Consider the following 45,885-nt stretch of genomic DNA (forward strand, 5'->3'; position numbering starts at 1 on the left):
GACCTGACGCTTTCAAGTTTCAAACAAAAGAGCCCGGTTTTCACCGGGCTCTTTTGTGTCGTTTGCTGACAGAAAAAGGTTATAAATATAACATTGGGTTACATTTAATTAAAACAAAATGCACAAAAAAACAAATAATATTATTAAAATTTGCACAAAATTCGTTGTACTCAATTTCAAAAATAGGATAGATGTAAGAACATGAAAAAATTATATTAACAAGACATAAAGAATATGATAAAATGCCTTTCAATGGGGTAAAACCTCAAATAAAAAAAGGAGATTTTCGCATGAAGAAAAAGGCCATTGTCGTCCTTCTTGCGCTCGTCATGGTAATCACCATGTTCGCAGCATGCAGCGGCACGACATCCACAACTTCGACGCCGGAATCTACCGCACCGTCGGTAGAATCCACAACTTCGTCGGTTGAGTCCACCGTTCCGTCGTCGGTTGAGACCTCGGTTGCTCCGTCTTCGGAAGAAGTTTCCGTTGCTCCGTCTTCGGAAGAGACCTCTGTTATTCTGTCGTCGGAAGAGACTTCCGTTGCTCCGTCTTCGGAAGAGACCTCTGTTGCTTCCTCGACCACCACGACTCCTGCCATCTCCCAGATCGGTTCCAACCCGGATTATCCGAACCTCCCCGAATCGCTCACAATCGTTCAGGAGATGCATTTCGGCGATTCCTCTGAGAATTTGGAGCAAAAAGCATTGTGGGACGATACACTCAGTGCGCGCTACGGCGTTAAGATTCACGAAGATTGTATCACCAAAACCGAAATTCACTCTGTTTATTCAGCTCGTTTGGCCTCGGGTCAGCTGATCGGCATGGTCTATAACTACGGTTGGTCCTATATGTTCGACTGGTACAACGAAGGCGCTTGCTATCCGCTGGATGAATACCTCAAGAACAACGCGACCTGGAACATGCTGCCGAAAGAAGCCCGTGAGAATTTTAAAATCGGCAATCAGATCTGGGCAGTTCCGAACGGTTGGAACGCAGGTTTGAGCGGCACACAAATGGGCATGTGGACACAGGGTATCCGCAACGACTGGCTGCATACACTGGGCTTTGAAGATGTCGGTTACACACTCGACGTCAGCACATTCAAAGATATTATCACCGCGTTCGGTAACAGAAGCGACGAATTAGGTGTTGAAGGTATTATTCCGATCCTTTTCGGCGGAGACCTTTATTCCACCTACAATATTTTTGCGGCGTTTGACACCTGGGTTTTCGACCCGAACTCTTCCTATGGTTATACTTATAACCCCGATACCAACTGCTTCGAAGACGCTCTTCTGAGAGACGGCGCCAGACAGGCAATCGAATTTATCCGTTACTTCTATGCCAATGGTTATACACCCAAATCTACGTTTGACAGCGGTTTCTCGGATATGCGCAACCAGTTGGCAACTGCCAGAGTCGGTTCCTTCTGCTTGTATCAGGCGAGATTCAGAGACCAGGGAATGTATACCGTCAACACATTGTTGATGGCGCAATACGGAACAAGCAGAGCAGATGACATCGGCGACGGTTACACCGAGTGGATTAAAATGAATGAAAACACTTGGGTTGACACCCAGCTGGTCGGTCTGAAAGACAAAGCGCTGTGGGCAAATACGGCCAGATCAAGCGCAGGCGGCGGCGGTTTCTGCCTGATGGTGGGTACACCGCAGCCGGCAGAGACAGTCAACTTCTTCGTCGACCTGATGTTCTCTTCCGAGGACTGCTGGATTGAGTGCTACTGGAATCTGCTCGATATCGCAATCGTCAAAGAATCCGACGGTACTTTTACCCGCAAGTACTTCGACGAAGCCAATAAAGTTTACTATCTCAACGCCAACCTCGCTTCAGTCGTTGAGACCGATCTTTATCCCGCGAAGGATTATATCATCTTCAGCGAAGGTTCCAATAAAACCGCCGCTCTGGAGAGACAAAAGGCCACAATCGCTTACAACTCCGCAATGACGCAGGCGGCAATCGCTGCAGGCCGTGTCATAGTATTGCCCGAGGCTTACAAAGCGGTGCAGAATTATTCCTCCACCTATGTGAAGCACTCCGGCGAGATACTTTCCTACCAGATGTCCTTTATCTATGACGGATTTATCAAGACCAACATCTCCGTCGATAAACTCTTTGCAACCTACAAGAAGAGCATGTCTGCCGTTGGCGGTGACAAGATTCTTCAGGAAGCCAACGAGCAATGGGGTTGGGTTAACGACTATCAGTCCTACACCTGATCGTTTTAATTGATCTCTGATGCGTTGCGTTTGTTTGCATCAGATCTGACGCTTTAAAGTTTCGAACAAAAGAGCCCGGTTTTCACCGGGCTCTTTCGTCTTTGTTTGACAAGTTTAGATTTGTCTCCGAATAAAACGACATGAAAACATCATACAAGCTTAGTATAATATATTATATAATGATGCGGAAACGCGGATAATTTGAAACAGCTATTATGAATACCAAGATGTGCATTTGCATTCATCATTGAAATATTGTATAATTGAACACAGTATTTTCAGCGATATTTTTGCCCGGACAGCGAAAACAGCCGAAAGACAGTTATAACAGGGAGAGATCGCATGTATTTGCTCGGAATTGACATCGGAACATCGGCTACAAAAACCGTGTTGTTTGATCACAGTGGCAAACCTGTGTCAAGCGCAAGTGCCGAATATCCGCTCTATCAGCCGAAAAACGGCTGGGCTGAACAAGAGCCTGCAGACTGGTGGGATGCTGTCTGCGAGACCGCCAAAAAGGTCGTTTCGGGTATTGATCCGAAGGAAATCGACGGCATCGGACTCTCGGGACAGATGCACGGGCTGGTGTTGTTGGATCAAGAAGATCGAGTTTTGCGCCGCAGCATTATCTGGTGTGACCAAAGAACCGGTGCACAGGCGGAAAAATTGAACGAGCTGATCGGTGAAAAAGGACTGATCGAGATTACCGCGAATCCGGCTTTGACCGGTTTTACGGCGGCAAAAATTTTATGGGTGAAAGAAAATGAACCGCAGGTCTGGGCGAAAACCGCCAAGATCATGCTGCCAAAGGATTATATCCGATATATGCTGACCGGCGAATTCGCCACCGAGGTCAGCGACGCCGGCGGAATGCAGCTGCTCGACGTGCCAAAACGCAGATGGAGCGAGAAGATGCTCAAGGCGTTGGAAATCGATGAAAAGAAGCTGCCAAAGGTCTTCGAATCTATTGAAATCAGCGGAAAAGTGTGCAAAAAAGCGGCTGAACGGACCGGGCTTGCCGCCGGGACACCGGTGGCGGGCGGCAGCGGAGACCAAGCTGCCGGGGCCATCGGAAGCGGCATCGTAAAGAGCGGGGCAGCGAGCTGCGCGCTCGGGTCTTCGGGCGTGGTATTCGCGGTTGCGGACAAGCCCCTGATTGATCCGAAAGGGCGGATTCACACACTCTGCCATGCGATTCCCGACACCTGGCACGTCATGGGCGTGGCACAGGCCTCCGGGCTTTCGTTGAAATGGCTGCGTGACAATTTCTTCGAAGATGTCAGCGCAACAGCGGGGTTGATGAAAGTTGACCCGTATTACTTGATGGACAAGATGGCGGAAAAAGTGCCTGTGGGTGCAGACGGTTTGATTTATTTGCCCTATCTGATGGGCGAGCGGACACCGCACCGCGATCCCGACTGCCGGGGCGTGTTTTTCGGGCTTTCGGCGGCGCACGGGCGGACCGAGATGATTCGTGCGGTATTGGAGGGGGTGGCGTTTTCACTGTGTGATTCGCTGTCGATTATCCGCGAACTCGGCGTGAGAGTCGACTTTGTCCGGGTGGCAGGCGGCGGCGCCAAGTCCGCACTGTGGAAACAGATTATCGCAGACTGCTTTGACTGCGAACTGCGTACTTTGGCTACCGACGAGGGACCCGCGTTGGGCGTGGCTCTGCTTGCGGGCGTCGGAAGCGGCGTATATAATTCGGTTCCGGAGGCTTGTGAGGCGGCGGTGCACGACTGCGCTTCAATTTTGCCCAATCCGGAAAACACATCGAAATACCGCTCATTTTATGAGCTGTATCAACGGCTTTACCGGTCGCTTGAGAGAGATTATAAAGCGTTGGCTGAGCTCCGAGGCCGTTCATAAAGATAGAATTGGTTTTGTAGACGGGAAAGGGAAAAAGAGCAGAGTTTGGAGAAATCCAAACAGGGTGTTGCGCGCTTTTCAGGGAACGAATCGCACGGAACAAGGATACGGATGCGGCAGTTTGGTGCAGGAATTGACGGATTCAATGCTGTATCTGTATAAAAAGAGGAAGGGATGAAAACAACATGAAAAAGACATTGATTTTGGCCATGGTGCTTGTTCTGACATTGGCCGTCGCCGCAGGTTGCTCCTGCCAAACGGTGGAGAGCACGCCGTCCGAATTGTCGGTTCCGGTATCTTCGGTGCCGTCGATTACGACACCGTCTCAAACCACTTCCGAAATCGGGGACGATTTTGTGGCCAGAACTTTCGAATTGAACGCCAAATCGACGACTGACTGGGTAAAATATAAGTCGTTGAGCGATCCGATCGCCGTCCGGTTTTCGCTGTGGATGCCGCCCGAATGGACCGCTGCGGAAGATACAACCACCTTTACCGATACCGCAGGCCGGGTCGTCTGCGAAGTGCTTGCACCGGTAATGTTGTCGGATACGCAGGAATTGCCCGATGTTCCGGGTGAAAACGACACCGAAAACGGGACGATCTCCTCAACTGCCGACGTGGGTCTTTCCAATATGCGCGGGAAATGCATCGTGCGCGAAATCACTGAGAACAGCGCGACGGTTTATCTGTATCAATACTTCATGCTGGACGACGATATCGTCTATCGTGTGACTTTCCGATCCTATACCGGCAGTGAGAGTGACAAGAATCTCTTCAATGCGGTGATGGACAGACTTGTGAACGGTAAATAAAAAACATGAAAAAATTCATCTCCCTTCTGTTGACCGGTTTGCTCTTGTGTACGGGCTTTGTGCTCTCCGGCTGTGCCGTGAAAGGTCCCGAGCTTGAGCAATTGCAAAAAGACTTAAAAGCCGCCGGATATTATGACAACATGATGCCCGAATCGATCAGAGCCATTGAGAAAGATATGTATGCTCAGGCACTGGAACTGACTGCTGTCAAAACCGACAAATCTGAAAAAGATGATCAGAACAACACGGTTTATACCTGTGAACTGACGTTTGAAAGCGAAATCCTCTATATTGAAGCGGGTTATAAGATTACCTATACCGACGGTGAGATCACTTCGGTCAACCGCATCAACACCGACCGGTTTGTACGGCTGACCGTGCCTGACTATGTATCTGAAGTGGAGAGCTTCACCTATCAGAATAACACCGATATCAATGAACTCGTGGTTGCGGATGGCGTGACAGGTCTCGGTGCGAGCTCTTTTGCCGGCTGTACCGCACTCAAAAAGGTAACCATCGGCGGCGATGTGGTGATGCTGGCAACGGCTACGTTCCAGGGCTGCACGGCGCTTGAGAGCGTAACGCTGACAGGCGGTTATCCTCTGGCGGTTTTAAAAGACTGTTTTAACGGCTGTACGGCGTTGAAAGAAATCACCTTTTCCTCGGAATTGGAGTTCATCGGTTCTTATGCCTTCGCCGGCTGTGCGTTCACATCGCTGGAGTTTCCCGATAACGTCTATCAGTTCAGCGCAAGTTGTTTTTCGGGTTGTAAAAACCTGAAGAGCGTCAATATCACACCGAGTATGAAGACGATTGATCCGACCGCGTTTGAGGGATGTGAGAATCTTTCGAAAATTACCGTCAGTCCCGATAACGAAAACTTTAAAATGGACGGAAAGAACCTCGTTGAAAACGCAGGCGGAACGGTGATTTTTACGCTGGGATAAGCGATCTCCGTTTTAACGCATAATCGGATGTACAACATTTCATAAACCTCCCGTGTTTCGGAAATACTACCGAAAACACAGGAGGTTTGTTTTATGAAAGCGGTTATCATGGCGGGCGGCGAAGGCAGACGACTCAGACCGTTGACGGCGGATATGCCCAAGCCGATGCTCAAACTCTGCGGAAAACCGGTGCTGGAATACATCCTCAAACTGCTCGAAAAACACGGGGTGAACGAGGCCTGGCTGACGCTCGGGTACAAGTCCGAAAAGATCATCGAACACTTTAAAAACGGAACCTTTGCGGGAATTAAACTCAATTTTATCGTTGAAAAGACACCCCTCGGCACCGCCGGAGGGGTGAAAAGCGCGGTCGGCGATATCGATGAAGATTTTATCGTGATCAGCGGCGACGCGCTGTGTGACATCAATCTGACCGCGGCGCTCGCTTATCACCGGGAAAAAGGCGCCGATGCCACGATTATCACGCGGCGGGTCAACGATCCGCGTGAATACGGCCTTGCCGATATCGGCGCCGACGGACAGGTGCGCGGATTTTTGGAAAAACCGGGGTGGAGCGAGGCATTTACCGACATGGCCAACACCGGTATTTATATTTTATCCGGATTATGCTGCAAAAACATCAAGGAGGGCGTACCTTCGGATTTTGCCCGCGACGTATTTCCGCCGCTGGTGACAAGCAATTCGCTGTACGCCTACCGAAGCGACGGGTATTGGCGCGACATCGGAGATATTACGGCCTTTATCGGGGCGCAGCGCGATCTGATCAGTGGGAAGGTCTCCTGTGAAATCGAGGGCGAACGCATCGGCGGGTGTGTGTATGCCGACGGCAAACCCAAAGGGAATTTTTCAATCGATGCGCCGTGTTATATCGGGAAAGGGGTTCGGATCGGCGACGGCGCGGTGATCGGTGAGAATTCGATTATCGGTGACGGGGTGATCATCGGAACCCATGCGCGAACCTCCGGCTGCGTATTGATGGACGGGGCCGTGATCGGCGAGAATTCGTTGTCGCGCGGCTGTGTGGTCTGCGACGGCGGCGGCATCGGCAGAGGAGCGACGGCGGCCGGCGGCTCGGTGATCGGGCCGCGTTCGCTTCTCGGCGACGATGCGGTATTGGGCGAGGGCGTGGTTTTACAGGAGTTTGAGGTTGTGCCGGATGAGGCGATTATGGTTGAAGCGCCCGAAAAAATCGCCCCGCAGCTGCCGAGAGTGGGCGATAATGTGATCACCGGACGGCTGGGAACCGTGATTACGCCTCAATTTTGCCTGCGGCTCGGCCAGTCATTGGCGGTAACCTGCGGCGATCGTCCGATCTGCGTGGCCGACGATGGGCTGAACGCCTCTTATATTCACAAACAGGCGCTGACAGCCGGTATTTTGGCCGAGGGCGGGCAGGTCTATGACACGGGGGTAATGTTTACCGGGCAGCTTTCTTTTGCCGTTGCCGAGAGCGGCGCGGCGATGGGGGTTTTGATCGGCGGTTACGGGCAGGGCATCCGGTTCATCGGCGCATCGATTCCGAACGCCTTGCAAAAACAAATCGAAGCGTTGATTACGCGCAATGCGGCCCCGACCAAAGGCGGAATCGTGCGGCTGCCGGAGATTTTATCAGGCGTTTCGGCACTGTGGGAGAACCGGCTGATTTCTTCCCTGCCCCGTCAGAGCATTGATTTTGCTGGCAGCTTTTTTTGTAAGAACTCGGTCGTCGCCGAGGCCGCCGCCAAGATTTTTATGCAATTGGGCGGCAAGAGCGGCAGTGAATCATCGTTTAATTTCACGGTGGACGGCTCCGAAACCAACATCAGCCGCGGCGGGGAGATTATCTTGAAAAACGAACAGGTGATCGCCGTCTGTGCGGCCTATGATTTTCAAAAGGGCGCGGACGTCGTGGTGACACACGGTGCGCCGCGTGTGCTTGAAAAAATCGGAGAGCGTTTCGGCAAGCGGGTTTATCGGCAGACTGCCTGCCGAGAGACTTGTGTGTGGTCATGCGACGGCGTGAGCGCGCTGCTCTATGCGCTCTCCTGCACCGGCAACGACAAAACATTAATGCAGATCGCCGAGTCGCTGCCCGAGGTTGCCGTTTATTCCGAAGAAGCCCCCATTGATGGCAGCAGCGCGCAAATTTTAGGCAAGCTGCTGGCCCGGGACGGCGGGGTTCGCACCGAGCGCGGGGTGGCGATGCCGACCAGCGCCGGTTGGATTACCGTGCGTCCCTCCGCAGACGGGAAAACCATTAAAATCATAACGGAAGCAGTGAACACCGAAATTGCCCGTGAATTGTGCGGGGATTTTCAAAAATGGCTGGATATTTGACCTTTGACGGAGGGCGCGAACTGCGCACCATTGCGCATAACGTCAGACACACAAAAGATATAATTTCCAAAACAGAGAAAAAAGAAGATAAAGTCAGGAATGGCAGCGCGATCCTACGCGGATACGAACCAACGTGTTCGCGCAGGATTAATTGACCTTTTCTGACCTTGAAAAACAAAGGTCAAAGAAGGTATAATATCAACAAAGGTCAAGGTAAGTCAAAGACAAACCTGACCAGGGAAAGGATGACTAAAAATGACTCTGTCCGACAGGATCGCAAAACAGATTTTCGATCTGCTGGAGAAATCCGACGGTGAGACCGAAATTCAGCGCAATAATTTAGCCGCGCTCATCGGCTGCGTTCCGAGTCAGATCAACTACGTCATCGCCTCCCGCTTTACGCCCGAAAACGGATATATGGTTTTGAGCAGGCGGGGCGGTGGCGGTTATATTCGCATCACGCGGGTCAATTCGGAAAAAAACCTGATGTTGATGCATATTGTGAATTCGCTGGCCGACGCGGTGGATATGCAGAGTTTATGCGCGATTTTGCAGTCGCTGGGATTTAACGGTGTGATCACACGGCAGGAAGCCGAACTGATTCTGGCGGCCTGCAGCGACAACGCCCTCAAACCCGCAGACCCCCAGCAGCGCGATGCTTTGCGCGCGTCGATTGCCAAACAGTTATTTATCAAGATAGGCAACAAGGAGTGAGTTTTATGCTTTGCGAGAATTGCAAAAACAACGAGGCCAATACGACCATCACCAAAAATATCAACGGTCATGTGACGGTGCAGCACCTGTGTGCCGAATGCGCGACCAAAAAGGGCATCGGCGCGGTGGGCAGCGTCTTCGGCAGCATGCTCGGCGGCATCTTTTCGGATTTTGTCGGCAGCGGAACGACCGCCAAATGCTCGGTCTGCGGCAGTACATTCGCCGACTTCACCCGCACCGGAAAAGCAGGATGTCCCAGTTGCTATGCGGAATTTTACCCGCAGCTGCTGCCGACGCTTCAGAAAATCCACGGCAAGACCGGGCATGTCGGAAAAGTCGGAACTGTGAAAGAACCCGCGACTGAAAAAACAGAGCAGGGGTCACCCGAACCGGCACCCGCGCCCGAACAGGCTCCGATACCGGAGCCCACAAAAGAAGAGAAAATTACCGAATTGAAAGCACAGCTTTCAAAAGCGGTCGAGGTTCAGGAATACGAGCGGGCCGCGGCCTTGCGCGACGAGATCAAAGCGCTGGAACAGGGATAATTTTATAACTATTTATAAAAGCCCATATATCTATGCGTGGCGGGCGAACAAAGTTCGCCCCTACCGGGATGAACCATAAAAAGCGGGCGAACAAAGTTCGCCCCTACAGTGAATCACCAAGGTCGGAAGCGCGCGCTATGAAGCAAACGCAACGCAGATTCTTCGACGCGTTTGTCAACGGCGACTCGCCGGCCGGCGAAAGGAATGATTAGATATGAAAGAGAAATGGTATAACGAGGCGGGTGCAAATGAGCCCGTTGCGATTTCAACCCGCATCCGGCTGGCACGGAATTTGTGCGACACGCCGTTTCCGCGGCTGCTGGACGTCAAACAGAAAACAGAGATCGCCGAAAAAGTAATTACGGGGTTCAAGGCGGCGTTCGGTGAGCGGGCCGATGAATTTGATGTGGTCGATATGGGAAAACTCAACGAGGAGGCCGCGTATTCGCTGGCCGAACGGCGGCTGGTCAGCCCCGAATTTGCGGCAGCGGGCGCGGGCGGATTCCTGATTTTGTCCAAAGACCACTCGGTTGCGATTATGGTCAACGAGGAGGACCACGTCCGGATTCAGGTACTGGCCTCCGGTTTACAGCTTGAAAACGCTTACAAGATGGCCAACGAGATCGACGATCTGCTCGATAAACAGCTCGGATTCGCCTATGACAAGCGGCTCGGTTATCTGACCGAATGTCCGACCAATCTCGGCACCGGCCTGCGGGCCTCGGTCATGCTCCATCTGCCGGCAATGCTGGCGTTCGGTTCAATCGGACGGCTGGCGGAGACGGTTTCGCGCCTCGGGTTTACGGTGCGCGGGGCCTACGGTGAGGGTTCGGAGATCAAGGGCGGATTCTTTCAGATCTCCAACCAGATCACGCTGGGCATCTCCGAAAAGAATGCGATCGACAACCTTTCGACCGTGGTCAAACAGATCATCTCGACCGAAGAGGAAGAGCGGAAGCGTCTGATTGCGCAGCCAGAAGTGCAGGATAAAATCTGGCGATCGCTGGGCGTTTTGCGTACAGCGCGTCTGCTCTCGGGCGACGAGACCATCGATCTGGCCTCGAATCTGCGGCTCGGTGTGGCCTGCGGCGTGTTCAAAGGTGAGAAAATCGACCCCGGCACACCCGGCAAGCTGATCGCGTTGACCGGTCCGGCAACCCTGATGGCACAGAGCGGAAAAAAGCTCTCGCCGGGCGAGCGGGACGCACTGCGTGCAGAGACGGTACGGAACATAATGAACGATAAATAAATTGGGCAAGGTGAATTTTGAATGTACGTCTTCGGCGGATTTAACAATAAAGCGAATGAGGTCATGAGCGCGGCCATTGATCTGGCCATGCAGATGGGGCATACCTATGTGGGCAGCGAACATCTGCTGGCGGCATTGGCCAACCCCGAGAGCGGTTATGCCGGACAATTGCTCGGTGAAAACGGCGTCACGGCTGAAAACGTCGGCGAGATCATCGGATCTGCAGTTGGCCGTGGCATGCCCACCAACCTCAGTCCCGCCGATTTGACTCCGCGCAGTAAATTTATCGTCGAGACGGCTATGACCATCGCCCGCAATTCCGGAAGTAACTATGTGGTGCCCGAATATCTGCTGCTGGCGATGTGCGCGGAACGCGATAATATGGCGATCTCGATTTTGAAAAAACTCAATATTGATCCGCAATCCATTGTGAATGCGCTGGCGCAAAGCGGCAATACACCCGTGCAGGAGCAGTATTCCATTGGGGAGGAAGCACCCGCTTCCGGAGAACAACCCGCAAACAAACCGACCGGAAAGACCCCGATGCTGGCACAGTTCGGACGCGATCTGACGGCGGCGGCCAAAGAGGGAAAACTCGACCCCGTGATCGGGCGCGAACAGGAAGTACAGCGGATTATTCAAATTCTGTCCCGCCGTACCAAGAACAACCCCTGTCTGGTGGGTGAACCGGGCGTCGGCAAAACCGCCGTGGTAGAGGGGCTGGCTCAGAAGATCATCGAGGGCGTGCTGCCGGATCAACTGAAAAATAAACGGATCTTTTCGCTGGATATGGGCGCGATGGTCGCCGGGACGCGGTATCGCGGTGATTTTGAAGAGCGGCTGAAAAAGGCCATGGAGGAGATCAAAAAAGAGGGCAATGTCATCCTCTTTATCGACGAACTGCACACGATTATCGGCGCGGGCGCGGCCGAAGGGTCGGTCGACGCGGCCAACATCCTCAAACCGGCGCTGTCAAGAGGCGAGTTACAGGTCATCGGTGCGACAACGCTGGCGGAATACCGCAAGCACATCGAAAAGGACGCGGCGCTTGAACGTCGCTTTCAGCCCGTAACAGTCGGCGAACCCTCGGTTAAAGACGCGATTGAAATTTTAAAAGGGCTGCGTAACCGTTATGAGGCGCACCACAAGGTTAAAATCACCGACGGGGCACTCGATTCCGCCGTCAAACTCTCGGCGCGTTATGTGGCCGACCGGTTTCTGCCCGATAAGGCCATCGATCTGATCGACGAGGCCGCCTCCAAAGTGCGGCTGGCGGGTTTAAAAGAACCACCCGAGCTCAAAGAGATTCAAAAACAACTTGAAATGCTCGATGAGGACAAGAAAAACGCCGTCAAACAGCAGGATTTTGAAAATGCCGCCAAATTGCGCGACGATGAGAAAAAACTGCAGGCCGAGCTCGATCAAAAACGCGGCGACTGGGAACGCGAACGGGCCGAAACCCGCCTCTCGGTCGACCGGGAAGACATTGCAGGCATCGTGTCCAGCTGGACCGGTGTTCCGGTGTCCGAACTGACCAAAGAGGAGGGGCAGCGGCTGATCAATCTGGAGAGCCGTTTGCATGAGAGGATTGTCGGGCAGGAGGCCGCGGTGACCGCCGTGGCAAAAGCAGTCCGCAGAGGACGGAGCGGATTAAAAGACCCCAACCGTCCGATCGGCTCATTCATCTTCTTAGGCCCGACCGGCGTGGGCAAGACGGAACTGTGCAAGGCGTTGGCCCAATCGCTGTTCGGCGATGAGCGTGCGATGATTCGGCTGGATATGTCGGAATATATGGAGAAGCACACGGTCTCGAAGATGATCGGTTCTCCGCCCGGCTACGTCGGGTTTGAGGAAGGCGGACAGCTGACCGAGAAGATCCGGCGCAAACCTTACAGCGTGGTGCTGTTCGACGAGATCGAAAAGGCCCACCCGGATGTGTTTAATATCCTGCTCCAGGTGCTTGAGGACGGCTTTCTGACCGATTCGCAGGGGCGCAAGGTCGATTTTCGCAATACCGTTATCATCATGACCTCCAACGTCGGCGCATCCCGGCTGGTCGAGAAGCAGCGTTCGCTCGGGTTTACCCAGAGCGACGAGCGGGTTGACCTTAAACAGGCGGTTATGGAGGAGTTGAAACGGGCGTTCCGTCCCGAATTTTTAAACCGCGTTGACGACATTATTGTCTTTGATCGGCTGACCGAACCGCAGATCTGCGACATCGCCCGGCTGATGCTGAAAAACCTGTGCCAACGCACCGAACAAAACGGCATCAAACTCGAATTTTCCGACGGGGCGATCGAGTATATCGCAAACGCGGGATTCGACCCGATCTATGGCGCGCGTCCCATCCGGCGTGTGATTCAAAGCGAAGTGGAGGATCGGGTGGCAGAGGGGATTCTGTCAGGGGAATTCAAACCCGGCGACACCGTAAAGTGTGGATGTGAGGAGGGGAAGTTGGTGTTTAAAGCATGAGAAGCGTCTCGCCGGTAAACGGCGGGAGGAAAGTTTCTTATGAACTACACTCCCCTTGACAACCAAACGGTGCGGTGGTAAATTATATGAGGTTTAGCACTCGTGAGAAATAAGTGCTAACGAAAGGAGCGGAAGACGAATGGACAGAAAACTCTCGATTCTGATGGCGATTGTCGATGAATATATCAATACCGGCGAGCCGGTCGGCTCCAAGGCGATTGCCGAGATTTTCGGCAACACCGTCTCTTCCGCTACGATTCGAAATGATATGGCGGCGCTCACCGAGATGGGATTTCTCGAACAACCGCATACTTCTGCGGGCAGGGTTCCGACCGTGAAGGCCTACCGCATCTACGTCGACGGCATCACGGCGAGGCGTTCGGTTCCGGCGCGTAAAAAGCGCATCGATGAGGCCGTCAAAGAACTCGCCGCCGACAGCAATCCGGCAAAAAACGCCGGAAAGGCGTTGTCTGAACTGGTTGGGCTTCCGACACTTTCCGCCAGAGAACGGGCCGCAGACAAGATCGCCTGTGTGCGCGTGATTCCGATTTCCGATCAGATTTTTACGGTGATCACAGTCACCGAAAACGGCAGGGCTGCCAACTGCCCGGTACGGTGCAGAAAGCGTCCGTCCGAAGCGGCGGTCGAGCGGTTTGTACAGGCCGCGTCCGTGACCTTTGCGGGCATGGCCGTGGGAGACCTGAACGCTGCGGCGATTCAGACGCTGGGGATGCGTGAGGGTGAATACCTGTTTGAACTGACCGGTTTTACCGACGCGCTGGCTGAGACAATCGAGACACTCGGCGCGCCCGAAATCAACCTGGCGGGCGAACAAAACCTCTTTGCACTGTCCGACTATGACACGGGACAACTGCGCGGTCTGCTGCACATGCTGGCCAACCATCGGATTTTGGAACAGCTGCTCCGGAACAAAAGCCCCGGCATCGGGGTTGCAATCGGTTCCGAAATTCCCCTGCCGCAGCTGTTCGGCTCGGCGTTACTTACTTCCCAATACGGCGATCCCGAATCGCCCGCAAAACTCGGTATCATCGCTCCGATAAGGATCGATTACAAAAATATGATTGCGGAGCTGGAATATTTCACGCACAGCGTCGAAAAGCTCCTGCGAGACCAAGAGAACGGAGGAGACACAACCGATGGATGAAGAGAAGGTCACACCCGAGGAAAACGTCGAGGAGGAAACCCCGAAACATTTTAAAAAATCCTCGAAGCAGGCCGAGATTGACAAACTAAACGCCGAGTTGGCAGAGGCCAAGAATCAGCTGTTGAGAACAGCGGCGGAATTCGACAACTACAAAAAGCGGACGGCACGTGAAAAAGACGCGATTTTTGCCGAGGTGACCGCACTGACGATCGGTAAGATGATTCCGGTGTTAGACAACCTCGAACGGGCCGTTGAGGCCGGCGGAGACGCCGAACAGATTCAAAAAGGCGTCGAGATGACGCTGAAACAGTTCTCCGACGCGCTTTCCACGCTCGGCGTCGGCGAGATCGAGACCAATGTCGGCGATCCGCTGGACCCCAATCTCCATAATGCCGTGATGCAGACGCAGAATCCCGAACTGCCCGAGGGCTGTGTGGGCTGCGTGCTGGCAAAGGGCTATAAAATCGGCGACCGTGTGATTCGTCACACGCAGGTCGCAGTCACCAATCAATAAAAACTTTTATTTCACTTACATGGGAGGAAACAATTATGTCAAAAGTTATCGGCATTGACCTTGGTACCACCAATTCCTGCGTGGCGGTTATGGAGGGCGGAGAATCCGTCGTCATCGCCAACGCCGAAGGCGCACGCACGACCCCGTCGGTCGTCGCCTTCTCCAAGACCGGCGAACGTATGGTCGGTCAGGTCGCCAAACGGCAGGCCATTTCGAATCCGGACCGCACCATCAGCTCAATTAAACGCCAGATGGGCAGCGATTTTACCGTAAACATCGACGGCAAAAAATATACCCCGCAGGAGATCTCCGCGATGATCCTGACCAAACTCAAGACCGATGCGGAAGCTTACTTGGGCGGCAAGGTAACCGAAGCGGTCATCACCGTTCCGGCCTACTTCACCGACGCACAGCGTCAGGCCACCAAGGATGCAGGCAGAATTGCCGGTCTTGAGGTCAAACGCATTATCAACGAGCCGACGGCGGCGGCGCTGGCCTACGGTATTGACAAGGAAAACGACCAGAAGATCATGGTTTATGACCTTGGCGGCGGCACCTTCGACGTCTCGATCATCGAAATGGGCGACGGCGTTCAGGAAGTTCTGGCCACGGCGGGCAACAACCGTCTGGGTGGCGACGACTTCGACGAGCGCGTGATGAACTGGATGGTCGCCGAATTCAAACGCGACAGCGGCATCGACCTGTCCGGCGACAAGATGGCTATGCAGCGGCTCAAGGAAGCTGCCGAAAAGGCCAAGATCGAGCTCTCCGGCCTGACTACCTCCAACATCAATCTGCCGTTTATTACGGCGGATGCGACCGGTCCGAAACACCTCGATCTGACGCTCACCAGAGCGAAATTCAACGAACTGACCGGAGACCTCGTCGACAAGACGATGGGCCCGATGAAACAAGCGCTCACCGACGCGGGTCTGAAGCCCTCCGATATCCATAAGGTGCTTTTGGTCGGCGGCTCCACCCGTATTCCGGCGGTCATCGATCTGGTTAAATCCTACATGGGCACCGACCCGTTTAAGGGAATCAATCCCGACGAGTGCGTGGCGGTCGGCGCAGCGATTCAAGCCGGTGTTATGACCGGAGACGTTAAGGGCATGGTGCTGCTCGACGTAACCCCGCTGACGTTGGGCATCGAGACCATGGGCGGCGTCTGCACGCCGTTGATTGAGCGCAACACGACCATTCCGGTCAAGCGCAGCCAGATCTTCTCGACAGCAGCCGACGGTCAGACCTCGGTTGAAGTCAACGTTTTACAGGGCGAACGTCCGATGGCGGCCGACAACAAGAGCATGGGTCGTTTCCATCTCGACGGCATCGCACCGGCTCCGAGAGGCGTACCGCAGATTGAAGTCACCTTCGACATCGACGCCAACGGCATTGTCAACGTCTCGGCAAAAGACCTCGGCACCGGAAAACAGCAGCAAGTGACCATCACGTCTTCGACCAACATGTCCAAGGACGACATCGACAAGGCCGTCAAGGATGCCGAGATGTTCGCGGAAGAGGACAAAAAGCGCCGTGAGGCCATCGACATCAAGAATGCCGGTGAGCAGGCGGTCTATCAGACCGAGAACACCATTAAGGAACTCGGCGACAAGCTGACCGAAGATGAAAAGAAGGCGCTGGAAGAGAAACTCGAAGCGCTGAAAGAAACCCTCAAAGGCACCGACAACGATAAGATCAAGGCGGACACCGAAGAGCTTCAGAAGAAGTTCTACGAGGTCTCGACCCGCATCTATCAGGAGGCAGCAAAGGCCCAGCAGGAGCAGCAAGGCGCTGCACCCGATCAGGGCCCGCAGGGCGGCGGAACGGTCGACGACGCCAATTATAAAGACGTCACAGACGAGGACAAAAAGTAGAGAAAATTCATAAAATAGAGCGCCGCAGACCGTAAGGTCTGCGGCGTATCATGAGCAACGGAGCGTAACATGGCTGACAAACGGGATTTTTACGAGGTTCTCGGCGTGCAGAAGGGCGCGTCCGATGAGGACATAAAAAAGGCCTACCGACAGGCCGCTAAAAAATATCACCCCGACCTGAACCCCGGCGACAAGACCGCAGAGTCGAAGTTTAAGGAGATCAACGAGGCCTACGAGGTGCTGTCCGACAAGGATAAACGCGCGCGCTATGACCAATACGGGCATGCGGGCGTCGATCCCAATTACGGCGCGGGACAGGGCGGGTATAATCCGTTTACCGGTGGTGCGGGCGGATTTAACGGTGACCTCGGCGATATCTTCGAGAGCTTTTTCGGCGGATTCGGCGGATTCAGCGGCGGTGGAAGCCGTAGGACACAGAACGGTCCGATGCGCGGAAGCGATATCGAGGCTCATGTGATGCTGTCATTTGAGGAATCTGCAACCGGTTGTAAGAAAACCGTCGATTTTTCCCGTGTAGAGGACTGCGACCAATGCGGCGGCACGGGTGCGGCACCGGGCACAACGCCCAAAACCTGCGACCAATGCGGCGGCAGAGGTCAGGTGCGTGTCACCCAACAGACCCCGTTCGGCGTTGTTCAAACCGCTAAGGTCTGCCCGTCGTGCAACGGAACCGGGAAAACTATCGAAAAACCCTGTACCAAGTGTAACGGTCAGGGCAGGGTGCGGCGCTCGCACAAAATCTCGGTGGATATTCCTGCCGGTGTTGACAACGGCTCGGTGGTCACGGTGCGCGGACAGGGCAATTCGGGTGCAAACGGCGGTCCGGCGGGTGATCTGTTGATCGTGGTTTCGGTGCGTCCGCATCCGATTTTCGAGCGCGACGGCAACGACCTCTGGGAGGAACTGACCATCACATTCGCACAGGCGGCACTCGGCGCGGAAATTATGGTACCGACACTTGACGGGAAAATCGCATTAAAGGTTCCGTCGGGCACCCAATTCGGGCACACATTCCGGGTCAAGGATAAGGGAATTCCAGATGTGCACGGACGCGGCAAGGGTTCGCTGTACATCAAGGTCAAAATTGAGGTGCCGACCAAGCTGACTTCGCAGCAGCAGGAACTGCTGCGTCAGTTTGACACCGGTGCTGCAGCCACCGAAAAGAAGAAAAAGTGGAGATAAGTGTCATCCTGAGCGGAGCGCCGTTTACGGCGCGCAGCCGAAGGATCTCGTTATCCGAAGGCTATAATCTGTTCGAGATTCTTCCTGCTCACCAACGGTAAACGTCAGTTTGTTTCGCTCAGAATGACAGAACTTCTTTAGAAGGGCAGAACTTCTACAGTCCAAGATTCTTCGTCTTCGTAAACCGTCGCAAAAACGTCGGTTTACTTGCCTCAGAATGACAGCCTTTATATGAAAGGATTATGAAAATGCAGCTTTCAGAGATCACCGTGACCGTGGAACAAAAAGACCTTGAGACCGCGCAGGATATCGCCGTCGCAGTGGCCGACAGCGGGATCTATGTCGAGGATTATTCCGATCTTGAACAAGGGTGCTTTCAAATCACCGGTATGAAATTGATCGACGAGGAATTGCTGAAAAAAGACCGCGAGCACGCGGTGATCCATATTTATTTCAATGCCGATGTGGACGTTGAGGAGAAAAAGGAGCGCTTGAAAACGCTCCTTTCCGATGTGGGCGTCGGCTTTGATTTTGGCGAGCGCGAAATCGTCGAGGACGACTGGAGCGAGGCCTGGAAAAAGTATTACCACGCGGTTACGGCGGGAAAGTTCAAAGTCGTCCCGTGTTGGGAGGAATACGAACCAAAAGACGGCGAGATTGTGCTGACCCTCGACCCGGGAATGGCCTTTGGAACCGGCACGCACGAGAGCACACGGCTGTGTCTCGAGATGGTCGGCGAGAGCGTCAAAGGCGGCGAGCGGTTTCTCGACATCGGCACCGGCAGCGGGATTTTGTCCATCGGCGCGCTGCTGGCGGGTGCAAAAGAAGCCCGTGCGTTCGATATTGATCCCGTGGCGGTGAAAATGAGCCGTTCTAATATTGAACTGAACGGATTGGGCGACCGGTTCGAGGTCAAGCAGGGTGGTGCGGATGATTCGTTTGGAAATGGGTTTGACATCATTACCGCCAATATCGTGGCCGACGTGATTATCGCGATTCTGCCGACTGTGAAAAAACTGATCAAAAGGGGCGGTATTTTTATCACCAGCGGCATTATTGACCGATATGCCGACGATGTCGTCAAAGCCGCAGAAGCACACGGATTTGTCATCGAGACCCGGCGGTCGGATAACGGCTGGACGGGGATTAGGATGATCGCGGGGTAATCGGACGCTTCGTTTCTGAATTGCTTTCGTCACGCGCGGTTTTCGCCCCGCGCTTTTCCTCGCAAAGACGGGCGGTTTTGCCGCCCGTTTTCCTTACAGAATATAATCGGTGATGCAGTCGTACCAGTGGACGAAGGTTCGGCCGTTGATGGTAAGGCGTTCGTTTTCCGGAAATCTTTCCGTCCAGCGCTGCTTGTAGCGTTCAAGCGCCCAGTCGTCGCGGTTGAAACGGCGCCACAGGATGGTGCGCCCGTTTGGGTCGAGGAACTGTTCGGTGGCAACGCCATCATCGAGAAACATGACGCAGATGGTGTCATAAACTTTTTCAGCGAGGGTCAGCGTATAGCGCCCGACGACATCAAGGGCTTCATTCGGGTGTTCACAGGTGACGGTGTTACCGTCTCTTTGAATTAGACCTTTGGGCGCGATATTGATTTCTTTTCCGCAATTGTCCTTGCCCATGCCCCATTCGTCGAGAAATTCGTCGCCATCGAGGAAGGTGAGGTAATGGCGAACGCCGTTTTTGAGATAGCGCTCTGCCAGATAGCTGATGTGGGTATCGGTCATTTGAATGACGTAGGAGTGCTCGGTGCGGTCGGAATTTTTTGCGTTCGGGTCGTGCCAGACCGAGGTGATTTCGACCCCCTCTACGCCATGGACGACGGCTTTTGAGACCGCTTCAACTTCGTCGAGACCGGTCAGGTTACGGGCGGGGAAGTCGTACATCGCCCAGTTGATTTTTTCGCCGACGCGCGGGACGATGAACATACCCAGGTTTTCCTCCCAGCGGACGGAGAAGGGTGTTTTATTTGATTTCGCAATTTTATATTCGGGTAAAATATCGGGGAAATTTAACATAGCTTTTGCTCCTTTGGCTTCTTTCGGAGGAAACGGATAATGCTCTTTGAAATTTGCCCTTGCAGTATGCAAACGGCTTTTAACCGTGCCGACGGGAACGCCGAGGCGCTTTGCAATATCAGCCTGCGGCAGTTCGCGGAAATAATACAGATATAAAATCTGCTTATCCTTGTCGCCGAGTGCGTCAAGGGTCTCGCGCACCGCAGAGATTTCCCGCAATCCGCTGCGGCTTTGTGCCAAGACGGATTCGGATACGCTTTCAAGCGGAATTTCGAGCTGCTTTGCTTTTTGGCGGAAATAATCGCTGCAGGCGTTGCGGGCGATGCCCAAAATCCACGCTTTGAAAACGGATTTGTCGCGCAGCGTATCGAATTTTTGATAGGCACGCAGACAGATTTCCTGTATCACATCGTCCGCGTCGGCTTTCACGGGCAGTTTGTAATACACGAAGCGTTGCAAGGCGCTTTTGCACCCGGTGAGCAGGTCTTCGAAGCCCATATCCCTCCTCCTTTCGTGAATCATCGGAATCGATTCCGTAAATAAAGACGGAAAAAGAGGGCGAAAGGTTCAGCTTTTTAATTTAGCTTCTGACGGTATTACACAATCTCTCGTCGGTCACATCGTAAAGAGACAGATGATTTTCTTTGATATATTGTTTCTGCCACATCCAAAACAGATCACGCAGGCGATAGAGTTTTGTGTTGTTTGGGTCACCGTAGAGCTTCGAGAGCTGATTGATCGGCGGAATCGCCCCGTAATACGCGTCGTCGAGATCTTCTATATATTTGATGATTTCACCGCAGGACATCTGTTCGAACTGTTCAATATTATCTTTGCGCAGGGTGATGACGAGGGCTCGTTTGGTATATTCGGGAAGTATGTCCATGGAAAGCCACTCGCTTTCTGTTTTATATCGGCTGATATTGATTTTATTTTTTATTTTGTCGGATAACTTTTCATAGCTTTTTATGGTCAGTCGGGTGTCCTCCATCAAATATCCACGTCCCCGATAATCCGGCAGGAAGGCATGGATATTGCGCATATCGGTGATTTGTGCCAATGTGCTGATGAGGCCGTCCAGCATCGGGATGTTTTCTTCGGTGACGACGACCGAAGGGGAACAGGTGATCCCCTGCCGTTCCGCGCTTTTCGCGAGCCGCAGCATGAATTCATAATCACCCGTGCGGGCGGCGAATCGGTCGTGATATCCCTCATTACCGAAAAAAGTGGTATCAATCGTAGTGATTCCGGCGGCTTTCAACTTACCGATGAATTCGTCGGTCTCGGTTTCATTTCGGATTCGGATTCCGTTGCACTGCAAAAAACTTGCCCCGATAAATCCGACGGAACGATTGAATGCGATGTTGTCAAACAGCTCCGGATATTCGGCGCAGTAGCCGATGAAATAATACGGCAGGTCGGGAAGACCTTTTTCTTTTCCCCAACAGACGAAGCGTTCTGCAAATTTTTTGCCTCTATTATAATCAATGCCGTTATCGGCTTTTTTACACGATTGCAACAAGCAGTATTTGCATGCGCAATGACAAGGAGCAAGCAGGTTTTGAATTCCGATTGAAATCGTCTCCATGATGTTCTGCCTCCTGTTTTTCAGTTTTAAGGATGATTTGGAATGGAAAGATCAAAATCGCCAATAATGAATCATGGTTTTTTATTTTTAACATATCACACAGAAAAAATAAATCATAAATCATAAAAGTATTATAACACAAAACAGCACGCTTCGCTTGAGAAGAGAGAAAATTCGGACGCCGCAAATCAGACGGCGTCCGGGTTTTGTGTGATTGAAAATAAAATTAACGGTAATCCGATTCGCCGCGCAGGTTGGCGATCACGGCGTCATTTAGGATTTCTTCCTGCCCCTTGTCGCTGCCGAGCAGTTCGGCAAGCGCTTTGGCTTCGGCATTGCTTGAATCGTAAATCGCATAGTAGGTAAGGGAGTAAGCGTAGGTCCCGTCGAGGATATTATCAATATCGGGGGTGATTCCGTCAATCGAAGCAATTACGCCGTTTAGGCCTATCCCCCCTCTGGTCCCGACAATGTAATAAACCGGCCAGATCAAGACGACGTTTTCGTCTCCTACATCGACGGTAGCGGGATTGTCAAATTCATTGATGACTGTGTCGGGGAAGACCTCGTAATCGCTGTCGATCAATTCCGGGATTTCGGTCTGATAGTAACCTCCGATTGGCACAAGCCACCTTTCGACGCCGCCGTCGCTAACATAGACCGTTTTACCCTCGAAAAAAACTGCGTGAATCTGTTCGCTCGTCAGGTTGAACTGCGGCTGCTCCTTCTCCTCTTTGGTCTTTGTTACAAAAATCACCGCGTCTTTGGCGACGGGAACTTTGCCGAAGGTAAATTCGCCGGTCTCGTAGGATTTTGCGAGTTCGTCCGACCAGGGTACGAACGCCAGATCGTAGAAGGATGAATACCGCTTTTGACGCGATGAATCGTATTTATACTCAATAGCGCCGGCAGCGATGGCGGCATAGCATGCATTAATGCTCTGGAAATTGGTCATATAATCGTCGGGCGGTTTGCCTTCGGAGCGGTAATAGTAATATAGGCTGATCGGAATTGAATGCGAATTGAAACCTGTTACCGCGAACTTAAGCAACAACTCCGAAGGGAGGGGTTCCGAAATGGCGGAAGGTATAGACGAGGATTTTCCCCACGAGACGGGCGGAAACGAGAAAGAATGAGAGGTTGTGAAAATCGGTGAGGAAGTTTGGTTAATCCGGGAAGAATTGCTTTCCGGCGGGCCGGAACAGCCAAAGAGAAGGCAAAAAGCCAATCCGGAAATCAAGATGCAAAGGGACAGAATTGCCTTTTTACTCATAATACCCCTACTTTCGGCACTACTTGTTTTCTTTCAAGTGATGATAAGTATGTTCTAAACCTTCGGAAAAGGTGATTTGGGGCTGCCAGCCGAGGATTTGTTTTGCCTTGCGGCAATCCAGTGCGCTTTTGCGGACGTCTCCGAGGCGGGGGTTTTTGGTGATCAATTGATTGGTTGAGCCGACGACGGTCTTGATTTGTTCGAAAATTTGCCGCATGGAGAGCGAAACGCCGGTGCCGATATTAAAAATATCGCAGTCCCCGCGGTCAATACATTTTAAAACTGCCGCGCAGACGTCGCCGACATAAACATAGTCCCGATAGGTGCCGTCGGGCATGTCGGGGTAGGTCAGCAGGGCGGCATCTTCGTTTTTCATGCATTTTTCAAAGAAAATCGGAACTACACCGCACTCGCCTTTGGGCATTTGGCGGGGACCGTAGACATTGGCGAGGCGCAATACCGTATAGTTGAGCGAGTACAGCTTGTGAAACACGGCGAGGTAATTTTCGGAGGTCTTTTTCGTGAGCGCATAAGGTGAGACGGCGTCGGGCAGATAGGTCTCGGAGGTGGGAACTTGGTCGGCATCGCCGTAAATCGCTCCGCCGGTGGAGATGAAGATGAATTTTTTCACGCCGGTTGCGACGCTGGACAGAATCAGATTGATAATGCCTTTCAGGTTGATGTCCTCGTCCAGCATCGGGTCTTTGACCGAGTCGATAACCGAGGCCTGTGCGGCGAAGTGGACGACGATTTCGGGGCGTTCGATCTCAAACAACTTTTTGATCTCTGGGTTGCGGATATCCTGAAGATAGAATTTTGTAGACGGGAGATTCGTTTTGAGGTTTTTGATATTGCCCGTCGAGAGATTATCGATGATGACCACGTCGTGGCCTTGCTGCTCCAGAACATTGACCATGTTTGAGCCGATAAAACCGGCTCCGCCGGTGACAAGAATTTTCATGCTGTGCCTCCTGAATGAAAGAATTGATTTCGACCAATAATCAAACTACAATATTTACCATTCTAACATAAACCTCATGAAAGGTAAATGAAAAAACATTAAAAATCTTTAAAATATTTCTTGACACGGGTTGCAAAAGATAGTATAATACTCTAACGCTTATCATGGGACGGTATGCCGCTAAGCGCGAATGCGGTCTCTCGGGGCGGGTGGGACAAGTGTCGGAAAACGGCGTGTTTATACACGATCTTAAAATGTATTTTCCGATTTCCACACCATTATGACATCTCGGACTGCCGGATTGGATGGCGGTCGATTTTATAAAAACGGAGTGATACATCAGTGGTCAACGTGAAACCTGTGATGCTCGGAAAAACCGAGCGCAAGAGTTTCTCACGCATCAACGAGGTTGCCGAAATGCCCAACCTCATCGAAGTTCAGCGCGACTCCTATGAGTGGTTTATGCGCGAAGGTCTCAAAGAAGTCCTGCGCGATGCCTCTCAGATCTCGGATTATAACAACAATCTGACGCTGGACTACATTGACTTCCGCACCGACAAGGAACCCAAATATTCTGTCGCCGAGTGCAAGGAACGCGACGTCAGCTACACCACCCGTTTGTTTGTCAAGACCCGTCTGCACAACAAGACCACGGGTGAGATCAACGAGCACGACATCTTTATTTGCGACCTTCCGCTGATGACCGAAAGCGGCACGTTTATCATCAACGGCGCCGAACGCGTGATCATCTCGCAGCTCGTCCGTTCGCCGGGCGTGTATTTCGATATGTCCTACGACAAGAGCGGCAAACCGCTGTATTCGGCGACCATCATCCCGAACCGCGGCGCGTGGATTGAGTATGAAACCGACACTTCGGACACATTCTATGTCCGTATCGACAAGAACCGCAAGCTGCCGATGACCTGTCTGGTGCGCGCACTCGGTATCCCCGAGACCGACGCCATCCGCGGGATGTTCGGTGAGAATGATGACCGCATCGAGGCCACTTTGCTGAAAGACGGTACCCGCAATACCGAAGAGGCGCTGCTGGAAGTCTACCGCAAGCTGCGTCCGGGTGAACCGCCTACGGTCGATTCGGCCTATTCGCTGGTCAACGGTCAGTTCTTTGATCCCCGCAAATACGACACCGCCCGTTTCGGACGGTTCAAGTACAACAAAAAGCTCGGACTGGCAGACCGCATCACCGGCAAGACCCTTGCCGCACCGGTTGCCGACCCGCTGACCGGCGAAATCATCGCCGATGCCGAAGAGACCATGACCCGCGAACGCGCCCGATTCCTTGAGAACCACGGCGTCGACCGCGTCCTGCTCTCGGTTGAGGATAAAGACGTTGTTGTCTTTACCAATAAGATGGTCGACATTCGCGGTTTTGTCGATCTGACTGAGGAAGAACTTGAAGAGATCGGCGTCTATGAAAAAGTCTATTTCCCGCTGCTGCGCGAAATTCTGGACATGGAACTCGACCGCGACGCGCTGAAAGAAGAGCTTTATAACCGGATTAACGATTTGATCCCCAGACATATGATGTTTGAGGACATTTTGGCGTCCATCAACTATTTGAACGGCCTTGCAAGCGGCGTCGGCACGGTCGACGACATCGATCATTTGGGCAACCGCCGTATCCGTTCGGTCGGCGAATTGCTGCAAAACCAGTTCCGCATCGGCTTTGCCCGCATGGAGCGCATCATCAAAGAGCGCATGACCCTACAGCTGGCCGACAGCGAGACCGTGACCCCGCAGAGCCTGCTCTCGATCCGGCCCGTCTCGGCTGCGATCAAAGAGTTCTTCGGTTCGTCACCGTTGTCCCAATTCATGGATCAAGCCAACCCACTGGCAGAGTTAAAACACAAGCGCCGTTTATCGGCACTCGGTCCGGGTGGTCTTTCGCGTGACCGCGCCTCGTTCGAGGTTCGTGACGTGCATTATTCGCACTACGGCAGAATGTGCCCGATTGAGACCCCGGAAGGCAGCAACATCGGTCTGATCTCCTATCTGGCCACGTTTGCCAAAATCAACGAATACGGCTTTATCGAAGCGCCTTATCTGAAGGTCGACAAGGAGACCGGCAAGGTCACCGAGATCGTAGAATACATGTCCGCCGACAACGAGAACGATTACATCGTCGCACAGGCCAACGAGCCGCTGGATGAGGAACGGCGTTTTGTCAATCCCCGCGTCAACGCCCGTTACCGCGACCAGATTCTCGAAATCGAGCGTGAAAAAATCGACTATATGGACGTCTCGCCGAAGATGGTCGTCTCGGTCGCGACCGCGATGATCCCCCTCCTTGAAAACGACGACGCCAACCGCGCCCTGATGGGCTCGAACATGCAGGGTCAAGCCGTTCCGCTGCTCGTTTCCGAACAGCCGATCGTCGCGACCGGCATCGAATACAAGGCCGCCTATGACTCGGGCGTTGTGCTCAAGTCTAAAAATGCCGGCATCTGCACTTCTGTTACCGCCGACAAGATCATCATCAAATCCGATGATGGAACGGAAAGGGAATACCACCTGATCAAATTTATGCGTTCCAACCAGGGTACCTGTATCAACCAGCGTCCGATCGTCGAAGTCGGCGAGCGGGTCGAAGCGGAACAGGTGATTGCCGACGGTCCGGCGACCAGCCAGGGCGAAATCTCCCTCGGCAAGAACGTCTTGATCGGTTTTATGACCTGGGAGGGCTACAACTACGAGGACGCGGTTCTCATCAATGAAAAAATCGTGCGCGACGACGTGTTCACCTCCATTCATATCGAAGAACACGAACTCGAATGCCGCGATACCAAGCTGGGACCCGAAGAGGTCACCCGCGATATCCCGAACGTCGGCGAAGAGGCCCTGAAAGACCTCGATGAACAGGGCATCATCCGCGTCGGCGCCGAAGTGCGTGCCGGTGATATCCTCGTCGGCAAAGTCACTCCGAAAGGCGAGACTGAACTGACGGCGGAAGAACGCCTGCTGCGCGCCATTTTCGGCGACAAGGCCCGCGAAGTCCGCGACACCTCGCTGCGTGTTCCGCACGGCGAATACGGCATCGTGGTTGACCGCAAGATCTTTACCGCAGACAACTGCGACGAGATGGCGCCGGGCAACAACATGGTCGTCCGCGTCTACATCGCGCAGAAGCGCAAGATCTCGGTCGGCGACAAGATGGCCGGCCGCCACGGCAACAAGGGCGTCGTGTCCCGCATCCTTCCGCAGGAGGATATGCCTTTCCTGCCCGACGGCACCCCGCTCGACATCGTGCTCAATCCGCTGGGCGTTCCGTCCCGTATGAACATCGGACAGGTTCTGGAAGTCCATCTCGGCTACGCCGCAAAGGCGCTCGGATGGAAGGTCATGACCCCGGTCTTCGACGGTGCGAACGAAGAGGACATCCGTCAGTGTTTGGCGCAGGCGGGATTGTCCGAAGACGGCAAGTCGGTGCTCTATGACGGGCGCACGGGCGAACCGTTCGACAACCGCATCACGGTTGGGTATATGTACTTCTTAAAACTCCACCATCTGGTTGACGATAAGATTCACGCCCGTTCGACAGGTCCGTACTCGCTCGTTACGCAGCAGCCGCTGGGCGGTAAAGCCCAGTTCGGCGGCCAGCGTTTCGGTGAGATGGAGGTCTGGGCCCTCGAGGCCTACGGCGCCGCATATACCCTGCAGGAGATCCTGACCGTCAAGTCGGACGACTGCAACGGACGCGTCAAGACCTACGAGGCCATCGTCAAAGGCCAAAGCATCCCGACGCCGGGTATCCCCGAATCGTTTAAGGTGCTGATTAAAGAGCTCCAGTCGCTGGCGCTCGACGTCAAGGTGCTCGACGAAAACGGCGATGTGATTTCATTGAAACAAAACTTCGATGACGATGATATTCTGACGCCGAATCAGGAACCCGAAGAACCCGTCTTTGAAGCCGAATATGTCGACGATTCCAATTTGCCCGGTGGCGATGAGGAAGGCGAAAACGAGGATTCCGATGCTTCGGGGGAAAATGAAATTTTCGAGGACGATACCGTCGCAGACGGCGATGACGAATAAAGAGGGGGCAGACAGGTATGGAATTTAACGTTTTTGACAGCATAAGAATCGGTCTTGCCTCACCTGACGAGATCCGGTCCTGGTCTTACGGCGAAGTGAAAAAGCCGGAGACCATTAACTACAGAACTTTAAAACCTGAGCGCGACGGACTTTTCTGCGAGCGTATTTTCGGACCGACCAAGGACTGGGAATGCCACTGCGGAAAATACAAGCGCATTCGCTACAAGGGTAAGGTCTGCGACAAGTGCGGCGTTTTGGTTACCCGCAGCAAAGTGCGCCGCGAGCGTATGGGCCACATTGAACTGGCCGCACCGGTATCGCACATCTGGTATTTCCGCGGGATTCCGTCCCGCATGGCGCTGATTATGGATATTCCCGCGAAGAGCATCGAAAAGGTGCTGTATTTCGCGGCCTATATCGTCACCGATCAGGGCGATACGCCGCTCGAAGTCGGCACGCTGCTGTCCGAAAAGGACTACAAGGACATGCGCGAAAAGTATGAGGATGAATTCGAGGCCGGCATCGGCGCGGAAGCTATCCGCAAACTGCTGGAGCGCATCGACTTAGATGAGATGTCCGAACAGCTGCATTCCGAGTTGGAGCATGCCTCCGGACAGAAAAAACTCCGTATTTTGAAGCGGCTTGAGGTCTGTGAGGCCTTCCGTGCCTCCGGCAACCGCCCCGAATGGATGATTCTGACGGTCGTCCCGGTCATTCCGCCGGACATCCGCCCGATGGTTCAGCTCGACGGCGGACGTTTTGCCGCCAGCGACCTCAACGATTTATACCGCCGCGTCATCAACCGTAACAACCGCCTGCGCAAGCTGATGGATCTTTCCGCGCCGGATATCATCATCCGCAACGAGAAACGCATGCTGCAGGAAGCGGTTGACGCACTGATCGACAACGGCCGCCGCGGCAGAACCGTGACAGGTCCGTCCAGCCGCCCGCTGAAGTCACTTTCCGACATGCTGCGCGGCAAACAAGGACGTTTCCGTCAGAACTTGCTGGGCAAACGTGTCGACTACTCCGGCCGTTCGGTTATCGTCGTCGGCCCGGAACTGAAAATGCACCAATGCGGCCTCCCGAAAGAGATGGCGCTCGAACTGTTCAAACCGTTCGTGATGAAACGTCTCGTCGAGACCGGCGCCGCAAACAATATCAAATCGGCCCGCAAGATGGTCGACCGCGCGGGCGCTCCGGTTTGGGACGCGCTTGAGCTGATTATTCAGGATCATCCGGTGCTTTTAAACCGCGCACCGACGCTGCACCGCTTGGGCATTCAGGCCTTTGAGCCGGTGCTGGTCGAGGGCCGCGCTTTGAAACTCCATCCGCTCGTCTGTTCGGCTTTCAACGCCGACTTCGATGGCGACCAGATGGCCGTGCATGTACCGCTGTCCGCAGAGGCGCAGGCTGAGGCGCGTTTCCTGATGCTGGCCTCCAACAACCTGCTGAAACTCTCCGACGGTATGCCGATTACGGTTCCGACGCAGGACATGGTGTTGGGTTCTTATTATCTGACGCTGCAAAAAGAGGGCGAACCCGGTGAGGGTAAGGCCTTCCGCGATCAGAATGAGGCCGTCATGGCCTATAACAACGGCGACATCACGCTGCATTCACGTATTAAAGTTCGCGTTTCGCGGATGATAAACGGTGAAAAGAAGAGCCGTGTGATTGAAACCACCATCGGTACACTGATTTTCAACGAGCCGATTCCGCAGGATTTGGGATTCGTCGACCGCAGCGTCGAGGAGAATCTGTTTTTGCCCGAAGTTTCGTTCCTCGTGACGAAAAAGGCTTTGGGTAATATTATCGGCAAATGCATCGCCACACACGGCAGCGCCGTCACCGCGGAGATGCTTGACAAGATCAAAGCGCAGGGCTTTAAATACTCCACCAAAAGCGGCTTGACCATCTCGGTCTCCGACGTTAAAATCCCGCCGCAGAAAAAGGAAATCCTTGCAGCGGCCGATCAGAAGATTCTTGAGATCAACAAGCGCTACGAGCGCGGTTTCCTGTCCAAGGCCGACCGCTCTTCGGCGATTCTGAAGACCTGGAACGACACCACCAACGAGGTCACAAAAGCGCTGAACGATTATCTTGACAGATACAATCCGATCAACATGATGGCCGACTCCGGCGCGCGCGGTTCCAAAGATCAGATCCGCCAGCTGGCCGGTATGCGCGGACTGATTGCCAACACCAGCCGCCAGACCATCGAAATTCCGATTAAATCCAACTACCGCGAAGGTTTGAATATCTTGGAGTACTTCATCTCCTCCCGCGGCGCGCGTAAAGGCCTTGCCGATACCGCGCTCCGTACCGCCGACTCGGGTTATCTGACCCGCCGTCTGGTCGACGTCTCGCAGGACGTTATCATCCGCGAAAACGACTGCGGCACCACTGAGGGCCTGTTTGTCCACGAGCTCAGCGACGGGGAAGAGAAGATTGAGAGCCTGCACGAGCGTCTGATCGGCCGTTATTCCGTCAATCCCATCACGGACCCCAAGACCGGAGAAGTCATCGTCGACACCGATAAGATGATCGACGCTGAAGACGCCGATGCCATCATCGACGCCGGCATCACCGAGGTTTTACTGCGTTCGACACTGGGCTGCAAGTCCAAACACGGCGTCTGCGCCAAGTGCTACGGCGCGAACCTGGCCAACGGCAAACCTGTTCAGATCGGTGAGGCGGTCGGCATCATCGCCGCCCAGTCCATCGGCGAACCGGGCACACAGCTGACGATGCGTACTTTCCACACCGGCGGCGTCGTCTCGGCTGAGGATATCACACAAGGGTTGCCGCGCGTCGAGGAACTCTTCGAGGCCCGTAAGCCCAAGAATAACGCCATCGTCACCGAAATCAGCGGCGTGGTCGAGATTCAGGATGTCGTGCGCAACCGCCACATCGTTGTCACCAACGATCTGACCGGCGATTCCAAGTCCTATCTGATCCCGTACGACGCACGCATTCACGTTCACAACGGCGATTATGTCAATGTCGGCGACTCGCTGACCGAAGGCGCGCTCAATCCCGGAGACGTTTTGGCGACCAAGGGCGCTGAAGCTGTTCAGGATTATCTGATCACCGAGGTGCAGCGCACTTATCGTCAACAGGGCGTTGAGATCAACGATAAACACATTGAAGTCATCATCCGCCAGATGATGCGCAAGGTCAAGGTCGATAATCCCGGCACCAGCGAAATGCTGCCCGGTTCGACCGTCGACAAGATCGCCTTCGAAACCGAGAACGAGAAGATTCAGGCGCATATTGACGCGGGCGAAAACGGATTTGCACCGGCAACCTGCCACCCCGTCATTATGGGTATCACCAAGTCCTCGCTGGCCACCGAGTCGTTCCTGTCGGCTGCCTCCTTCCAGGAGACCACCCGCGTACTGACCGACGCCGCCATCAAGGGCAAGAGCGATCCGCTGCTCGGACTCAAGGAAAATGTCATCATCGGCAAACTGATTCCCGCCGGTACGGGTATGGAATGTTACAGCGATATTGAACTTGTCGAAAGCGAAAGATCTTGACAAAACAGCATCGTTGTGATATAATAATAAGGTTGCCATTTAAACGGCAACCTTATGCCCCTACAAAAGGGTAGCACATTTTATAAACAGGAGGTGAAACAATGCCAACCTTTAACCAACTGGTACGCAAGGGCAGAGAGACATCGGTCAAAAAGGCCAAAGCCCCGGCTTTGCTGCGCGGTTTGAACACCAAGAAGCAGATCCCGATCGATCAGAACAGTCCGCAAAAACGCGGCGTCTGTGTGGCCGTTAAGACCATGACCCCGAAAAAACCGAACTCCGCTATCCGTAAGATCGCAAGAACACGTCTGACAAACGGAATGGAAGTGACTTCGTATATCCCCGGGATCGGTCACAATCTGCAGGAGCACAGTGTGGTGCTGATCCGCGGCGGCCGTGTCAAAGACCTGCCCGGTGTCCGTTACCACATCATCCGCGGCACGTTGGATACGCAGGGCGTCGCGAACCGCAATCAAGCGCGTTCCAAGTACGGCGCGAAACGGCCCAAAGCCGCGAAGAAGAAGGCATAACAAATGATCCTTCAATGTCAATGACGAGAAATATATAATTTTTGATTATAGTTTATATATCGCCTCGGCATTGGCCCACGGAGTAGTTTGATTTTTTTGGCTTTGCCAAAAAACCCAAACATCCCTTGATGGGAAAAACATACTCCGAGTACCTTTGAGCTCATTATTTTATGAAGGAGGGAAGAGAAGTGCCAAGAAGAGGTGCGGTGGCAGGACGTGACGTTCTGCCGGATCCTATTTACAATTCCAAGACGGTCACTCGACTGGTTAACAACATCATGTTAGACGGGAAAAAGGGTGTCGCTCAGAAAATTGTATATGGTGCTTTCGAAATCGTCAAAACAAAGGCTGATAAGGAACCCCTTGAGGTCTTTGAAAAGGCGCTCGAAAACATCATGCCGTCTCTTGAGGTAAAGGCCCGCCGTGTCGGCGGCGCCACTTACCAGGTACCGCTCGAAGTCAGACCTGCCCGCAGACAGACCCTGGGTATGCGCTGGCTGGTCAGCTATGCGAGAAATCGCTCGGAACGTACCATGGGCGAACGGCTCGCAGGCGAAATACTGGATGCTTACAACAACACCGGCAGCGCCGTCAAGAAACGCGAAGATACCCACAAGATGGCCGAAGCCAACCAGGCGTTCGCTCACTTCCGCTGGTAAGCGGGTGGGCAGTGCCCACTCACAAACGCGGGCAAGAATCTGCTGGACGTAAGCTTGATAGCGCGCGGCAGGTAGAACCTACTGTAAAACGCGAATCAGAATCTGCGGATTTTGCAGCTGCGCAGCCGCGTTGCCAACCTCGGTGCAGTTCTGAATTTTGAATTCTGAATGATTCACCGGCGAACACCAAATAATATCATTTGATTTTAATTTTAGCGTAATTTATTCGGAGGAATTTATTCAATGCCAAGACAGGTCTCTCTGGAGAAAACAAGAAATATTGGCATCATGGCCCACATTGACGCCGGCAAGACCACGACGACCGAACGTATCCTGTATTATACGGGAAAAACGCACAAGATCGGCGAGGTTCATGACGGAGCTGCCACGATGGACTGGATGGAGCAGGAACAGGAACGCGGAATTACCATTACTTCCGCGGCCACAACCTGCTATTGGAAAGAACACCGCATTAACATCATCGACACGCCCGGGCACGTTGATTTCACCGTTGAAGTCGAGCGTTCGCTGCGCGTACTCGACGGTTCGGTGACGGTTTTCTGTGCCAAGGGCGGCGTCGAGCCGCAGTCTGAGACCGTGTGGCGTCAGGCGGATAAGTATAAAGTCCCGCGCCTTGCGTATGTCAACAAGATGGATATCACCGGCGCTGACTTTTACCGCGTTCTCAGCATGATGAAGGAACGGTTGAAATGTAATCCGGTTCCCCTTCAGCTGCCGATCGGAAAAGAGGATTCTTTTATCGGTCTGGTCGATTTGCTCGAGATGCAGGCCTATGTCTACACCAATGAGCGCGGCACCGATATTTTAAAGGAGCCGATTCCCGACGACATGAAGGACATCTGCGAGGAATATCACGCCAAGCTGATGGAAGCCGTCGCCGTTACAAACGATGATCTGATGGAGAAATTCCTCTGCGGAGAGTGCCTTGAGATCGACGAGATCAAAGCGGCCATCCGTAAGGCGACAATCGACAACACCATGGTTCCGGTGGTCTGCGGTACGTCCTACAAAAACAAGGGCGTTCAAAAGCTGCTTGACGCCGTGGTTGATTATCTCCCCGCGCCGACCGATATCGAATCCATCAAAGGCATCAATCCCAAGACCGAGGAAGAGGAATACAGGCATTCTTCTGATACGGAGCCGTTTTCCGCGCTTGCTTTCAAGATCGCGACGGATCCGTTTGTCGGAAAGCTCTGCTTCTTCCGCGTCTACTCGGGTACACTCGACGCCGGAAGCGGCGTTTATAACAGCACCAAGGACAACAATGAGCGCATCGGCCGCATTGTGATGATGCACGCCAACGACCGCACCGACGTCGAAACCTGCTATGCGGGCGACATCGCGGGCGCCGTGGGCCTGCGCAACACCACGACCGGCGACACGCTCTGTGATCCCAAACATCCGATCATCCTCGAGTCCATGGAGTTCCCCGAGCCGGTTATCCGAGTCGCGATCGAACCCCGGACCAAGGCCGGTCAGGAAAAGATGGGCATTGCCCTTGCCAAGCTGGCAGAAGAAGATCCGACCTTTAGGACTTACACCGACGAGGAGACCGGACAGACCATTATCGCGGGCATGGGCGAACTCCATCTCGAGATCATTGTCGACCGGCTGTTGCGTGAATTTAAGGTCGAGGCCAACGTAGGCAAGCCGCAGGTCGCTTATCGCGAAACCGTGCGCAAGCTCGCACAGGCAGACACCAAATATGCGCGCCAATCGGGCGGTCACGGTCAATACGGTCATGTCAAGATCAAGCTGGAACCGAATGAACCCGGAAAGGGCTTCGAATTTGTCAATTCGATCACCGGCGGCGTGATTCCCAAGGAATTCATCGAGCCGGCCCGTCAGGGTATTATCGGCGCTATGCAGTCAGGCGTTCTGGCCGGATATCCGGTTGTCGACGTCAAGGTCACGCTTTATGACGGTTCGTTCCACGAGGTTGACTCGTCCGAACTCGCCTTTAAAATTGCCGGTTCTATGGCGTTTAAAGAGGCCATGAGCAAAGCTGATCCGGTGCTACTGGAACCGATCATGAAGGTTTCGGTGATCATTCCCGAAGATTATCTCGGCGATATTCTCGGCGACGTACAGAGCCGCCGCGGCCAGATTCAGAGTATTGACGATATGTCGGGCGCCAAGCAGGTGAATGCGCTCGTACCGCTTTCCGAGATGTTCGGATATGCGACCGACATGCGTTCCAAGACTCAGGGCCGCGGACACTATACGATGGAACCCTGCCACTATGCCGAAATTCCCAAATCCGTCGCCGAAAACATTCTGAATACACGCGGCGGACGCTCAGCTACCTGATAAGGTCGTTTGGCAGTCGTTTTTGGATAAAACGCTTGCAAAAACGAAAAAATATGTTAAAATACTATACGTATACAATTTAGGAGGAGAGTACAATGGCAAAAGCAAAATTCGAGCGCACAAAGCCCCATGTAAACATTGGTACCATCGGTCATATTGACCATGGTAAGACCACTTTGACCGCAGCGATCACAAAGGTCCTTGCGATGGCCGGCGGCGCCCAATACATGGCATATGATCAGATCGATAACGCACCGGAAGAGAAAGCCCGCGGTATCACGATCAATACCCGCCATGTTGAGTATCAGACCGAAAATCGCCATTATGCGCACGTCGACTGCCCCGGGCATGCCGACTATATCAAAAACATGATCACCGGCGCGGCCCAGATGGACGGCGCAATTCTGGTTATCGCCGCGACAGACGGCCCGATGACTCAGACCAAAGAGCACTTGCTGCTCGCGCGTCAGGTCGGCGTTCCGTATATCGTGGTCTTCATGAACAAGATCGACCAGGTCGATGATCCTGAGCTGATCGAACTCGTTGAGATGGAAATCCGCGAGACATTGAGCTACTACGAGTTCCCGGGTGACGATATCCCGATCATCAAGGGTTCCGCAAGAGACGCGCTTGTCTCCACATCCACCGATCCTAACGCACCCGAATACGCCTGCATCCATGAACTGATGAAGGCTGTTGACGAATATATCCCGACCCCGCAGAGAAAGGCAGACCTGCCCTTCCTGATGCCGGTCGAAGACGTCTTCACGATCACCGGACGCGGCACCGTCGCAACCGGCAGAGTCGAGCGCGGTACCATCAAAATCGGCGACACCGTCGAGATCGTCGGTCTTTCCGAAGAAACCAAGACCACCGTTGCAACCGGTCTTGAAATGTTCCGCAAGACCCTGGACTTCGCTCAGGCGGGCGAAAACGTCGGCGCACTGCTGCGTGGTGTTCAGCGTTCCGAGATCGAGCGCGGACAAGTTCTGTGCAAACCCGGCTCCATCAAGCCGCACACCAAGTTCAAGGCTCAGGTTTACGTTCTGACCAAGGAAGAGGGCGGCCGTCATACCGCGTTCTTTAACAACTACCGTCCGCAGTTCTACTTCAGAACGACAGACGTTACCGGCGTCATCCGTCTGCCTGAGGGCACCGAGATGTGCATGCCGGGTGACCACGTCGAGATGAGTGTTGAGCTGATCACCCCGATCGCGATCGAAAAAGGTCTGCGTTTCGCTATCCGCGAAGGCGGCAGAACCGTCGGTTCGGGTTCCGTTACGGAAATCGACGAATAATCCTTACAATGAGGAAACGACAGAGGCGCTTTTGCGCCTCTGTTTTTTATCTTTTTAATTTATATAGTAAAATATGTAAATCAGATGAAAGATTTGTCCCCTTTGGATTGTAGATAGAGTGAAAGGCGGTGGAGAAATGCAGATTGACGAGGCGTATGAGAAATACTTCGGGGTGATATATAAAACCTGCATGATGTATCTCAAAAACCCCGCCGACGCGGAAGACGCGGTCTCGGAGACCTTTTTGAAGCTGATCAGGCAAAAAGAGCCGTTCGAGAGCGAGGAACATCTGCGCCGTTGGCTGTTTGTCACTGCCAAAAACGACTGCAAAAACCGCCTTAGTCACTGGTGGCGGAAAAGCAGAGCGGATTCGGAAGCGCTTGAGACCGCAGAATCGGAGAGCGAATACGGTGAGACGCTGCATCTGTTGCTGGAACTGCCCGTCAAGTACCGGGAGGCATTGACCTTCGTGTACATATTGGGCTATACCGGCATCGAAACAGCTGAGATGCTCTCGGTGTCCGAGAGTACGCTGTATACTCGGCTCAAACGCGGGCGGGAACTTCTGAAGCTTGAAATCGAATCCTAAAGGGGGAAAAGGTTGAAAATAAATTTTCAACCTAGGGAGTTTGGCCCCTTAATTTATTGAATGAGGAATGTTTTGTCCAATCGGGCCAAACATCCCAGCTGCTACAAAGGGGAGGCTATTACAATGAAAAAACAAGAACTTGCGAATGCGTTTGACCTGCTGGAACCGACGCAGGAGGTCAAATATAACGTCAGAAATATAATTAATACCAAGAAAGAGGGAAGAAAACCGTTTTTTAAACGGTTCAAGCGGCCCGCACTGGCAGTGACCTGTTTCGCTTTGGCGTCGCTGTTGGTTATTACCGCAGCGGCGGCCGGCGGTGTCCAGTTATTTTCTTTGATTTACGGGCCTGATATCTCGGAATACGGTGAATATATCACTAAACCGTCAGCATCGGTCAGCACTCAAAATGTAACCTTCACATTGGAAGGTATGATTCATGACGGATGCATCGGAAAAGCAATGATATCGCTGAAAGCATTGACCGATGAGGGAAAAGCGTTGATTGGCCAGTTCAATGAGGATATCAATAATAGAGCAAATAATGAATTGAGAACGGGAAATTATTTTTATTGGGAGGAACCGGATTACCTGCGTGAAATTTGCAGCAACCACCTGTTTGTCTCAAGCGATAAAGACATGGTTGAGCTGGGTTTGATGTTTTCGATTCGAGGAGTCACTGATGGATTTAATAACGGGAAGAATTACTATATGATAAGTTGGGGAACCAATCTGAGAGAAGAGGCCTCTTTAGAAATAGGGTGGACTGACAACGGCGAAACTGTAACGACGCCATTTGACCTCTCTGTAGCAGTTAGCTCTATTACAATTGACTGTTCAGGGATTGAACCGGCCTATCCGGAGTCATTTAACGTGACAAAAATTACGGTTTCCGCAATCGGTGTTACAATTTACACGCTCAGCGATAAGAATTATGCCCAAGAAATATTCCATGAGAAAGGGCATGGTTTCGGCCAAAAAATGTTTGATGATTGCATTCTTATGAAGTTTACAGACGGAAGGATATACGATCTTTTTGGCACTAATCAAGGCGAGTACGAAACACTGCCCATTACTGAAGAAAATGTGTGTAATGGCACGGATCGTATGCATGGTAGTGATATTGAAAAAGACGATGGCGATGTAGATTATTACTACGAATTCTACAAAGGATTTTATGATTTGACCGATATAAACACCGTTGAGTCCATCATAATCTTCGGGGTGGAATATAAGCTCCATGAAGATTGATTCAGAGATTATTTGAGGGGCCGCGGCGTGAAGCGCCGCGGCCCCTCTTTTTGTTTGGGTTGGTCGATCTTTCGCGTTATGATTTACTTGGCGGGCCGGGTGGCTCCGATCGGAACGGTCAAGACCGTTCCCTACAGTGTGAAAAACCTTCGGCGGGCCGGGTCGTCCCGTCCTACGATTGATGGAAATTTTAGAACGGATTTCCGGTATTGATCGTTGGAAACACCTCATAAGCGGAACGGTCAAGACCGTTCCCTACAATGCAAAAACATTTCCGAAATTCCGGTGATGAATAGATGTAAATCGCTCAGAAGTGCAGCAATGCTTTTCGTTTGCTTTTCCTTTTCGGAAGTAATCTGGTATAATGAGTATTAATCAAGTTTCGAAAAGTTCGGCTCGGGCAGGAAACAATTTTAAAGACGGCTGCATAAATTCAGTAAAATTATTTTTTCTTTTATGACCAAAAAAAGGATATTCGATTGTTTTATAAGTGAAAGGGGCGATGAGGATGGCCGATGTAAAATTTGTCGAGCGCGCGTATGACTTGTTTTCCGGCACTGTCTATCGCGTCTGCATGATGTATCTGAAAAATCCTACGGACGCCGAAGACATCGTATCCGACACCTTTCTGAAACTCCTTTCTTATCGGAAACCGTTCAACGGCGACGACCATCTGAAGGCCTGGCTGATCGTCACCGCGCGCAACAACTGTAAAAACGCGTTGACCCACTGGTGGAAAAGGACGCGGGTGGAGCTTGATGCCATCCCCGAACCGGAGGCACCCGCCGAGGATTTGACGGCGCAAGCGGTCGAAGCGCTTCCGGAGAAATACCGGGAAGCACTGTATCTGTATTATTACGAGGGATATACCGGCGCGGAGGCGTCTAAAATGCTCGATATCACCGAATCGGCGTTTTGGTCGCGTGTCAAGCGCGGGAGAGAGATTTTGCATATGGAACTGGAGGAAGAGTGCAATGAGGGAAAAAGAGTTCAAAGCGGTATTTGACGGCGAAAAATACGTCATGCCGCAGGAGTTGAAGTATCGGGTAAAAAATAAGATTACGGAAAAGACGGCTAAGACCCGCAAGCCGTTTGTCAAACGGTCCGTCTCGGCGATGGTCAGCATCGTTCTGGCGTCGGTTATGGTGATTACTGTGGCGGCGGTCGGCGGGATCGCGTTGTTTAAATCGATTTACGGCGAGAACATCGATTTGATTATGCCATACAGCGAGGAGATCAATCTGACAGCGTCGGATGAAAACTATGAGTTGACGCTGCATGAAGCGGTGGCCGACGAATATACCACGGCGTATATCTTTTCGATCAAACGGCTGACGCTCGGCGCTTCGGAGGCAGAGAGTGAAAATGCAAGCAGTATGATCTTTAACGGAATGAATCAAACCAATCAAAATAACGGCACATATTTGATAAAAGATTTGTCGCAGCCATACGGATATAAAATTTGTTATTTCTTCAACCAACACGATTTACAACAGGTACAGATATACAGAACCTTTCTTGATATGCGCATAAAATTGATCTGTGCAGATAAAAATTACGAGGCTGAAAACACTGCAAAATATCTTATTCGTTCAATCGAGGATCTTAAAACAGAGAATACGGATTACTATGCACTTTATATTATTAATGGAGAGAATCAGGCGTTGAGCGTTGCGGTCGGTACTGAAAGTGGTCCGGAAATCATACTGCCGAAGGTAACGCAAAAAGCACCATCAATCACCCGTTCGGTGCAGGAATATTATCGGCAGTATCTGAAACAGACGCACCCGACGATGATATTCAGCAATGCGTCACTCTCCGATATGATTACCATTACCCCTTTGGCGGTCTATATTCAAAAAACAGAAGGGTATCATAGTAATAGTTTTTTTGATATTCTATCCAATTACTCGATAAGATACATCAACGGTGCTTTTTACCGAACAGCTGAACTTGTATTCAATGACGGTATAGAGAAATCACTGAGCGAGATGTCGCAGAATGAAATGGGTATTCGGTTATCCGATACTATGGGTGTTTATCTGTTCGACGAGGTGCTTGATACTTCGTTGGTCAAATCGTTTATGGTTTATGATACCGTTGAATTCCCGATGGATGTAAATTTGCCGGTGATCGACAGGGAGACCGGTGAGGAAATTGTGCCGCAATATGAGGCGATTGACCTGATGTATAACATCGGAACCAGTTTATCTGATTATCTCGATTCGATGTATCCGAAAGAGCGGAAAACAGGATATACCTACTGCGGGAGTCCGATTTATATCGATGATCATTCCTGCCGGATCAGCGGGCATGACTGCGATATCATTGTGACCGCATACGATATCACAGAGGGAGAGACGCTTGCCGATGCAGTTAACCGCTTGCTGGAAGAATACCGCGTCAAATATAACTGGGTGATCTCGGATATGACTGTCAAAGGAGGAACCAGCGTGTTCGGGGACATTCAATATGATGACATTACAGTCAGTATTTTTGACGGAACACCCTACGACACGCACTTTTTCTTCATTGAGACTGATGGAAAAATAGTTGAGATGAAGCTGACGGAAAAAGCCGAGGGATGGCCATACTATTCGCTGGACGCGATTTTACAATTGATCACCTTTGAGTGAGAGGGAACAATCTGATAAAAAAGAGCGGCGGGAGCCGCTCTTTTTTGTGGGAGGAAGAGTGGATAACCACCCCGGCCTTCGGCCACCCCTCCACAGAGGGGAATAGTAAGCAAAAGGCAAGAGTGAAGAATGAAAAGAAAAGATACGCTGCGGCGGGTGATTATAAATCCTGCCTTTGCCGTCTCATATCTGCCTTCTCGCAGGGTACCGCGCGGTGGGATTTGAAAAAGTGGGCGAATGCGATTCGCCCCTACAACCCGGCAAAGGAGCGATGGGCGGGATTTGTACATATATTGCGTATCGGAAGGTCACTGTACACTGCCAACTGACAACTGTGAATTATATGACCGTTACAGTTTCATGCGTGTTTATTGACGACAAAAATGGTAAGTGCTATAATGGTATGTGGTGAGATTTGTTCTCGTAAGAATGATCTCCCAATAAACAAACCATTAACGAAGGGTATGAATCAGATGTCAACATTAAAAGGAGCATGCATTATCGGCCAATCAGGCGGCCCGAGTTCTGTTATTAACGCAAGCGCATACGGCGCGATCAAAACCGCGCTTGAGAGCGACGCTATCACTAAGGTTTACGGCGCCTGCAACGGCATCAAGGGCGTTTTGGACGAAAAGCTCATGGATATGGGCAAAGAAGACCCCAAAGAACTGGAATATATGAAATATACCCCCTCGTCGGCGCTGGGTTCCTGCCGCTACAAGCTCAAGGATCCGTCGGTCGACGACAGCGATTATAAACGCATTCTCGAAGTGTTCAAGAAGTACGATGTCCGCTATTTCTTCTACAACGGCGGCAACGACTCGATGGACACCTGCAATAAAATCTCGAAATACTGCCTGAAAAACGGCTACGAGTGCCGCGTGATGGGCATTCCGAAAACCATCGACAACGATCTGGCCGGTACCGACCACTGCCCGGGTTATGCCTCGGCGGCCAAATACATCGCCACTTCGGTGATGGAGGTCTACCACGACGCGCATGTCTATGACACCGGCATGGTCACCATCGTCGAGGCCATGGGCCGCAACGCCGGATGGCTGACCGCGAGCGCCGCGCTCGCCAACGAAAAGGGTTTCGGCGCCGATCTGATCTATCTGCCCGAAGTTCCGTTCGACCTCGAAAGCTTTATCGCCAAGGTCAAGGTCATCTACGAAAAGACCAAGAAGTGCCTTGTCGTCGTGTCCGAGGGCATCAAAGACAAAGACGGGAAATATATTTCCGAATACGGCGCCGATCTGGCGCAGACCAAGGACAGCTTCGGCCATGCGCAATTGGGCGGTTTGGCCTCGTTCCTCGCCGACACCGTCAAACAGGCGACCGGCGCGAAAGTCCGCGGCATTGAGTTGTCGCTGTTACAGCGCTGCGCCGCGCACTGTGCCTCCCAGACCGACATCGACGAGTCCTTCAAGGCCGGTAAAGCCGCTGTCACCAACGCCGTCAAGGGCGTGACCGACAAGATGGTCGGATTCGAGCGGGTCATAAAAGACGGAAAATATCACTGCAAAATCAAGCTGTTCGATCTGACCGTCGTGGCCAACGCCGAGAAGAAAGTGCCGCTCGAATGGATCAACAAAACCGGCGACGGCTTGAATCAGAAATTCATCGATTACGCGCTGCCGCTGATTCAGGGACAGACCAAACTGCCCTATGAAGACAGTCTGCCGCGTTTCGTCAAACTGAAAAAAGTGCTCGTGAAAAAATAACAGGCACGGAGGCGATTTTTGTGAGCGAAATTAAATCCATCGGCGTCCTCACCAGCGGAGGCGATGCGTCCGGCATGAACTGCGCGGTTCGCGCGGTCGTGCGTTCGGCGATTGACAGCGGCATGGAGGTCTTCGGCATCAACCGCGGGTATGAAGGGCTGATTCACGGGGATATTCAGAAAATGGAACTGCGCAGCGTTTCGGAAATTCTGCACAGAGGCGGTACCATTCTTTATTCCGCGCGCAGCCCCGAATTCAAGACCCCCGAGGGTCAGGATCGCGCAATCCGCAACTGCAAGCAATTCGGTCTGCAGGGAATCGTCGTTATCGGCGGAGACGGGAGTTTTCGCGGTGCGAAAGATCTGTCTCATCTGGGTATTCCGTGCGTCGGCATCCCCGGTACGATTGACAACGACATCAGCGCGTCGGATTATACCATCGGCGTCGACACCGCACTAAACACGATTATCGATGCGGTCGACAAAATCCGCGACACCTCGCATTCGCACGACCGTTGCTCCCTGATTGAGGTCATGGGCCGCGACTGCGGCTATCTGGCTTTACATGCGGGTGTGGCCAGCGGCGCAATGGCGATTTTGGTGCCTGAAATTCCGCCGGATCTTCAAAAGGACGTCATCGAACCGATGCAGAAGATGAGCCGTGCAGGAAAAAAGCACTTTATCATCATCGCGGCGGAGGGCATCGACTATCCGGGCGGCGTATCACAGTTGGCCAAGGACATCGAAAACGAGACCGGCGTCGTGACCCGTTCGACGGTACTCGGATATGTCCAGCGCGGCGGTTCCCCGTCGGCAAAGGATCGCGTGATTGCCACAATGATGGGCGTGTATGCGGTAGACCTGCTGGCAAAAGGCATCGGTAACCGCGTCGTCGTGCGTAAAAACGACAGCATCATCGATTATGACATCGGTGAGGCGCTGGAGATGACAAAGCCCTTTGACAGGGAATTGTATGAACTCAACAAGCGGATTTCGGTCTGAGAAAGAAAAAGACGCCGCTGTTGCAAACAATACTAAATTGGTGTATAATAGAGGCGGTACAGAAGTGGGCATACTCTTCGTACCGCCATTTCTATTGAAAGGACTGCTCGAAAAAGTATGGAAAGAGCAATGATATATGTCGATAATGCCGCCACAACCCGCGTCTCGGACACGGTTTTTGAGGCGATGAGACCGTATTTCTGCGAAAAGTACGGGAATGCGTCTTCGGTCTACAGTTTGGGTTATGAGAGCGAAAAGGCGCTGACAGCAGCCCGCGAACAGGTTGCAAAGGCGATCAACGCCGATCCGGCGGAGGTCTATTTCACCGGCGGCGGCTCCGAGAGTGACAACTGGGCGATCAAAGGCGCGGTACTGCAAAAAGCGAAATCCGGGAAAAAGCATATCGTCTCGACCGAATACGAACACCACGCGGTGCTGTCGACCCTCGAGGCGTTGAAAACGCAGGGGTTTGAACTGACGCTCGTCAAGCCGACTTCGGAGGGCATTATCACGCCGGAAGCGGTCGCGGCGGCGATTCGCGAAGATACGGCGCTGGTCACCGTGATGACGGTCAACAACGAGATCGGCACGATTAACCCGATTGCCGAAATCGCAAAGGTCTGCGCGGAAAAAGGCGTGCTGTTTCACACAGACGCGGTGCAAGCGGTCGGCCATATTTCGGTCGACGTCAAGGCACTCGGCGTGGATATGCTGTCGTTGTCGGCGCACAAATTCAACGGGCCGAAAGGCGTCGGGGCGCTGTATATTAAAAAGGGCGTGCGGATTGCCTCCTTGATTCACGGCGGGCAGCAGGAGAGCGGAAAACGCGCCGGAACCGAAAATATTCCCGGTATCGTGGGACTCGGTGCGGCGATTTCCGAAGCGGTTGAACATCTGGACGAGGAAACCGTCCGTTTGGGAAAATTGCGGGACAAACTGATCGACGGGCTGCTGGCGCTGCCGGGTACTCAACTGAACGGAAGCCGAAAACAGCGCGTGCCGGGCAACATGAACATCTCGTTCGAGGGCATTGAGGGCGAATCCCTGCTGCTGTGGATGGACATGAACGGCATCTGTGCCTCGTCGGGGTCGGCTTGTACCAGCCGGTCACTCGACCCGAGCCATGTGTTGTTATCCATCGGGCTGCCGCACGAGATCGCGCATGGGTCGCTGCGGCTCTCGCTGGGCAAATACAACACCGAGGCGGATGTGGATTATATCTTGAAAACCGTGCCGCCGATTGTTCAAAAACTTCGTGCGATGAGTCCGGTTTGGGAGAAAAAAGTTTGAGAATAAATTTTTCAAATCCGGACTGTTTGGAGGAGAATTTATGTATACGCAAAAAGTGATGGATCATTTTATGAATCCGCGCAACGTGGGTGAGATTGAGAATGCCGACGGCGTCGGCGAGGTCGGAAACGCCCGCTGCGGCGACATTATGCGGATGTATCTGAAAATCGACGACGGCGTCATCACCGACGTCAAGTTCAAGACCTTCGGCTGCGGCGCAGCGATCGCGACGAGTTCGATGGCCACCGAACTGATCAAGGGCAAGTCGATTGAAGAAGCACTGAAACTGACCAACAAGGCGGTCGTCGAGGCGCTTGAAGGGCTGCCACCCGCGAAAATCCACTGCTCAGTCTTGGCCGAACAGGCCATTAAAACGGCACTGGCCGATTATTACCGCAAAAAGGGCATCGATCCCGAGCCGCTGGTCGGCAAGATCATCAACTGCGAAGGGTGCCATGAATAGCGTTTTGGTCGCACTGTCCGGCGGCGTCGACTCCGGCGTCTGCGCCCTGCTTTTGCAAAAGGCGGGGTACAGGGTCGGCGGGGTCTATATGGTCATGTCCAAACAGCATGAGCAGGGCGTGGAAAAGGCCGAAAAAGCCGCAAAACAGCTCGGCATTCCGCTGTTTACCGTCAATGCGCAAAAAGAGTTTGAAGAAAATATTATTGCTTATTTTATCAATGAATACGCCAACGGGCGCACGCCGAATCCGTGTGTGCTGTGCAATCCGACGATTAAGTTTAAACATTTGACGGAATGTGCCGATCAAAACGGTTATGACTATATCGCGACCGGGCATTATGCGCGCACCGAAAACGGGCTGATCAAAAAGGCCGTCTGCGAAAAGCGCGATCAGAGCTATATGCTTTACCGGCTTGGGGAGAACGTCGTAAACCGGCTGCTGATGCCGCTCGGAGAGGTCGCGGACAAGGATGAAGTGCGCGCAATCGCCAAGGAAAACGGGCTTGACTGCCACGATGCGCCCGACAGCAGCGAGAACTGCTTTCTGCCGGACGCCGACTATGCTGCTTTTTTGCGGGAAAAACTCGGGCCATTGCCCGGGGAAATGATTTCGCCCGACGGTGAAATTTGCGGCACACACGAGGGGATTTACAACTTCACGATCGGACAGCGCAAGGGCGTGGGTGCGTTCGGCAAGCCGGTGTTTGTGAAAAAAATCGACCCCGAGA

At 52.8% G+C, this 45,885-nt stretch carries 34 protein-coding genes; 30 read left to right on the forward strand and 4 right to left on the reverse strand.

What is annotated here, in order from left to right:
- The 15 genes from PK629_10440 to prmA all read left to right on the forward strand — a co-directional run.
- The coding region (locus PK629_10440) for a hypothetical protein (GenBank protein ID HOP11897.1) at window positions 1-191 on the forward strand (191 nt) is incomplete at its 5' end.
- A 99-nt stretch (window positions 192-290) separates the two neighbouring features.
- Window positions 291-2,240 carry a hypothetical protein gene (locus PK629_10445; protein ID HOP11898.1) on the forward strand — a complete coding sequence of 650 codons (1,950 nt, stop codon included), beginning with the start codon at window positions 291-293 and terminating at the stop codon, window positions 2,238-2,240.
- Window positions 2,241-2,582: 342 nt separating this feature from the next.
- Window positions 2,583-4,109, forward strand: a complete 1,527-nt coding sequence (gene xylB, locus PK629_10450; protein ID HOP11899.1) for a xylulokinase — start codon at window positions 2,583-2,585, stop codon at window positions 4,107-4,109.
- Window positions 4,110-4,294: 185 nt separating this feature from the next.
- A complete protein-coding gene (locus PK629_10455; GenBank protein HOP11900.1) occupies window positions 4,295-4,924 on the forward strand; it encodes a hypothetical protein in 630 nt (209 codons plus the stop codon).
- 5 nt (window positions 4,925-4,929) lie between these two features.
- Window positions 4,930-5,871, forward strand: a complete 942-nt coding sequence (locus PK629_10460) for a leucine-rich repeat domain-containing protein (protein ID HOP11901.1) — start codon at window positions 4,930-4,932, stop codon at window positions 5,869-5,871.
- A 93-nt stretch (window positions 5,872-5,964) separates the two neighbouring features.
- Entirely contained in the window at window positions 5,965-8,208 is a 2,244-nt protein-coding gene (locus PK629_10465) for a sugar phosphate nucleotidyltransferase (protein HOP11902.1), read from the forward strand.
- 255 nt (window positions 8,209-8,463) lie between these two features.
- The gene (locus PK629_10470) at window positions 8,464-8,922 is read left to right on the forward strand and encodes a CtsR family transcriptional regulator (protein ID HOP11903.1); all 459 of its coding nucleotides are present in this window, start codon (window positions 8,464-8,466) and stop codon (window positions 8,920-8,922) included.
- Between the two features lie 5 nt (window positions 8,923-8,927).
- Window positions 8,928-9,467, forward strand: a complete 540-nt coding sequence (locus tag PK629_10475; GenBank protein HOP11904.1) for a UvrB/UvrC motif-containing protein — start codon at window positions 8,928-8,930, stop codon at window positions 9,465-9,467.
- Window positions 9,468-9,681: 214 nt separating this feature from the next.
- Entirely contained in the window at window positions 9,682-10,716 is a 1,035-nt protein-coding gene (locus PK629_10480; protein ID HOP11905.1) for a protein arginine kinase, read from the forward strand.
- A 21-nt stretch (window positions 10,717-10,737) separates the two neighbouring features.
- Complete coding sequence (locus PK629_10485) at window positions 10,738-13,188, forward strand: ATP-dependent Clp protease ATP-binding subunit (GenBank protein ID HOP11906.1); 2,451 nt, start codon at window positions 10,738-10,740, stop codon at window positions 13,186-13,188.
- Window positions 13,189-13,327: 139 nt separating this feature from the next.
- A complete protein-coding gene (hrcA, locus tag PK629_10490; protein HOP11907.1) occupies window positions 13,328-14,353 on the forward strand; it encodes a heat-inducible transcriptional repressor HrcA in 1,026 nt (341 codons plus the stop codon).
- Complete coding sequence (grpE, locus tag PK629_10495) at window positions 14,346-14,867, forward strand: nucleotide exchange factor GrpE (protein HOP11908.1); 522 nt, start codon at window positions 14,346-14,348, stop codon at window positions 14,865-14,867. The genes hrcA and grpE overlap by 8 nt, the downstream gene beginning before the upstream one ends.
- Before the next feature lie 35 nt (window positions 14,868-14,902).
- Window positions 14,903-16,744 carry a molecular chaperone DnaK gene (dnaK, locus tag PK629_10500; protein ID HOP11909.1) on the forward strand — a complete coding sequence of 614 codons (1,842 nt, stop codon included), beginning with the start codon at window positions 14,903-14,905 and terminating at the stop codon, window positions 16,742-16,744.
- A gap of 69 nt (window positions 16,745-16,813) precedes the next feature.
- Window positions 16,814-17,947, forward strand: coding sequence for a molecular chaperone DnaJ (dnaJ, locus tag PK629_10505; protein HOP11910.1), 1,134 nt, complete (start codon window positions 16,814-16,816; stop codon window positions 17,945-17,947).
- Between the two features lie 248 nt (window positions 17,948-18,195).
- Window positions 18,196-19,113, forward strand: coding sequence for a 50S ribosomal protein L11 methyltransferase (prmA, locus tag PK629_10510; GenBank protein HOP11911.1), 918 nt, complete (start codon window positions 18,196-18,198; stop codon window positions 19,111-19,113).
- A gap of 93 nt (window positions 19,114-19,206) precedes the next feature.
- Here the strand turns inward: prmA and PK629_10515 are convergent, their stop codons facing one another.
- From PK629_10515 to PK629_10530, 4 genes are all read right to left on the reverse strand, one after another.
- On the reverse strand, window positions 19,207-20,469 hold the full coding sequence (locus tag PK629_10515; GenBank protein ID HOP11912.1) for an RNA polymerase sigma factor: 1,263 nt from the start codon (window positions 20,467-20,469) through the stop codon (window positions 19,207-19,209).
- Between the two features lie 82 nt (window positions 20,470-20,551).
- Window positions 20,552-21,559 carry a hypothetical protein gene (locus PK629_10520; GenBank protein HOP11913.1) on the reverse strand — a complete coding sequence of 336 codons (1,008 nt, stop codon included), beginning with the start codon at window positions 21,557-21,559 and terminating at the stop codon, window positions 20,552-20,554.
- A gap of 226 nt (window positions 21,560-21,785) precedes the next feature.
- A complete protein-coding gene (locus tag PK629_10525) occupies window positions 21,786-22,610 on the reverse strand; it encodes a hypothetical protein (GenBank protein ID HOP11914.1) in 825 nt (274 codons plus the stop codon).
- 241 nt (window positions 22,611-22,851) lie between these two features.
- A complete protein-coding gene (locus tag PK629_10530) occupies window positions 22,852-23,793 on the reverse strand; it encodes a GDP-mannose 4,6-dehydratase (GenBank protein HOP11915.1) in 942 nt (313 codons plus the stop codon).
- Between the two features lie 342 nt (window positions 23,794-24,135).
- Here PK629_10530 and rpoB point away from each other — a divergent pair, with 342 nt between their 5' ends.
- The 15 genes from rpoB to mnmA all read left to right on the forward strand — a co-directional run.
- Entirely contained in the window at window positions 24,136-27,846 is a 3,711-nt protein-coding gene (gene rpoB / locus PK629_10535; protein ID HOP11916.1) for a DNA-directed RNA polymerase subunit beta, read from the forward strand.
- 17 nt (window positions 27,847-27,863) lie between these two features.
- Entirely contained in the window at window positions 27,864-31,385 is a 3,522-nt protein-coding gene (gene rpoC, locus PK629_10540) for a DNA-directed RNA polymerase subunit beta' (GenBank protein ID HOP11917.1), read from the forward strand.
- A 101-nt stretch (window positions 31,386-31,486) separates the two neighbouring features.
- On the forward strand, window positions 31,487-31,915 hold the full coding sequence (rpsL, locus tag PK629_10545; protein ID HOP11918.1) for a 30S ribosomal protein S12: 429 nt from the start codon (window positions 31,487-31,489) through the stop codon (window positions 31,913-31,915).
- 188 nt (window positions 31,916-32,103) lie between these two features.
- Window positions 32,104-32,574 (forward strand): 30S ribosomal protein S7, encoded by a 471-nt coding sequence (rpsG, locus tag PK629_10550; GenBank protein ID HOP11919.1) that lies wholly within the window; start codon window positions 32,104-32,106, stop codon window positions 32,572-32,574.
- A gap of 243 nt (window positions 32,575-32,817) precedes the next feature.
- Window positions 32,818-34,905 carry an elongation factor G gene (fusA, locus tag PK629_10555; GenBank protein HOP11920.1) on the forward strand — a complete coding sequence of 696 codons (2,088 nt, stop codon included), beginning with the start codon at window positions 32,818-32,820 and terminating at the stop codon, window positions 34,903-34,905.
- A 95-nt stretch (window positions 34,906-35,000) separates the two neighbouring features.
- Entirely contained in the window at window positions 35,001-36,203 is a 1,203-nt protein-coding gene (gene tuf, locus PK629_10560; protein ID HOP11921.1) for an elongation factor Tu, read from the forward strand.
- A 136-nt stretch (window positions 36,204-36,339) separates the two neighbouring features.
- On the forward strand, window positions 36,340-36,792 hold the full coding sequence (locus PK629_10565; protein ID HOP11922.1) for an RNA polymerase sigma factor: 453 nt from the start codon (window positions 36,340-36,342) through the stop codon (window positions 36,790-36,792).
- Window positions 36,793-36,915: 123 nt separating this feature from the next.
- Complete coding sequence (locus tag PK629_10570) at window positions 36,916-38,043, forward strand: hypothetical protein (GenBank protein HOP11923.1); 1,128 nt, start codon at window positions 36,916-36,918, stop codon at window positions 38,041-38,043.
- Window positions 38,044-38,551: 508 nt separating this feature from the next.
- Entirely contained in the window at window positions 38,552-39,049 is a 498-nt protein-coding gene (locus PK629_10575; protein ID HOP11924.1) for an RNA polymerase sigma factor, read from the forward strand.
- Window positions 39,018-40,679 (forward strand): DUF4179 domain-containing protein, encoded by a 1,662-nt coding sequence (locus PK629_10580; GenBank protein HOP11925.1) that lies wholly within the window; start codon window positions 39,018-39,020, stop codon window positions 40,677-40,679. The genes PK629_10575 and PK629_10580 overlap by 32 nt, the downstream gene beginning before the upstream one ends.
- Before the next feature lie 473 nt (window positions 40,680-41,152).
- Window positions 41,153-42,403, forward strand: a complete 1,251-nt coding sequence (locus PK629_10585) for a 6-phosphofructokinase (GenBank protein HOP11926.1) — start codon at window positions 41,153-41,155, stop codon at window positions 42,401-42,403.
- 20 nt (window positions 42,404-42,423) lie between these two features.
- Window positions 42,424-43,404, forward strand: coding sequence for a 6-phosphofructokinase (gene pfkA / locus PK629_10590; protein ID HOP11927.1), 981 nt, complete (start codon window positions 42,424-42,426; stop codon window positions 43,402-43,404).
- Between the two features lie 117 nt (window positions 43,405-43,521).
- The gene (gene nifS / locus PK629_10595; GenBank protein HOP11928.1) at window positions 43,522-44,694 is read left to right on the forward strand and encodes a cysteine desulfurase NifS; all 1,173 of its coding nucleotides are present in this window, start codon (window positions 43,522-43,524) and stop codon (window positions 44,692-44,694) included.
- 40 nt (window positions 44,695-44,734) lie between these two features.
- Entirely contained in the window at window positions 44,735-45,157 is a 423-nt protein-coding gene (nifU, locus tag PK629_10600; protein ID HOP11929.1) for a Fe-S cluster assembly scaffold protein NifU, read from the forward strand.
- A partial coding sequence (gene mnmA, locus PK629_10605) for a tRNA 2-thiouridine(34) synthase MnmA (protein HOP11930.1) occupies window positions 45,150-45,885 on the forward strand: 736 nt, incomplete at its 3' end. The genes nifU and mnmA, both read left to right, overlap by 8 nt.

The organism is Oscillospiraceae bacterium, assembly GCA_035380125.1.
Taxonomy (GTDB): Bacteria; Bacillota; Clostridia; order Oscillospirales; family JAKOTC01; genus DAOPZJ01.

Excerpts from the sequence above, each read along its gene's own strand:
- dnaJ (HOP11910.1), top strand. The coding sequence starts at position 16,814 with ATGGCTGACAAACGGGATTTTTACGAGGTTCTCGGCGTGCAGAAGGGC.
- tuf (HOP11921.1), top strand. The coding sequence starts at position 35,001 with ATGGCAAAAGCAAAATTCGAGCGCACAAAGCCCCATGTAAACATTGGT.
- PK629_10465 (HOP11902.1), top strand. The coding sequence starts at position 5,965 with ATGAAAGCGGTTATCATGGCGGGCGGCGAAGGCAGACGACTCAGACCG.
- PK629_10530 (HOP11915.1), bottom strand. The coding sequence starts at position 23,793 with ATGAAAATTCTTGTCACCGGCGGAGCCGGTTTTATCGGCTCAAACATG.
- rpsL (HOP11918.1), top strand. The coding sequence starts at position 31,487 with ATGCCAACCTTTAACCAACTGGTACGCAAGGGCAGAGAGACATCGGTC.
- PK629_10475 (HOP11904.1), top strand. The coding sequence starts at position 8,928 with ATGCTTTGCGAGAATTGCAAAAACAACGAGGCCAATACGACCATCACC.
- dnaK (HOP11909.1), top strand. The coding sequence starts at position 14,903 with ATGTCAAAAGTTATCGGCATTGACCTTGGTACCACCAATTCCTGCGTG.
- nifS (HOP11928.1), top strand. The coding sequence starts at position 43,522 with ATGGAAAGAGCAATGATATATGTCGATAATGCCGCCACAACCCGCGTC.
- PK629_10565 (HOP11922.1), top strand. The coding sequence starts at position 36,340 with ATGCAGATTGACGAGGCGTATGAGAAATACTTCGGGGTGATATATAAA.
- PK629_10515 (HOP11912.1), bottom strand. The coding sequence starts at position 20,469 with ATGGGCTTCGAAGACCTGCTCACCGGGTGCAAAAGCGCCTTGCAACGC.
- PK629_10580 (HOP11925.1), top strand. The coding sequence starts at position 39,018 with ATGAGGGAAAAAGAGTTCAAAGCGGTATTTGACGGCGAAAAATACGTC.
- PK629_10520 (HOP11913.1), bottom strand. The coding sequence starts at position 21,559 with ATGGAGACGATTTCAATCGGAATTCAAAACCTGCTTGCTCCTTGTCAT.
- hrcA (HOP11907.1), top strand. The coding sequence starts at position 13,328 with ATGGACAGAAAACTCTCGATTCTGATGGCGATTGTCGATGAATATATC.
- xylB (HOP11899.1), top strand. The coding sequence starts at position 2,583 with ATGTATTTGCTCGGAATTGACATCGGAACATCGGCTACAAAAACCGTG.
- nifU (HOP11929.1), top strand. The coding sequence starts at position 44,735 with ATGTATACGCAAAAAGTGATGGATCATTTTATGAATCCGCGCAACGTG.
- PK629_10460 (HOP11901.1), top strand. The coding sequence starts at position 4,930 with ATGAAAAAATTCATCTCCCTTCTGTTGACCGGTTTGCTCTTGTGTACG.
- PK629_10480 (HOP11905.1), top strand. The coding sequence starts at position 9,682 with ATGAAAGAGAAATGGTATAACGAGGCGGGTGCAAATGAGCCCGTTGCG.
- rpoC (HOP11917.1), top strand. The coding sequence starts at position 27,864 with ATGGAATTTAACGTTTTTGACAGCATAAGAATCGGTCTTGCCTCACCT.
- PK629_10470 (HOP11903.1), top strand. The coding sequence starts at position 8,464 with ATGACTCTGTCCGACAGGATCGCAAAACAGATTTTCGATCTGCTGGAG.
- PK629_10585 (HOP11926.1), top strand. The coding sequence starts at position 41,153 with ATGTCAACATTAAAAGGAGCATGCATTATCGGCCAATCAGGCGGCCCG.
- PK629_10570 (HOP11923.1), top strand. The coding sequence starts at position 36,916 with ATGAAAAAACAAGAACTTGCGAATGCGTTTGACCTGCTGGAACCGACG.
- prmA (HOP11911.1), top strand. The coding sequence starts at position 18,196 with ATGCAGCTTTCAGAGATCACCGTGACCGTGGAACAAAAAGACCTTGAG.
- PK629_10445 (HOP11898.1), top strand. The coding sequence starts at position 291 with ATGAAGAAAAAGGCCATTGTCGTCCTTCTTGCGCTCGTCATGGTAATC.
- PK629_10485 (HOP11906.1), top strand. The coding sequence starts at position 10,738 with ATGTACGTCTTCGGCGGATTTAACAATAAAGCGAATGAGGTCATGAGC.
- PK629_10455 (HOP11900.1), top strand. The coding sequence starts at position 4,295 with ATGAAAAAGACATTGATTTTGGCCATGGTGCTTGTTCTGACATTGGCC.
- fusA (HOP11920.1), top strand. The coding sequence starts at position 32,818 with ATGCCAAGACAGGTCTCTCTGGAGAAAACAAGAAATATTGGCATCATG.
- PK629_10575 (HOP11924.1), top strand. The coding sequence starts at position 38,552 with ATGGCCGATGTAAAATTTGTCGAGCGCGCGTATGACTTGTTTTCCGGC.
- grpE (HOP11908.1), top strand. The coding sequence starts at position 14,346 with ATGGATGAAGAGAAGGTCACACCCGAGGAAAACGTCGAGGAGGAAACC.